Raw genomic sequence first — 57,671 nt, 5'->3', positions numbered from 1 at the left:
GCCGAGCAGAACGCCTTGGTGGCCGTAAACGCTGAACGCTACTACAAAGCCATGGTGAGAGGCGGTGGCAGCTCCTGGAACGTGCGCGATGAACACATGATGGAAACCCTCAACCGGCTCCTTGAATTCCACGGTCCAGATGCCAAAGCCATTATCTGGGAACACAACACCCACGTTGGCGATGCCCGTTTCACAGACATGGCCCGGGCCGGAATGGTGAACATTGGGCAATTGGCCCGCGAGCAGTACGGCAGAGAGAATGTCTACCTGGCCGGATTTGGGTCTTATGAAGGTTCCGTGATTGCCGGTGAATCCTGGGGCGCGCCCATGAAGAAAATGGAGGTTCCGCCGGCCCGCGAAGGCTCCTGGGAACACTGGTTGCACAGTCTGGGAACTTCAGATAAACTTCTGCTTTCCCGCGAACTTAGGGAGATCAATGAGGTAAGGCAGCAGATCGCGCACCGCGCTATTGGGGTGGTCTATGACCCTAACCGCGAGAAGTACGGTAATTATGTGCCTACCATTATTCCTGAGCGGTATGATGCTTTCCTGTACCTGGATGAGACGGAAGCCCTCAGGCCGTTCATTCTCAAAACAAAGGAGAAAGAACCACCGGAAATGTACCCGGCCAACGAGTAAAACAAAAGAGGTTTTAAACTGTTTTAAAGCAGTAACTGCGCCGTCTTACTACATATATGGGAAAGCCACCTGGCAAGGGTGGCTTTTTTCATCTTCGCTGAGTAGGGGCAATCCTTGTGGTTGCCCTGCACGGTGGTATCGGTAAAAAGGGCAACCACAAGGATTGCCCCTACTTTTACCTTTTGAAAGTTCATGCGAGGATACGTTTCGGAGGTGTTTTTCCAAAAACAGCCCCTAAATGCAAATGCAGGAGTCAGAGGAGAAGCAGGAAAAGCTTCTTCAGCCTACATGGCAGACCGCTGCAGGGTAAAATGTGTAAAGTGGCGAGAAGGCGTTTAGAGCCTGATTTTGGAAAAACAGCCCCTAAACGCTCAGAGACCTGCTGGAGAACGAACAAGAGAAGACAAGCCAGGCTGTGGTTAACTTCTCTTCCGCTCCGGGGCTTTGTAGTGAAACTGATGGATGGGGAGTTGCTCGTCGCAGAAGCTGTACTCATGCGGCACATTGGAGCCAATCAAGACCAAACGCCCTTGACGGTTACGGTCCAGGTGCTCCAGGTACCAGTTTACGCCGGCTTGGTCCAGGTTGGTGGTGGGCTCATCCAGGAGCAGGAGCGGTGTGTCTGAGTAAAGGGCCAGCCCCAGCTTCAGGCGTTGCCGCATGCCCGAGGAGAAATCCCGCACAAGTTTGTGGCGCGCGGGCTGCAGTTGGAGCAAATCTGGGAGTTGTTGCGGGGTAATCCCGCGCAAGGGTTTGAAGCGGGTGTGGAATAAGACCATCTCCTCCAGGGTAAGTTCCTCCAGCAGATCCTGGTAAGGAGCGGCCAGCGCTAGATGGCGGTAGAGTTGGTCTACGGGTACTTCTGAGTTTCCCATAAAGTAGGAGACCGTTCCCTCAGACGGAAGCTGGTACCCGCTGATCAAAGAAAGCAAAGTGGATTTCCCGGACCCATTGTGCCCCAGCACGGCGTAGGCCTTGCCTGAGACAAACTCATAGGACAGATTCCGGAAAATCCACTCGTAATTGAAACGCTTGCCTAAAGAGGAAAGCTTAATCTGCATCTTTCTGGTACCCTTTGATGATGCCTCTACCTGAGTTACGCACAAAGTTCACGATTTCATCGCGCTCTGGGCTAGGCGAAAGGTCTATCTCAATCTTCTCCACCGCTGAGGCCGTGTTCAAGCCACTCATGAACAGGATACGGTAGATTTGCTGAATATCATTGATCTGCTCATTGGTGAACCCTCTTCGGCGCAGGCCAATGGAATTCACGCCGGCGTAGGAAAGCGGCTCGCGCGCAGCCTTAATGAAAGGCGGCACGTCTTTGCGCACCAAAGAACCACCAGACACCATGGCATGGGCACCAATGCTCACAAACTGGTGCACGGCAGAAGTTCCGCCAATGAACACATGGTCATGCACCACAATATGGCCGGCCAACTGCACTCCGTTGGCCACAATCACGTTGTTGCCAATGATACAGTCATGTGCCACGTGCACATATGCCATAATGAGGCAGTTAGAACCAATGGCGGTGGTGTTTTTATCTAGGGCTGTACCACGGTTCAAGGTCACGCATTCTCTGATGATGGTGTTATCCCCAATGGTAACGGTAGAGGGCTCTCCTTTGTACTTAAGGTCCTGCGGCGGGGCCGAAATCACCGCACCCGGGAAGATCTGGCAGTTCTTGCCAATACGGGCGCCTTCCATGATGGTCACGTTGGGGCCAATCCAGGTGCCTTCGCCAATTTCCACGTTCTTAGAGATGGTGGTGAAAGGCTCCACTACTACATTGGTAGCGATTTTAGCTTCTGGGTGAATGTAGGCTAAAGGCTGGTTCATGCGTCTTTTCTTACGATACTTGCTAACATCTCGGCCTCCATCACCAATTGTCCGCCCACATAGGCTTGGCCTTGCATTCTGGCAATGCCCCGTTTAATAGGTGCCAACAGTTCGCATTTGAAAACTATGGTGTCTCCCGGTACAACTTTACGTCTGAAGCGGCATTTGTCAATACCCATAAAGTAGGTCCAGTAATTTTCTGGGTCTGGCACGGTGCTCAATACAAAAATCCCGCCAGTCTGCGCCATGGCCTCAATCTGGATCACGCCCGGCATCACTGGGTTGCCCGGGAAGTGCCCCTGGAAGAAGGACTCATTCATGGTTACGTTTTTCACCCCGGTAACGGTGGTCTCGTCCAAGTGAATGATTTTGTCAATCAATACAAACGGATAGCGGTGCGGCAGGGTCTGCATGATCCGGTTTACGTCCATCACGGGCGTTTTCTTAGGGTCATACACGGGCACGTTCCGCACGGAAGTTTCCTTGATGTACTTCTTGATTTTCTTGGCGAAAGCTACGTTGGAGGCGTGTCCGGGTCTGGCGGCCAGAATCTGTCCTTTGAGTGGGCGGCCCACTAAGGCTAAATCGCCGATGAGGTCAAGAAGTTTATGGCGGGCAGGCTCGTTTTTGTACCGTAGGTCTACGTTATTCAGAATTCCTTCCTTCTTCACTTCCACCTTCGGCTTTTTGAGAAGGTCAGAAAGATAATCCAGCTCGTTTTCCTCTACCACGCGGTCCACCACCACAATGGCGTTGCTCAGGTCACCGCCTTTGATCAGGTTCTGCTTGTAAAGCATTTCCAGCTCATGCAAAAAGCAGAAGGTGCGGCAAGAGGCAATCTCGTCTTTAAACTGGCTAAGATCTGTCAAGGAAGCGTGCTGGCTCCCCAGAACCGGTGAGTGGTAGTCTACCATCACGGTCACGCGGTAATCATCTAGCGGAAGGATGGCGATCTCGGTCTCGCGGGAACCGTCCCGGAACATGATTTCCTCCGGTACTTCAAAGAAATTGCGTAGGGCGTTCTGCTCTTGCAGGCCTACCTCCAGCAAAGGTTTCACGAAGAGGATGGAAGAACCGTCCATAATGGGCGGCTCTGGGCCATCTATCTGGATAAGGACGTTATCTATTTCCAGACCTACCAGTGCGGCCAGCACGTGCTCCACGGTGTTCACGCGGGCACCGTTCTGCTCAATGGTAGTACCGCGGGAAAGGTCTACCACGTTGTCTACATCGGCGTCTACAATTGGTTGGTCAGGTAAATCAATGCGCTGAAATTTATACCCGTGGTTGATAGGAGCGGGCATAAACGTCATGTTTGACACCACCCCCGTATGCAATCCAATCCCAGAGACCGTTACCGGCGCCTTTATGGTATGCTGTTTATCGTTCATGAAGCACTAAATAGGTAAAGCGGGGCTAAAGTTAAAGCTTTTCTCTGAGTTCCTCTATCTGTTTCTGTAACTCGGGCAGTTTCCGGAAAACGGCCATGGCCCTTAGATTCTGTTTATAGTCGAAAGCGGGCGCTCCCTGCACGAAAGTCCCTTCTTCTTTGATGTTTTTGGAAATGCCTGATTTAGCGCCAACAATGGTCCTATCGGCAATGCTGATGTGTCCCACCACGCCTACTTGCCCGGCAATAGTGCAATAATTCCCCACTTTAGACGAACCGGCGAAAGCTGTCTGGGCTGCCACCACAGTGTGCCGTCCGATTTCCACGTTGTGTGCCACCTGCACCAGGTTGTCGATCTTGGTGCCCGTCCGGATGATGGTGGAACCCATGGTGGCGCAGTCCACGGTGGTGTTGGCGCCAATGCTCACATGGTCTTCCAGTACCACGTTCCCAATCTGCGGGATGGCTTTGTACGACCCGTCTTTCTGCGGCGCGAAGCCAAAGCCGTCGCTGCCAATGACGGCGCCTGCATGAATGGTACAAGATTTGCCAATCACCGTGTCTGGATAGATCTTGGCCCCGGCGTAGATGATGGTGTTGTCCCCAATGGTGACGTTGTCTCCTATATAAGCGTGAGGGTAAAGGTGTACCCCGTTGCCAATCTTGCAGTTCTTGCCAATATAAGAGAAAGCCCCGCGGTAATGGCGCTCGCCAATGGTGGAGTTCTGGCCCATGTAGCAGGGTTCTTCCACGCCTTCTCTGGCGGCGGCTACCGCTTGTTGGTACACTTCTAATAATGTGGAGAAGGAAGAATACGGATCATCTACCAGAATGAGGTTAGCCGCAACAGGTTGTTTTATCTCTAGGGTTTTGGACACAATGACCGCCGTTGCCCCTGTGGTGTAGAGGTAGGGTTCATATTTGGCGTTAGACAGGAAAGACAGCGCACCGGGGGTTCCTTCCTCAATTTTAGCTAAGGTATGCACCTTGGCATTTCCGTCTCCCTGCACTTGGCCCTGGAGCAAATCAGCAATCTGTTGTACCGTAAATTCCATAGGGCAAAGTTACAGAAACAATTTTTAAACGATGTCATTTGGGGCGGGAACATAGGCGACTGTGGCTTGGGGCCAAGAGATGTTCCCGCAAGGCATGGGGTGAAAATTTTGCGTTTAGGGGCTGTTTTTCCAAAAACAGCCCCTAAACGCAAAGCGCTTGCTTTGGCAGAAAAGCCATGAAAAAATAGAATGAGAAATTCCCTTACTAGAAATCAAGGTTGTCAAGCCGGGAGAAATGAGTGTTGAAAAAATATCAATGAAAATAATTTATGAAGGCCTGTGGTTGCGATATCTTATAAAATGTTCTAATAATTTGGTAAAAATGTTATCTTGCGTAGAAATTGAGTTGTTTGTGACTTAAAGATTTTCCGGGAGGCGGAGTTCCTTTGCCTTCCGGAAATCTTGCGCCGAGAGTAAAGAATGGGCTGGGTTTGCAGAAGGTCTAAAGTAAAGGAATAGTCATGCGTCTTGTTTTTACTTTTACCCTGATGCTCTTGCATGCGGTCTTTGCCGCAGCATGGGCAAACCTGCCGGAGCAGCACCGGTTCCTGCACCTGGACGTGAACAAAGGCCTGTCCCATAACCAGGTCACTGCTTTCCTGAAAGACCGTCAGGGCTATATCTGGATTGGCACTGCCTCGGGCCTCAACCGTTTTGACGGGTACAGCGTCAAAACTTTCCGGCACAACTCCCGCTCCTCGGCCTCGCTCCTCGACAACAACATCACCAAACTCTTTGAAGACCCTGAAGGCAACATCTGGATCGTTTCCCAGAAAGGGCTCACGGTCTATTACCCGCAGGAAGATCGCTTTGACCGAAACTATGCCCCGCTGCTGCAGAAGTTCAGGCTGCCCCAGGCCCCAGTCAGTGAGATCATTACCGACAAAGCCGGAAACTACTGGTTCCTGCAGAATGGCCAAGGTATTAGCCGCTATACTCCTAAGACTAAAGCAGTCACCCGGTTGAAATGGGCGGCGGCAGACACTGCGGCTATTGCTTCCAATCACGTGAATGCCTTGGCTTTCACCCGGCAGGGCACCATTTGGGTCTTGCATGCCAACGGGGTACTGGAGCAGCTAAACGCAAAGACCCTGAAAGTGGAAGCGCGGGAGACAAGGGTAGCGAAGCAATTCAATTACAAGCCATCGGGGTACGGGATGACCATAGACCGTGACGACGAGCTGTGGCTTTACGCTTCCTATGAGAGCATTGGGGCTTTTCTGTACAAACCCCAACAGCGCGTTTTGAGGCAGTTTTACGAAAATGCGCCCCTAAACAGACTGAACTCTAATCTGGTGCGGGGCATAGTGGAAAATGAAGACGGTACCCTGTGGCTGGCCACTGACCACGGCGGCCTAAACCTCATCAATAAGAAAGACTTTTCGGTGCGATATATCACCAATTGTCCTGAGGTGAAGAACAGCCTCTCGCACAACAGCCTTATCTCCATCTACAAAGACCGTGAAGGCATTATTTGGCTAGGTTCGTATAAAAAAGGCGTCAATTACTACCACCAGAACCTGCTCAGGTTCCAGCACCACCAGCACCAACTCACGGTAAATGGCAGTTTGCCCTATGATGACATCAACCGGTTTGTGGAAGATGCGCAGGGAAACCTCTGGCTGGGCACCAACGGCGGCGGCTTGCTGTACTGGAACAGGACTACCGGCCAGTACACCCGTTTTCAGCACAATCCTAAAGATCCCAAGAGCCTCAGCAGCAACGTAATTGTGAGCCTGCTCTTAGACCACGAGCAAAATCTTTGGATTGGCACCTACCTGGGCGGCCTGAACAAGTACGATGGCCAGAAATTCACCCGTTATCTGCCGGAGCCGAAAGATCCTTTCAGCCTGAGCCATGAAAATGTGTGGGAACTGTTCCAGGACAAGCAGAACCGGCTTTGGGTGGGCACCATGCGCGGCGGGTTGCAGTTGCTGGACCCCAAAACCGGCAAGTTCCATACTTTTAACCGTACCAACCGGCAGAAAGGCCTGGAGACGCAATACGTGGCGGCCATTGCCCAAGACTCCAAGGGAAACCTCTGGGTGGGCGGCGACATTGGGGTGGAGGTGCTGGATGCCAACACCAGAAACGTGACCCGTTACCAGAACGCCCCCCAGAACTCCCGCAGCCTCAGCAGCAACAGTGTGTTGGCCATTTTGCAGGACAGCCGCGGCAATATGTGGATAGGCACCAACGAAGGACTGAACCTGTTCAACCCTCAGACCAACACGTTCCGGCTGTTCACCAAAGAACAAGGCCTACCCGACAACATCATCCTCAACCTGCTGGAGGACCAGCAGCAGAACCTGTGGGTGAGCACGCCCAACGGGATTTCCAAACTGGAAGTGAAAGGGCAGCACCCCGGCAGCATGTACCTGCAAGCCCACAGTTACGATGAATCTGACGGCTTGCAGGGCAAAGCCTTCAATGAGAACGCGGCGTACCTCACCCGCCGGGGCGAGGTAGTGTTTGGAGGGCCCAACGGCTTCAATATTTTTCAGCCGGACCAGTTGCGGTCCAATTCGGTGGCTCCGGCCATGGTGTTCACAGATTTCCAGCTGTTCAGCAAGAGCCTTGGGGTGGGGGAGGCGGTAGACGGCAGTATTATTTTGCCCCAGGCCCTTTCGGCCACTAAGCAGATTACCCTCCAGCATGACCAGAACATGTTCACGGTGGAGTTTGCCGCCCTCAATTTCTTCCATTCAGAGAAAAACCAGTACCAGTACATGCTGGAAGGCTTTGACAAGGAGTGGCACACCACAGACGGGAACAACCGCCGCATCACCTACACCAACCTGGACCCCGGCCAATACCAGCTCAAGGTTAAGGCCGCCAACAATGACGGGGTCTGGAACCAGAAAGGAATTCAGTTGAACATTGAAGTGGAGGTGCCGTTCTGGCGCAGCAACGGGGCGTATGTGACGTACTTTCTACTGGTGCTGGGTGTGCTGTTACTGGTTCGGCGCGTGGAGAAACAGAAAGCCAACGCCAAATTTGCGCTGGAGCGGGAGCGCCGTGAGGTGAGGCACATGCGCGAACTGCACCTCATGAAAATCAAGTTCTTCACCAACATCAGCCATGAGTTCCGGACGCCGCTCACTCTTATTCTGGCCCCGTTGGAAAAATTATTGGCTACCAGTCAGGACGAAGACCAGACAAAGCAGTTCCAGATGATCAACCGCAACGCCAAACGCCTGCTGCATCTGGTAAACCAACTGCTGGACTTCCGCAAGCTGGAGGTGGAGGAGGTGGCCTTTGCGCCTTCGGTGGGCAACATCATCAAGTTCATCAAAGAATCGGTGTACTCGTTCTCAGATTTATCGGAGAAAAACCACGTGAAACTGTCCTTTGAGACCAGTGTGCGGGAGCTGCACGCTTCCTTTGACATGGACAAGCTGGGCAAGATCCTGTTCAACTTGCTCTCCAACGCTTTCAAGTTCACTCCGGAGAACGGCTACATTAAAGTGGAAGTGCGCTGCCACGAGAACGACTCCGCCTCGGCGGGGCTGCACCTGCTGGAGATTAGGGTTTCTGATACGGGCATTGGGATCTCCAGAGAGAATCAGGAAAAAATCTTTGACCGTTTCTTCCGGGAAGACGTGCCCGACAATCTGGTGAACCAGGGCAGCGGCATTGGGTTGTCTATTACCAGAGAGTTCGTGAAGATCCACGGCGGCATGATTCAGGTGCAGAGCGAACTGGGCCAGGGCAGCTGCTTCACCGTTACGCTGCCCATCAAAGTGGCCGGCACCGGACAGGATGTGCCCGAAACCTCTGAACTTTCTGAGACCCTGGTGCCCGTGCCCAAGGTGGCGGGAAAGCCTGTTTTGACGGAAGCAGACCATGCATTAACCGTGCTGCTGGTGGAGGACAGCGAAGATTTCAGGACTTATCTGCGCGAGAGCCTGAGTGCCCACTTTACGGTGGTAGAGGCCAAGAACGGGAAGGAAGGTTGGCAGAAGACCCTTTCCTGTATGCCAGACCTCATTGTGAGCGACCTCATGATGCCCGAGCTGAACGGCATAGAGTTCTGCAAGAAAATTAAAGCCGATGCCCGTACCTCCCATATCCCGTTTGTGCTGCTCACCGCCCAAACCGCCGAGGAACAGAAACTGAAGGGCCTGGGCATTGGCGCCAACGACTATATTACCAAGCCGTTCAACTTTGAGCTGCTCCTTTCCCGCATGACCAACCTCATTGCGCAGTGCCAGTTGTTGCAGAAGGCGTACGGGAAGAAAATCAGTGTGCAGACCAGCGCCGTTGACATTGTCTCCCTGGATGACAAGCTCATCCAGAACGCCATCAAGTTGGTAGAGGAGAACATGGACTGCCCTGAGTTCTCGGTGGAGATGATGAGCAAGGAACTGGGCATGAGCCGCGTGTACCTGTACAAGAAGATTGTGGCGCTCACGGGGCAGTCGCCGGTGGAGTTCATCCGGAAAATCCGTCTGGAGCGTGCGGCGCAGCTGCTGGTGAAAAGCCAGTTAACCGTGGCCGAGGTGGCCTATGCCGTGGGCTTCAACAATCCCAGGTATTTCTCCAAGTACTTCAGGGAGCAGTACGGCGTGCTGCCTTCCGTCTACGCCGAAAGCCGGCAATCACAGCCCACCGTCTGAACCGAGGGCGGTAGAGAATTTCCGTTTAGCGGCTCTTTTTCTGAAAATTAACCCAAAACAGATTTCTTTTGCTGATGCCTTGGCGGTGGCGTTTGTCTATGGCTTTAAGAGCTATGTTGTTTCATCTTTTCCGGTAAGCGCTCACGGCCGCGGGGCCCCGTCTTCCCCTCTCGCACTGCCCTTGCGGCCAAGTAATGCAGTTCATTCTTAGTTTCTGCTATTCTGTGGCCACAAGCGAGGCGCTCGAAGGAAAGACTGGAATAGGTGCGGATGATGGGAGCAGTTGCAGATTCTGGCTGTAGCTCAGCAGATGTAAACCCACCCCTACCCCTCCAGGGAGGGGAATTTGTTGCATAGCGGAAGTAATACAGCATTTCTGCTTATTTGGGCGTAGAGGCGGCCAAAGACTTTCTGTTTGAACAAAGATAATAAGCGACTTTCTTACTCGTGCAGATACTCCCCTCCTCGGAGGGGTTGGGGTGGGTACAATTCGCCTGTTACCGCGTTACCGTCTACTCAAAAGACCTCGTAGCGTCTGGAGGACCTGCGAGGGTCTGCGCCTTTTCCCGTCCCTGGCCTCTTCGCCCATGCTAAATTTTAGACTCAGGATTCAGGATTTCCGTTTAGGGGCTCTTTTTCCAAAAACAGGCTCTAAACAGATTTACTGTTGGGTGTAATTAACATTTTGTGAAAATAAACCTGTGTTAGGAGTCTGTAAATGCGTTTTTTTTCAATTGTTAACCAATGCAGCATACATAGGAAACATTTGATGCATAGCTTCTTTTTGGGGGCTGGTTACCTTCATCCTGTTCTTTTCTGACGGTGGAGGCACGGCTCCTAGTGGCATGGCGTCTGGTCAGGGAAGGCAGAAACGTACACTTACCAGACAGTCTAATGAAGATTAGAAACACGCTTTGTTTAGCCCTTGTGGCCACGCTTTTCTCCTTTAAGGAACCGGCGGTAAAGAATTACCAGAAACTGGACGATGGGGTATTGGTGAAACTGGAGAAAGCCGCCAGCGGAGACCCGCAGATGGTGCAGCTTCGGGTGTTGGCCGACAACATCATTCAGGTGAAAGCTACGCCGGTAGAGCAGTTCTCGCAGGAGCCCAGTCTCATGGTGCTGGAAAACAAAAACGGAAAAACTGACTGGCAATTCCAGGAGAAAGGCAAAACCCTGGTCCTGAACACCAAGGACCTGCGCGTGGAAGTGGCGGCAGACAATGGAGCCGTCACTTTCTATGACAGAAACGGCAACGTGCTGTTACAGGAAAACAACCAGGGCCGGGAGGCATTTGCTCCCGTGAACCTGGGCAAGGAGCAGAGTTACCGCTTGCAGAAAGCGTTTAATGTGGAGCCCAATGAAGCCTTCTATGGGCTGGGACAGCACCAGGCGGGCCTCATGAACTACCGGGGGTGGCAGGTAGACCTCACCCAGTACAATTCAGTGGCGGTGGTGCCGTTTCTGGTGTCCAGCAAAAACTACGGCATTCTGTGGGACAATAACTCTATTACCAAGTTTGGCGATGTGCGCCCGTACCAGCCGCTGTCCAAACTGAAACTCTACGGCAAAGACCAGAAGCCCGGCGGCCTCACCGCCACCTATGCTTTTGATGCAACGTCTGGCCAGAAACCTATTGTGCGGCAGGAGACCGAGATCAACTACGAGTTTCTGCAAGATCAGAAGAGATTTCCGCAGGGTTACAAGCTGGAAGGAGGACTCATGACCTGGGAAGGCTTCATTGAGAGCGACGCCACCGGCGACCACCGCTTTGAGATGCCTTCCAGCGGCTACGTGAAAGTATGGATAGACAACAAGCTGCTGCTGGACCGTTGGCGCGAAGCCTGGAACCCGGGCATGTCGGTTTTCAAAGCGCCGCTCCAGAAAGGGCAGAAGCACGCGTTCAAGATAGAGTGGAACCCAGACGGCGGCGTTTCTTATCTGGCCCTGCGGTACTTAACCCCGCAACCCGCACAAGATCTAAACAAAATCGCCTTTGCCTCAGAGGCCGGTGACAGAATGGACTACTACTTTGTCTACGGCAAGAACTTAGACGGCGTCATTGGCGGCTATCGGCAGCTGACGGGCGCCGCGCAGGTCATGCCCAAGTGGGCCATGGGGTTCTGGCAAAGCCGCGAGCGCTACAAAACGCAGGAGGAGCTGCTGGGCGTGGTGAAGGAATTCCGGAAACGCCAGATTCCGCTGGACAACATCGTGCTGGACTGGTCTTACTGGGAAGAGGACAAATGGGGCAGCCAGGAATTTGACAAAACCCGGTTCCCCAACGCGCAGGCCATGATAGACGAGGTGCACGCCAACAAGGCGCAGATCATGATCTCCACCTGGCCCAAATTCTACGAAGGCATTGAGGCTTACAAACAGTTCGACCAGAAAGGCCTGCTCTACAAAACCAGCATCAATGAACAAATCAGAGACTGGATTGGCAAAGGCTACGTGTCTACGTTCTATGACGCCTTCAACCCAGAGGGGCGCCGCATGTTCTGGAACCTCATCAATGAGAAACTGTACAAAATGGGCATTGACGCCTGGTGGCAGGATGCCTCTGAACCCGATATTCTCTCCAATACCTCTATTGCGCACCGCAAGGCGCTCATGAACCCCACTTACCTCGGCTCCGCCGATAAGTATTTCAACGCGTACGTGCTGCAGCACAACAAAGGGATCTATGAGGGCCAGCGCAGCACCAACCCCAATGACCGGGTGTTCATCCTGACCCGTTCCGCCTTCGGGGGCTTGCAGCGCTACGGAGCCGCCACCTGGAGCGGAGACATTGCCGCCACCTTTGAGGAAATGGGCCGCCAGATTCCGGCCGGGCTCAACTTCTCCCTCTCCGGCCTGCCTTACTGGACCACCGACATTGGCGGTTTTTTCGTGGAGAACAAGTATGACCGTGGTCCCATGACGCCGGCAGCCCAGGAAGAGTGGCGTGAGCTGAACACCCGCTGGTACCAGTACGGCACCTTCACGCCCCTGTACCGCTCGCACGGCCAATATCCGTTCCGGGAGGTGTTCAATATTGCGCCCGAAGACCATAAGGCATATCAGTCCATTGTCTATTACAACAAGCTGCGCTATAGACTAATGCCGTACATCTACTCCCTCACAGGGCAAGTGTACCACCAGCACGGAACCATCATGCGGCCGCTGGTCATGGATTTTGGTGCAGACAAGAACGTGCACAACATAGGGGATCAGTTTATGTTCGGGCCCAGCCTGCTCGTGAATCCGGTGTATGTGAAGGGAGCCACCAAACGAAATCTTTATCTGCCCGCCAACACCGGCTGGTACAACCTCTATGACGGTTCTTACCAGAAAGGCGGCAAACAGATTACCGCCGATGCCCCTTATGAGCGCCTGCCGCTCTTCGTGAAAGAAGGTTCCATTCTGCCGTTTGGCCCCGAACTGCAATACACGGCAGAGAAGCCCGCCGAAACCATCACCCTCTACGTGTACGGCGGCAAAGATGCCTCCTTTGAACTCTACGAAGACGAGAACACTAACTACAACTACGAGAAAGGCAAGTTCGCCACCATTCCTATCACCTATCAGGAGGCCTCTAAAACCCTAACCCTGGGCAAACGCCAGGGCGAGTTCAACGGCATGCTCAGGAACCGCACTTTTCAGGTGGTGTACGTGCAGCCCGGCAAAGCCAAGAAACTACAGTTTGATGCCCAGCCAGATGCCACCATTGCCTATACGGGCAGCGCTAAAGCCGTGAAATTGAAATAGCCCTATTCTTCTATAGATAGACCTGATTCCTACTTTATTCAAACGTGATGAACAATATCCTATGAGAAAATTTCTACTGATTGCCTGGTTGCTCTGTTTGTGCGGAGTAGCCTATGCCCAGCAAACCGTGCGGGGGCGGATTACCTCCCAGGAAGACGGGAGCGGGGTGCCCGGTGCCACCATCAGTGTGAAGGGAAATGCCACCCTGGCCACCGCCACAGACGCTGAAGGTAATTTCCAGCTGAATTTGCCCACAGGGAATGAGACACTGGTGGTGACCTACATAGGCTATCTCACCCAGGAAGTGGCCGTGAACGGCAGAACCCAGCTGAACGTGGCCTTGAGGGCAGACACCAAAGCCTTAGAGGAAGTGGTGGTGATTGGTTACGGCGTGCAGGAGAAAAAACTGGTCACCGGAGCCACCACTCAGGTGAAGGGCGAGGACCTCCAGAAGCAGAATACCATCAATGCCTTGCAGGCCCTACAGGGACAGACGCCTGGGGTGCAGATTGCCTCCTCTTCCGGGCAGCCGGGAGAAGGCATGCGGGTACTAATCAGAGGAGTAGGTACAATCCATGGCACCTCTCCGCTGTACGTGGTAGACGGTGTGATTACCGGTGATATCAGCTACTTGAACCCCGCCGATATTGAATCTATTGACGTGCTGAAGGATGCAGCCTCAGCGGCTATCTATGGTTCCCAGGCGGCGAATGGGGTGGTGCTGGTAACCACCAAACAGGGAAGGTCTAACCAGCCTACCCAAACTACCTTTGACACCTATTACGGAATACAGAATCTGGCTAGAAAAGCCCGGGTACTGGATGCCAAAGAATATGCTTCTATCATGAATGAGGCCGCTATCAATTCAGGTAACCTGCCATGGTTTACCAATGAGGAGATTGCCACCCTGCCGGTAAACACTAACTGGATAGATGAGATGTTTGTCAAAGACGCCGTTACCCAGAATTATTCTTTGGGGGTTTCCGGTGGGTCCCAAAGTTCTATCTTTTCCACGTCTTTGGCTTATACCGGCCAGGAAGGGATTGTAGGCGGAAGAAAGTTATCTAACTATGAGCGCTACAATTTCCGCATCAACACAGAGCATACGCTGCTGAAAGATGTCTTGAAGTTGGGGCAGCACCTGAACTTCGCGTATGTGAACAACAACGGGATTGGGGTGGGAAACCAATACAACAATACACTGCGTGCAGCCTTCAACACCAGTCCTTTTGTACCCATGTATGATGAGGAAGGTAAATTCTTTGACAACAGCGAATCTACCTGGAACTCGGGTGAGGCCAACCCCTACGCCCTCATGGTGTACGGGAACCAGAACAGACGCAACAATCAGCGTCTCATTGGTGATGTGTACCTGGTGCTGGAGCCTATTAAAAACCTGCGGTTCAGGACCAGTCTGGGCATTGATTACTATGCCAATGAAAGCCGCTCCTATTTGCCCATCTATTCATTGTCTGCCTATTCATTCAGTGATTATACCCGGGTAAGCCAGTCCATGAACAAAGGCAGGACACTAATGTTTGACAATCTCCTAAGCTATGGATTTACGGTGGGCGAAAACCACAACCTAGAGGTAATGGCTGGTTCATCAGCCTTCCAAATGCTGGGCTCCGGCATCAACGGCTCTAATCGTAACTTGGTCATAGGTGATTTACGCTATGCCTGGCTATCCAACGCCACCAATACTGAAGGGGTACCCAACATGACCCTTGGTGGAGGACCAACCGACGAAGACAAACGATTATCCTACTTTGGCAGGGTTAGCTACAATTTTAAAGAAACCTATTTGTTGAACGCCACTTTCAGGGCAGACGGTTCTTCCCGCTTCCTGGATCGGTGGGGATATTTCCCTTCAGTATCGGTGGGGTGGGTGCTTACCAATGAACAGTTCCTCTCCGGTACACAGGATTGGCTTTCGTTCTTCAAACTGAGAGCCAGTTGGGGGCAGGTAGGGAACCTCAACGCCGGATTCTTCCAATATTTGGCGCCGGTTACCTTCACCAACACCAATTATGTTTTTGGGCCAGATCCAGCCAATCCCACCTCCGGCGATGTGCTTACTCCCGGCGCTTACACTAGTCGGTTGGGTAATCCTAACCTGAAATGGGAGACCTCAGAACAAACCAATATAGGCTTTGATGCCCGTTTCCTCAACGGTAAGCTTGACTTCAACTTTGACTGGTACACCAAAACGAGCAAAGACTGGCTTATAGAAGCTCCTATTCTGGCAACAGCCGGGGCATTACCTCCTTATATCAATGGGGGGAACGTGCAAAACAGAGGGGTAGAAGTTGCCTTGACCTATAACAGCAACCTGGGCGCCCTTAACTATCGCATTGGTGTAAACGGAGCCTATAATAAAAATGAAGTAGGTGAAATACCCACGGCAGATAAAATTATCCACGGGGCCATTAATCAGCTTTATGACAATGCGCCAGAGTTTTACCGGGCACAGAACGGCTATCCCATTGGGTATTTCTGGGGCTATAAAACAGCCGGGATATTCCAGACAGAGGCAGAAGTGAATGCTTACACCTCCAATGAGGGTACGTTGATCCAGCCTACAGCGCAGCCCGGTGATGTGCGCTATGTAGACGTGAATGGTGACGGGCAAATCAATGAGCAGGATAAAACCATGATAGGGAACCCTAACCCCAAGTTCACCTTTGGGTTCAATATCTCCGCTGATTACAAAGGCTTCGATTTCTCTTTGCAAGCCACAGGCGTAGCCGGAAACCAATTGGTGCAGTCTTACCGCAACCAAGCCAATCCGTTGGCCAATTACACAGCTGCCATTCTGGACCGCTGGCACGGGCCCGGTACATCTAATACTGTTCCGCGGGTAACGCAGGATTCCCGTAACTGGACCAATTTTTCTGATCTCTACATCCAAGATGGCGATTTCCTGAGAATCAGTACCGTGACGGTGGGCTACAACTTAGGTCAGTTGCTCAAACAAAACGCGCGTGCCCGCCAATTCAGAATCTTCGCCTCTGTTCTGAACCTCTACACCTTCACCAATTATGATGGCATGGACCCAGAGATTGGCTACACAGACGGTTTTGCCCAAGGGGTAGATGTGGGGTATTACCCTCGCCCCAGAACCATGATGTTGGGGGCCAACGTGAGATTCTAACCTTTAGCCTTGAAAAACATGAAAAACATAAAAACAATAGCGCTGGCGTTAGGAATGCTCTCATTAAACGCCTGCCAGGATTTTCTGGAGACGGAGCCTATTACGCAGTTAACTGAAACCAATTTTTACCGCACCCCAGATGATGCTTTCAAAGCTCTGGTAGGGTGTTATGACGGCCTACAGCGGGTCTGGGCAGATGGCATCAGTTTGCCCGTGGCCTCAGAAATTATGTCTGACAACAGCTTTGGCGGCACCGGGAACGCCGATGGTTTTAATCATCAGGCCATTGATGAGTTTGACATGAACCGTTCTCCCGCAGACCGTAATCTGTTCGGCCCAAACTGGACGGCTTATTATGCTGCCGTGTACCGGTGCAACGTGCTCATTGGCAAAATGGATCAGATTGAGTGGGGGAACCAAGCAAATCTGCGCAACACCTATGAGGCTGAAGCCCGTTTTCTGCGTGCTTACCTGTACTTTGACATGGTGCGTCTATGGGGAAATATCCCGCTTCTCACTGAGCCCTCTGCGGAGAACTTACCGCAGGCCAATCCAGATGAGGTGTACAAAGTCATTGCTCAGGATCTCAAGTTTGCGGCAAGCAACTTAGCGGCTACACCCTACACGGCACAGAGTACTGCTACTTACGGCCGGGTAACCAAATGGGCGGCCGAGGCTTTACTGGGGCGGGTGTTCCTGTATTACACTGGGTACTACGGTAAAGCTGATCTGGTGGGCGAGGTAGATAAAACGCAGGCACTCGCTTATGTGGAGGACGTGATCACCAACGGTGGTTTTGATTTGGTGGACGATTATGCCAAACTGTGGCCCGCTGCCTCCCTCTCCAATTACGCCGGCGAAGACAACAAAGAAACCGTGTTTGCTATCAAATACAGCCACACCAGCAATTATGACGGCAATACAGACGGTAACCATTGGATGGTAATGACCGGCATGCGTGAGCAGTTCAGCTATCCGTATGGAAACGGCTGGGGCGGGGCCACGGTCAATCCAAAGCTCTGGAACGCGTTCAGTGACAATGACACCCGCAAAGTAGCGTCTATCATTTCCATAGCCGGAGAAAAGATCGATTTTAAGAACAAACCCAAACAACGGGAATACACTGGGTACTACATCAAGAAATACAGCCCTCTGGTAGATGAACAGGGCAACAGCCTGCCGGTGAACATGGGTGCTGTCAATTTCATGATAGGGCAATACCAAGATTACGTCTCTATTCGCTACGCAGATGTATTGTTGATGGCTGCTGAGTTGGGAAGCCCCAACGCCCAGGCTTATTTTGACAAAGTGCGCCGGCGGGCTTACCAGAGCAAATTCACGGCTTTGTCTGTGTCGCAGGCGAATATCATGAATGAACGTCGTCTGGAATTTGCCGGTGAAGGCCACCGCTACTTTGATTTACTGCGCCAGGGTCTCAATGTGGCCGCTGCCGCTATTGCAGAGACCACTACCCTGGAAAACGGGGGCGTACCCACTACCAAAACCATTTCGGCTGAAAAGGTCCTCCAGACGAAGGGCTTGCAGCAGATCCCATACAACCAGGTTACGCTGTCAAATGGGATGCTGAAACAGAATGCGGGCTGGTAAGCAGCTTCAGATTTAATATGAAAGAAGAAGCCTGGGCGGGCAAACCTATAGGAACAGGAGCCCCGGCTTTAGTCTGACCATTAAAAACATACACAGATGAAACGTATAAAGTTATTATTTTACCTCCTGCTGGTGCCCGTGCTGTTTGGCACCTCCTGTCAGGACGATGACCAGGAACTGGGCCGGTTGCTGAACAAGTCTGAGCTCACGTACAGGGTAGAGCAGCCCAAGAACCTTGACGCGGGGGGGAACACGGTCATCCTCATCAATGAAACCCCGGGCACCATTTCCATGTGGGACTATGGCACTGGCCGCTCCACTAAAACGGTTGACACCGTCCGTTTTGCCTTCAAAGGGGAGTATGTGATCAAATTCTCGGCGGTGAGCGGCGGCGGGGTGGTAGAAGCAGATCCCATTACCATTCAGGTGACGGAAGACAACTTCAGTTACGTGAATGATCCGCTCTGGACGTATTTAACCGGCGGGGTGGGGCAGGAGAAAACCTGGATTCTGGACTACGGGAAACACGGGGTGTTTGATGGGCCGCTGTATTACTATGAGCCCCTCACCACCTGGGAGAACATGCAGGATGGAACCGCCAAACTTGGTTGGGCCCCTAGCTATGCAGATAACAGCTGGATTATCCCCGAAGCCGACATGGCCAGCACCATGACCTTCAGCCTGAAGGGTGGACCTTTCTTTTCCACCCATAAAGTATCTGAGGGCAAAGATGAAAAGGGAACGTACGCGTTTGACGCGGTTGGGCACACCATCAGCACCACGGGCGGTACCATTTTGCGCTCGCCCAGCTTTATTGCCAATGCCTCTAACTGGAACTCTAATCTGGTGGTGCTGTCACTCACGGAGAAATCACTGCAGATTGGCGTGAGAAGAACCAACTCTGAAGGTGACTACCTGTACGTCTGGAACTACATCTCCAAAGAATACGCCGACAATTATGTGCCGGAAGCACCCGTGGAAACCGGCCCAGACGAAGGTTTCGACCCCACGTTCCAGCCGGGCGAACTGCTGAACATGATCACGGGCGGATCTTTCTCCGGACGTATGTGGAAGCTGGATGCCGCCGGTAACCCCGTAGACTGGATTGCCAAAGGCAAAGGCTGGACCACCGGCCACGCCGCCTCCCGCGACTGGGGCTGGAACAACACCTGGGATGCCGCCGTGGCCAATTCCTGGATCAGGTTTGACCAATTTGGGGGTCTCAACTACACTCGCTTCCAGAACGGGCAAACCACCACGGGCACCTTCACCATTAATGAGGACACCAATGAGATTGTGCTAAGCGGCAACAATACGCTGCTGCAGAACGCGGGCCACTGGATGAGCCCCTCTACCAACACCATCAAGGTGGTGAAAGCGTTTCCTACGGCTTACCAGTCCAAAGGCATTTGGTTTGGAACCAGTTATGATGCCACCAAAGACGAGTGGCTGGCCTTCCATTATGTGTTGGGTAATTAAGCGTTTTCACCTCCTATCAACGTAAAACTTGCTTTCCGTTTAGGGGCTCTTTTTCCAAAAACAGCCCCTAAACGGAAAGCAAGGATATTTTCCTAAAGATAATTCAACGGTTCTGCTTTGGTTGAACCTTCCTGCTCCCGCAGATCTGTCACAGGTCTCCTTTCGCTATGCAAAAAAAAACACTTCCTTTCTCCCTTTCCCGTCTCATGGGGGCGCTTGCCCTGTTGCTGTTCATCGGTTTTACTGCCTGCAAGTCAGCAGAGGAGGCGCCGGTGCGGCAAAGAATAGACTTCACCAGAAACTGGACCTTCCTCCTGGGTGATAATGCCAAGGCCAAAGATCCAGCTTTTGATGACCGCCAGTGGCGCAAACTTCACCTGCCCCATGACTGGAGTATTGAAGGCCAGTTTGACCAGAAGCACCCGGCCGGAGTAGGCGGGGGCGCTTTGCCCGGCGGTATTGGTTGGTACCGCAAAACCTTCAGGGTGGAAGAGGCAGACAAAAGCAAACTGTTCTTCATTGACTTTGACGGCGTGTACACCAACTCAGAGGTCTGGATCAACGGCCACTATCTGGGCAAGCGGCCCAACGGCTATATCTCGTTCCGGTATGACCTCACGCCGCACCTGCGCTATGGGCAGCAATCCAACGTGCTGGCCGTGCGGGTAGACAATTCGCAGCAACCCAACTCGCGCTGGTACTCCGGTTCGGGCATTTACCGTAACGTGTGGCTCGTGAAAACCAATCCGGTGCACGTGGCGCAGTACGGTACCTTCGTGACCACGCCGCAGGTCTCCAGAGAATCGGCGAAAGTGCGTATCAGCACAAGTCTGGTGAACGCCCGGCAGCAGAAAGGGGAGTTCACGCTGCACACGCGCATCTATGACCAGCACGGCAAGGAGGTAGCCCACGTAGCCACGGAGGAACTGGGCTTGTCTGATTCCCTCACCGAGGTGAAACAGGAACTCACCGTGGCCAATCCCAAACTCTGGTCAACCCAAGAACCGCATCTCTACAAAGTGGTGACCCGGGTGGAGCAAGCTGGAACCGTGGTAGACAACTACGAGACACCGTTGGGCATTCGGACCTTTCACTTTGACGCGCAGAAAGGCTTTTCTCTGAACGGAACCCCCATGAAGATTCTGGGCGTGTGCAACCACCATGACTTGGGTGCCTTGGGCGCGGCCATTAACGTGCGGGCGCTGGAGCGGCAGTTGGAGATCATGCGCGGCATGGGGGTGAACGCCATCCGGACCTCGCACAACCCACCCGCCCCAGAGCTGCTGGACCTCTGCGATAAGATGGGCTTTATTGTCATGGACGAGGCCTTTGATATGTGGAAGAAAGAGAAAAGCAAGTTTGACTACAGCCTGGCCTGGGACCAGTGGCACCGCCGTGATCTGGAGGATTTCATCAAGCGCGACCGCAACCACCCCAGCGTGTTCATCTGGAGCATCGGGAATGAGATACCGGAGCAGTGGGGGCCCGAGGGCAAGGCCATTGCCACTGAGTTGGCCGGCATTGTGAAAAAACTGGATGCCACCCGGCCCATCACGGCAGGCTTGAACGAGCCCTATCCGCACAACAGCATTTACCAATCCGGCGGGCTGGATTTGGTGGGCTTCAATTACCACCACCAGGACTTTGAGAAGTTTCCGCAGAGCTTCCCCAACCAGAAATTCATCGCCACGGAGACTACCTCGGCCCTGGCCACCCGCGGGCACTATGACATGCCCTCAGACAGCATCCGCCGCTGGCCGTACCGCTGGGATTTGCCCTTCACCCAGGGGAACGAAGACCTCACCGTGTCTGCCTATGACAACGTGAGCACGCCCTGGGGCTCCACCCACGAGGAAACCTGGAAGCTCATGAAAAAGCACCCACACCTCTCAGGCATGTTCATCTGGACCGGCTTTGACTATCTGGGTGAACCCACCCCGTACGGCTGGCCCGCCCGCAGTTCCTACTTTGGCGTGGTGGATTTGGCCGGCTTCCCCAAAGACACTTATTATATGTACCAAAGCGAGTGGACAGACAAGCCCGTGCTGCACCTTTTCCCGCACTGGAACTGGCAACCCGGCCAAACCGTGGATGTCTGGGCCTACTACAACCGCGCCGATGAGGTGGAACTGTTCCTGAACGGGAAATCACTGGGCATAAAGAAAAAGCAGGGCGATGATCTGCACGTACAGTGGCGGCTGCCATTCCAGCCTGGAACGCTGCGGGCGGTTTCCAGGGCCAACGGGAAAGAGGTGCTCACCAGGGAAATCAGAACCGCCGGGGTCGCCGCCAAAATAGTGCTGGAAGCCGACCGCACCCAACTTTCGGCCGATGGCCGGGACCTGTCCTTCGTGACGGTGAAAATCCTGGACCAAGACGGCAATCTGGTGCCCCGCGCCAACAACCTGGTACATTTTAAGATAGACGGCAACGCCACCCTGGCGGGGGTAGACAACGGGCACCAGACCAGTCTGGAATCGTTCAAAGCCAATCACCGCAGGGCCTTCAACGGGCTCTGCTTGGCCATTCTACAGGCCCAGGAAAAAGCAGGCACCGTGAAACTCACCGCCACGTCTGAAGGCTTGCAACCGGCCACCGTCATGGTTCAGGTGAAGTAGAAGGGCGCGGCGGCGTTTAGGGGCAGTTTTCGGAAAAAGAGCCGCTAAACGGTCTGGCAGCAGAAAATCTTCGGCCATCTCCGGATGCAGTAAAAATAGAACTGTGTTTAGCGCCTCTTTTTCCGAAATTACGCCTGAACCAGAAACCATTTAAACCATGAACAACCAGATGACCCCATCCTTCCTCCGGGCTTTTGCGGTAGCGGTTTGCCTCCTGATCGGGGTGCAGGCCCAGGCCCAAAACAAGATAAAGGTAGCCTGCGTGGGCAACAGCATCACGGCCGGAACCCGGCTGAAACAGACGTATCCCATGGCCTTGCAGCAGTTGCTGGGCGAATCTTTTGAGGTGCGCAACTACGGGGTAGGCAGCCGCACGCTGCTCAAGAAAGGCGACTTCCCGTACTGGAAAGAGGCTCAATACCAAGATGCTCTGGGCTGGCAGCCCGATATTGTCATCATCAAGCTGGGCACCAATGATTCCAAACCCCAGAACTGGAAATTCAAAGACGAGTTTGTGCCCAACTACGTGGAGTTGGTGAACTCCTTCCAGAACCTGCCGTCCAAACCCAAAGTGTACGTGTGCCTGCCGCTCCCGGCCTTTGAAGACAAGTGGGGCATTACGGGCAGCATCGTGAAAAACGAGATCATTCCGGCGGTGCAGCAGGTGGCGCGGCAGACCAAGGCCCAGACCATTGACCTGTACACGCCTTTCCTGGGTAAAGCCAGCCTCACCTATGACGCCATTCACCCCAACGAAGAAGGGGCGGCGCTGCTGGCGGCCGAGGTACGGAAAGCGCTGCCCAAGAAGATGAAGAAGAAAGCCAAGAGAAGTAAAGCCGTTTAGGGGCTCTTTTTCCAAAAACAGGCGCTAAACGCCAGCTAGCCCGTTGGGCTGGCTACCGATTGTTGCAGAACCTTATTTGATTCCGTCCATGCTCCCACGTTCCGTGCTCTTGCTGCTGTTTGCCCTGGTTTTCAGAACTACTCTGGTGCTGGGGCAGGCAGATCCGTTTCAGGTTCCCAAGAAAGGATTTGCCAGTTGGTTGCCGGCTCCGGCCTGGGAACATGCGCTCCTGAGCGGAAATGGGGCCATGGGCGCCATGGTCATGGGCAACCCGCATGATGAAACCATCATCCTGAACCAGGCCCAGCTCTATCTGCCCGCAACTGAGCCCAAACCACCCATTGACCAGGCCAGCCGCTTAGCCGAGATACGCGCTTTAATCTTGCAGGGCAAGTACGAAGAAGCCGCCAAGATACCGGTGGAGCAGAGCCTGAAGGAAGGCTACGGCGGACATCTGTGGTCTAATCCTTACGTACCGGCCTTTGATGTAAGAATGCGGCTGGAGCCCAGCAACGTGCAGAAATACGCCCGTACGGTAGATTTTGAGACCGGCGAGGCCAAAGTGGTCTGGACCGATCAACACGGAACCTACACCCGCTCCGTCTTCGTGTCCCGCCCCGACAGCGCCGTGGTGATTTCCCTGAAAGGCACCGGCAAGATTAACGGCCGTATTTCCTTCGCGCGGCGGCCGGTGGAGTGGCAGCAGTGGGAGCAGATCAACAAGACCATAGAAAGCGTAGACATTGCCGCCCAAGGCCAATGGCTCACCTACCGGAGCGGCTACAAAAAGCGCTGGACCGGCAGCCTGCAAGGCTATGAGGGCGTAGGCCGGGTAGAGGTGAAGGGCGGCAGCTCGCGTGCGCAGGGAAGCGAAATGGTGGTGCAGAATGCAGACGAGGTGCTGGTTTTTATCAAGATCAACGCCAGTTATGACTACGCCACGTCGCAGGTGGAGCAGCTCAAACAGCATTTATCGGGCTTGCCCGCGGAGTACGCAGCCCTGGTGGCTCGGCACCGCCGGGTGCACGGTGAGCTGTTCAACCGCGTGCAGCTGGACCTGGGCGATAACGGAACGCGGGAACCTCTGTTCAGCGAGACCATGAACCAGGTGGCGCAGCACGGCAAAGTATCTCCGGCCATTATCCAGACGCAGTTTGATGCCGCCCGCTACCACATCATCTCGGCCACGGGCATTAATCCGCCTAATTTGCAGGGCATCTGGGGCGGCACCTGGACTCCGCCGTGGTCGGCAGATTTCACCCATGACGGAAACGTGGAAGTCGCCATCTCGGCGTTGCTCACCAGCCGCACCCCGGAGCTGATGCTCGCCTACTTTGATTACCATGACAAGCGGTTGCCGTTTTACAGAGACAACGCCCGGAAGATGTTCGGGACGCGGGGCATCCATGTGCCGTCGCATACCAGCAGCCACGGCTGGGACAACCACTTTGACCCCGTCTGGTGCCTGAGCCTCTGGACCGGCGGCGCCGGCTGGACGGCCAGTTTCTACCATGACTACTGGCTCCACACCCGTGACCGGAAGTTCCTGCGGGAGCGCGCTTATCCGTTTATGAAAGAGGCCGCGCTGTTCTATGAAGATTTCCTCACCCAAGGCCAAGACGGGAAATACGTGTTCAATCCGTCGTACTCGCCGGAGAACAACCCGGCCAACTCAACCTCGCAGGCCAGCATCAACGCCACCATGGATGTGATGCTGGCCAAACAACTGCTGCGCAACTGCGTGGCGGCGGCGCAGGAACTGAGCACAGACAAAGCACAGGTGCGGAAATGGCGGCAGATGCTCTCCAAAATGCCCCCCTATGAGCTGGACGAGGCTGGTGCGCTGAAGGAATGGCTCTGGCCCGGCCTCCAGAACAACCACCAGCACCGCCACGTCTCGCACCTCTACAGCCTCTATGACCAGCTAGACCCTGATTTTAAAAACAACCCACAGTTGCTGGCCGGGGCCCGCAAGGTGATAGAGGAGAAAATGAAGTTCCGCTACCGCGAGAACGGGGGCGAGATGGTGTTTGGGTTGGCGCAGATGGCGTTTGTGACCGCTAACCTGGAAGACGCCGCCACCACCGCCCAACTCATAGACTGGCTGGCCCGCTACTACTGGACCAACGGCCTGGCCACCTACCACAACCCGGGCAATCTGTTCAACCTGGACCTCAGCGGCGGTTACCCTTCCGTGATCATGCGCGCCTTGGTCTACTCTGAGCCGGATCTGGTGAAACTGCTGCCCGCCAAACCCCAAGCCTGGGAAACCGGCAGCATCTCGGGGCTGCTTCTGCGGGGCGGGGTAACGGTGGAGAATCTGGCCTGGAGCAAAGACGAAGTGACCGCCGTGCTGAAAGCCAGCCAGAAGCAGGAGATCATGGTGCAGGCACCCAAAGGTATGTCCCTCGTTTCCGGCGGAAAAACAGCCGGGCAGAAAGTGAACTTACCCGCGGGCAAGGAAGTGCGTCTGGTGTTCAGGGCGAATCTATGATCTTCCCGGCTTGTATAGATCAGGGAGGCAGCGTTCCGTTTAGGAGCTCTTTTTCAGGAATTTGCCTTAAACCAGAAAACTGCCGCCTAAATCCACCGAAGGAAATGCTGGGTTGCGCCAACTGTGCTTTCCGCAGCGGAAAAGGCGTTTAGCGGCTCTTTTTCCGAAAACGGCCCCTAAACGCCTTTCTGGTTTATTCTGCTTTCAACGGTGCAGGTAACATTTAGCACCGTGATTGGAAACATTTGATACCCCCGCGGCTTGGGTGCTGTCTTTATCTTTACCACTAGGTTATAGGTAGTACAATTCTGTTTAGCGGCTCTTTTTGGAAAAAGAGCCGCTAAACGCACTTTCAGTTCACAGCCCACGCCAGACTCATGCACCCACTTTCCCCGATGACGTTTGCCCCAGCTTTCTTTGCCAAGCGCCTGCGCCGGGTTCTGGTGGTCTTGCTGCTGGTGCTCCTGAATAATGCCCAGAGTATGGCGCAGGCGCAGGAAACCTATACCTGGAAGAACGTGCAGATCAACGGAGGCGGTTTTGTGACGGGCTTGGTGTACCATCCCTCTGAAAGGAACCTGCTCTACGCCCGTACCGATGTAGGCGGAGCCTTCCGCTGGGATGCCGCCGCCGCCACCTGGGTTCCGCTGCTGGACCACCTCACCCGCCAAGATGAAAACCAGATGGGTGTCCTAAGTCTGGCGCTGGACCCAACCAATGCAGATAAACTTTACCTGGCCACGGGCTTGTATTCCCAGTCCTGGGCGGGCATGGGCGCGGTGCTGGCTTCGGGAGACCGGGGCAAAACCTGGCGGCGCACTAACCTGCCCATCCGCCTGGGCGGAAACGAAGACGGACGGTCCACCGGTGAGCGGTTGCAGGTAGACCCTAATTTGGGTAGCCTGCTGTACCTGGGAACCTCTACTGATGGCCTGTGGCGCAGCACAGATGCGGGCGCTGGCTGGAGCAAGGTGAACACTTTTCCGGTCGGTAGCACCGCGGTAGGCAGCGGGGGCATCGGGTTTGTGCTTCTGGATAAAAGCAGCGGCACTGCTGGCACGGCCACACCCACCATCTACGTGAGCGTGCTCAGAACCGGCAGCGCCAACCTGTACCGCACTACCAACGGCGGCACCACCTGGGAAGCCCTGCCCAACCAGAACACAGAGTACATGCCGCACCATGCCCAACTGGCGGCAGATGGAACGCTCTTTGTCACGTACGCCAACGGCCCCGGCCCCAACGGCGTAACCGGCGGAGCCGTGCGCAAATTCAACCCCGCCACCGGCGCCTGGACCCAACTGACGCTGCCCGCCGGGCAAGGCGGCTTCGCCGGATTGAGCCTGGATGCCCAAAACCCCAACACCCTGCTCGTTTCCACCTTAAACCGCTGGTGGCCCAATGATGAAATCTACCACAGTACCGACGGCGGTGCCACCTGGCGCGCTGTGCTGGGTCCCGGAACCCGTGACCATGCCACCGCGCCCTACGCCCAGGCGTCCAACCCGCACTGGATAGGAGATGTGGAGATCAACCCTCTGGACGCGAACCAGGCTTGGTTTATCACCGGCTACGGAGTTTTCCATACTACCAACCTACAGGCAGCAGACCAGAACCAACCCGTCGCCTGGGCGTTCCAAAACAAAGGCTTGGAGGAAACCGTGCCGCTCAAGCTCATCAGTCCGCCAAGCGGGGCGTCTCTGGTCAGCGCCATCGGGGATATAGACGGTTTCCGGCACGATAACCTGGACGCATCTCCGGCTACGGGCCGATTGACTCCCCGCTTCGGCACCAACACCTGGATTGACTACGCCCCCAACCAACCCGAATTCATGGCGCGCGTCCACTACGGCGCCGAGGGGAAATATGGTGCCTACTCCAGAGACGGCGGCACTACCTGGACCTCCTTCGGGAGTTTCCCGGCGGGCACTACGGGCGGCGGCGTGGTGGCAGTTTCCGCCGACGGCAGTACCTTGGTGTGGGCTCCGGGAAACAATGCGGTATCTGTGTATTATTCCCGCAACCGGGGCACTACCTGGACAGCCTCCGCCGGTGTCTCCAGAGCAGGACTCAAACCCATGGCAGATAGAGTTAATCCGCAGAAATTCTATGTATATGATGCTGAGGCCGGGAGGGTGTTGGTAAGTACAGACGGCGGTGCTTCGTTCACCACCGGGGCTTCCAATCTGCCTGCGCTGGCCAGCTGGCAAATGTGGGCCGCCAATGCTGTACCGGCGTACGGCAAGGAAGGCGACCTCTGGCTTACCCATACCACCAACGGCTTGTACCGGTCCACTAACTCAGGAGCCTCTTTTACCCGTCTTGCCCATGTGCAGGAGGCCACTAAAGTAGGGTTCGGGAAGCCGAAGGAGGGCAAGACCTATCCGGCAGTCTATCTGGTTGGGAAAGTAGATAACTTGCTGGGCTTCTTCCGCTCAGACGATGAAGGCACCACCTGGGTCCGTCTCAACGATGACCAACACCACTTTGGCGGCATCAATGACATCACCGGTGACCCGCGGGTGTACGGGCGCGTCTACCTGGCTACGGCTGGGCGCGGAATCATCTACGGGAACAGCAGTGGCATTGTCAACAGTGCATCTGAAGAAGAACGGATAGCGTTACGGTATTGGCCCAATCCATTTCAAAAGAGTATAAAAGTGCAGGCAGCGCACCCGTTCCGGTATGAGATCAGAAACGTGGCGGGGGTATTGCTGGAGGCGGGCACCAGCACCGGTACCAGTGAGGTAGGGGGTAAGCTTCCGGTAGGTTTGTACTTGCTCAAAACTCAGTGGAAAGACAAAGAGAGAACGGTTAAAATCATAAAACAATAAATGCGCAAGAAATTTTGGCGTCCGCTGCTGCTGGGCCTTCTGTTAGGAGGTACGGGGCGAGCGGCAATGGCACAGGCCCCTTCAGAGGAAATCAGGTTAAACCAAGTGGGCTTTTACCCGGCGGCCCCCAAAGTGGCGGTAGTGGTGGGCGAGCTGAAGGAGACCGTGTTTCACGTGAAGACCGCAGACGGGAAGAAAACCGTTTTCAGCGGCAAACTCGCTCCCATGAAACCGGCCGAGTTCTCCAAAAAACCGACGCGGGTCGCTGATTTCAGTTCACTGCGGCAAACTGGAACCTTTGTGCTGGAAATACCCGGCAAGGGAACCTCGTACACATTTGAGGTGAAACCCAAGGTGCATGAGGCGGTGGCGGCGGCTTCCATCAAAGGGTTTTACTACCAGCGTACGTTTTCAGAACTGCCCCAGCAGTATGCAGGCCAGTGGCCCCGGCCCGCCGGGCACCCAGACACGCAGGTGCTCATCCACCCGTCGGCGGCCTCGCCCCAGCGGCCCGCCGGCTCCGTGATTTCCTCGCCCCGGGGTTGGTATGATGCCGGAGATTATAACAAGTACATTGTGAACAGCGGCATCACCATGGGTACTTTGCTGTCGGGGTATGAGGATTTTCCGGAGTACTTCCAGAAGCAGTCTCTGAACATTCCGGAAAGCGGAAACCAGGTGCCCGATCTCCTGGACGAGGTGCTGTGGAACCTCCGCTGGATGCTCACCATGCAGGACCCGCAGGACGGCGGCGTGTACCATAAACTCACCAATCCGGCCTTTGACGGGATCATTATGCCGCACCAGGCCCAGAACCCGCGCTACGTGGTGCAGAAGGGGACCGCCGCCAGCCTGGATTTTGCCGCCGTAATGGCGCAGGCCAGCCGGGTGTACGGGAAGTTCCCCAAAGCATTTCCAGGCCTGGCAGATTCCTGCCTCACCGCCGCCACCAAAGCCTTCGCCTGGGCGCAGCAAAACCCAAAGGTAGAATACAACCAGGAGGCTATTAATAAGGAGTTCCAGCCCCAGATCTCCACGGGTGCCTACGGCGACAAAGACTTCCAGGACGAGTTTATCTGGGCCGCCGCCGAGCTGTACCTCACCACTAAACAGGACCGCTACTACACCGCCGTAAACCTGTTCCCAGACGACAAGATGCCGCTGCCCTCCTGGGGGCAGGTGCGGCTATTGGGGTATTACTCGCTGGCCCGGTTTTCCAAAGAACTGACTCCGGTAGCCAAGAAAGACCTGCCCCTGCTCCAGAAACGTCTGGTGGCTTTCGCCGATGAACTGATGGCCGGTGCCCATGACCGTGCTTACCGCACCGTCATGGGCAAAACTGAAAGGGACTACAACTGGGGGAGTAGTTCCAATGCCGCCAACCAGGGCATTGCGCTGCTGCAGGCATTCAGGATCACCTCAGACAGAAAATACCTGCACGCAGCCCTCTCTAACCTGGATTACCTGCTGGGCAGAAACGCCACTGGCTTCTCCTTTGTCACCGGGTACGGCCAGAAGTCTACCCGGCACCCGCACCACCGTCCGTCCATGGCCGATGGGATTGCCGAGCCGGTGCCGGGCCTGCTGGCAGGCGGACCCAACGGGCAGGCCAACCGGCAGGACAAATGCCCCACCTATACCGCCACCTCGCCAGATGAAATGTACACCGATGATGATTGTTCTTACGCCTCCAACGAAATCGCCATTAACTGGAACGCCCCGCTGGTGTACCTGGCCAATGGCTTGGAAGCTCTGCTGCAAAAGGAATAACACCCCCGCGTTTAGGGGCTCTTTTTCCAAAAACAGCCGCTAAACGCAGGAGTAGAGAGTTAGAGTTAACATTCTGTACCTAAAATAGAACCATTTGGAGCGCCTGCGTCTGGGCTTTTCTGGGGAATTTTGTCTGGCTGCATGAGAAGTTGCGGGCCTCTGGTAAGGCTTGCGTTTAGGGGCCGTTTTCCCAAAAAGAGCCCCTAAACGCAAAATGCCATCATAGCCTTTGGAGCTTCTTGATCAGGTGCGGCGGTATGTTTCCTCTAAAAGAACCTCTATGACCCATCGTTCCTCCTCCTGGAGAAAGCTTGGCTGCCTTGCCTTTGCGGCGCTGCTGGCGGCTTGTTCCTCCACCCAAACCACTAGTACTTCCGGTGCCCCTGCGGCCACTGCTGTGCAAACCAGTCCGGCCCCCGACCCCAACGGCATTTCCATGGCCCATGAGGCCGACATTAATAAGTTGATCTCCCAGATGACGCTGGAGGAGAAGGTGAACATGCTCCACGCCTCTTCATCCTTCACCTCGGGTGGGGTGCCCCGCCTGGGAATCCCGGAACTCACCACCTCAGACGGACCGCACGGCGTTAGGCCAGAGCACGGTCGCGACTGGTCTCTGGACAACGCGGGCAACGATTCCTCTACCTATCTGCCCACGGGCATTGCGTTGGCGGCTACCTGGAACCCGGAGCTGGGTTACGCCTTCGGCGAAGTGCTGGGGCAGGAAGCCAAGGCGCGGGGCAAAGACGTGATCCTGGGGCCGGGTGTCAACATCATGCGTACGCCCCTCAACGGCCGTAACTTTGAGTACCTCAGCGAAGATCCTTACTTAACTTCCCGCATGGCGGTGGGCTATATCAAAGGCGTGCAGGACCAGGGCATTGCCGCCTGTGTGAAGCATTACGCTGCCAACAACCAGGAGATAAAGCGCGCCAAAGTAGACGTGCACATGAGTGAGCGCGCGTTGCGCGAGATTTACCTGCCCGCCTTCAAAGCCGCCATCACCGAAGGCGGTGCCCTCACCATTATGGGTGCCTACAACAAGTTCAGGGGCCAATACTGCACGCATAACCAATACCTCATCAATGACATCCTGAAAGGCGAATGGGGCTTCAAAGGCTTGGTCATGAGCGATTGGGGCGCGGTGCTCAACACCATGGAAGCCCTGCACAACGGCACAGATCTGGAAATGGGTACCGATCTGTTGCAGATGCCCAACATCAACTACCACAAGTTCTACCTGGGTGATACTGTGGTGGCTTTGGTGCGTAGCGGCAAGGTGCCGGAAGCCCTCATAGATGATAAAGTGCGGCGCATTCTGCGGGTAATGTACCACACCAACATGATAGGAGGCCAGCGTACTCCCGGGGCGCTGAGTACCAAAGCCCATCAGCAGACTGCCCAGAAAGTGGCTGAGGAAGCCTTGGTGCTCCTGAAGAACGAAGGCAATCTGCTGCCCCTGTCCAAAGACAAAGTAAAAACTATTGCCGTGATAGGGGCTAACGCCACCCGCAAGCAAGCCATGGGAGGCGGATCATCTCAGGTGCGTCCGCCCTATGAGGTGACGCCCCTGCAGGGAATTCAGCAACTGGTGGGGACTGGGGTGAAAGTGACCTATGCGCCCGGTTTTGAGGTGACCAGAGCCGAGAAAGCCAACCCAAAGCTGATCGCGGAGGCCGTACAGGCCGCCAAAAATGCCGACCGGGTGGTGTACGTAGGCGGTTGGACCCACGGCTACACCGATAATTGGGATGGTGGCGCCTTTGACGCCGAAGGAGCCGACAAGCCCAGCCTGACCATGCCTTTCGCCCAAAATCATCTGCTCACGGCAATTTTGCAGGCCAATCCGAACACCGTGGTGGTGCTCATTGGCGGCGGCCCCGTTGATATGACTCCGTGGATCAACCAGACCAAAGCGGTGGTGCAGGCCTGGTATCCGGGTATGGAAGGAGGAACGGCATTGGCCAAGGTGCTCTTTGGGGAAATCAATCCCTCAGGTAAACTGCCCGTCTCGTTCCCCAAAAGATTGCAGGACTCCCCGGCGCACGCCCTGGGGCAATATCCCGGCGACAAAGACACCATCCGGCTGGAATACCGAGAAGATATATTTGTGGGCTACCGCTACTTTGATACGTACAAGGTGGCGCCGCTCTTCAGTTTCGGGCACGGGTTGTCTTACACCAGTTTCGGATACAGCAATCTAGACGTGCGCCAAGATGGAGATGCCGTGCAGGTGCGCTTACAGGTGCAGAATACGGGTCGGTTGGCTGGGGCCGAGGTGGTGCAGGTGTACGTCAATGACGAGCAGGCCTCAGTAAAACGGCCCGAGAAAGAGCTCAAAGGCTTTCAGAAGGTGTTTTTGCGGCCCAACGAAAGCAAAACCGTGACGCTCACTTTGCCAAAAGATGCGTTTCAGTTCTATGACGAGGCAAAGCGGCAGTGGGTACTGGAACCGGGCAAATTCCAGATACTGGTAGGGAGTTCCTCCAGAGATATTCGGGAGCAGGCGGAGGTGACGCTTTAGTCCTGGTTTACTACCGGCCCGCAACTGAAGCCGCGACTTGAGAAAGTCGCGGCTTCTTCCGTTTAGGGGCTCTTTTCAGAAAAAGAGCCCCTAAACGAACCTTTTGCTATTTCTTGCCCGTCTAACGATTTTCTTTTCATCCTCCTTAGGAGAAGACTTATGACCAGCAGTGGAGATAAGGAGGGAATAGAGAGGGAAAACTTCTTCCTAGATAATTTATTGATTTTTCCCTCCCTAGAGTGACGATTCAACTGTTTGAATGTACTTCAACTGCAGCAGGAGTATCAGGAGTGCGTGTGTTGTTAAAAAAGGACTAGTTAAGGTTGCTTTGTATTATACATTTTTGACTTTTTATCACACAAGTTGTAGCAGATTCAATTTATTTTTCCGAGCTTTAGGAAAGCTTGAAATAAGTGATCTGATTATTTATATTTGATTTAAAGGTATCATAGTTATTAAAAATTTAAAATAAGCTTCAGGAATGGCGGGTTGTTTGGGTATATGTGAATGGAAATAGTGGGAGCCTTTTTATTTTCTGTTTTATGCCATCGTTGGTATAAAATCTGATTAGATTCAGTAAATGATAAAATAGTATTATATGTTTGCAGAGAATATTCTTAGGTTTGTATAGCATCAAAAAACTGCTAGATATTTTTTGTAAGAAACTGATTGTTAATCAGTTTTGAATTTAATTATCGTGTTGGGCCAAGAAATGGCACCCTCTCTTGGGTGTCTAGTGCCAGGTGTGTGCTTGAATGTGTTTCCTTACTCTTATAGCTTATTGGATCTCAATGATGCGTCACTTATGGTTCGGCGTTGCCGGTCATGTATCTGTTTCTAACTCAGTCTACTACTTAACCTAAAATTACCCTATGATTCAAAACTTCTACTCAGACAAAAATTACCAGACAAGTAATTCTGTCTTTAGGCCGAAGGCAGCCTGGGTGGCGATTGCCATTCTGCTGGCAGTGTTCCTGCAGGCTTTTGACGGACTGGCACAGGGTGCCCGTAAAACCATTACTGGTAAAGTGACTTCGGCCAGTGACAACACTGGTATGCCGGGGGTCAGTGTGGTGGTGAAAGGTACCACCAACGGAACTTCTACAGACGGCAACGGTAACTTCACCCTAGATGTGACAAATAATGATGTGTTGGTGCTCACTTTTATTGGTTATATATCACAGGAAGTGCCTGTTGGCGATAGAACTACAGTAAATGTGTCCATGAGAGAAGACGCTACCATGTTAAATGAAGTGGTGGTGACGACTGGATATGGAGAACTAAGAAAGGGGGATATCACAGGTGCTCAGACAACCATTAGCTCTGTTGCAATAGAAAGAACCGTTAACACCACAATTGAGCAAGCTATCCAAGGTAGAGCTCCTGGTGTCTATGTTACTCAAAACACAGGTGCTCCAGGAGGGGGGATCTCTGTGAATATCAGAGGGGTCAACACTATAGGTGGATCAAATGAACCCCTATATGTAATAGATGGGGTGCAGATTCAGCCTGCTAACTCTGCCAGTGGATCTAATCCATTGGCTGGTATCAACCCTTCAGATATTGAGAGTATGGAGGTGCTTCAAGGGCCGTCAGCAACTGCTGTGTATGGGTCCAGGGCTACAAACGGAGTAGTGCTAATTACAACCAAGCGGGGTAAAGCCGGTGAAGTGCGGGTGAATTATGGGTACCTATATAGTGTGCAAACTCCGCCTAAGAGATTGGATGTAATGGATATGCGGCAGTATGCGCAAATGGAAGTTGAATACAAATCTCTTGCGGGCGGTACTGTAAGGGAGGAGTTCAGAGATCCCACATTACTAGGTGAAGGAACGAACTGGCAAAAAGAATTATTCCAGAATGCCCCTATGCAAAAACACCAGTTAAGTGTAAGTGGTGGAAGTGATAAAACAACCTACTACTTATCTGGAGAATACATGGATCAGGAGGGAATAGCGCTAGGGTCAGGATTTAATCGCTATTCTGTACGGTTGAATTTAGAGAACAAAGCCAAAGAATGGCTTAACCTGTCGGGTAATTTCAACTACTCTCAAACTGATGAGCAGTTGTCTTCAACCCAGTCTAATCTAATTGCCACGGCAATACAGTTGGCTCCGCATATTCCTGTAAAGAACATAGATGGCACGTATGGTGGTGGTACTGTAGTAGTTGGAGGTAATACATCTGAGCAGTTTTCACCGCCAAACCCTATTGGATTGGCTGATATCACCACTAATGAAATCACCAGAAGACAGGTTTTAGGCGGTGTCACAGCTGGATTCAAAATTGTTGAGGGCCTAGAGTTCCGGACCTCGGTTAACGGTAACTTCAATTTCTCCAACTCCACATATTTTCTCCCAACATACCAGTTTGGCTATCAGAAAAATGATGAGGCTACTTTGAACAACAGGCACAACTATAGTTCATACTGGAACTGGAATCAGATGCTGCAGTATCAGAAGCAGTTTGGTCAGCATAGCATTAATGTCATGGCTACCCATGAGGCGCAAGAATCTCAGTGGAAGAATCTTTTTGCGGAAAGACGTGGCTTCCAGACTAATGATGTGCTAGATATTAATGCCGGAGACAGATTGAAGAGTGATACCGAAGGCGGGCACGGGGATTGGGCAATGGAGTCTTACTTAGGTCGTATCAATTACAATTTTGCTGACCGTTATATCATCCAGGCAGCCTTTAGAGCAGATGGTTCTGTGTACTTTGGGCCAGAAAATAAATGGGGATACTTTCCTTCAGTGTCGGCTGCGTGGAGAATTTCTAACGAGCCTTTCTTCCAACTGCCCTTTATCAGTGATTTAAGATTGCGCTATGAGATAGGCCTAACTGGAAGCCAAGGTCAGGGGGGCGGTGCCATCTATGGTACTCTTTCTACTGGGCCAACCCCATGGGGTACTGGTTTCTCAGCCTATAGATTCCCGAATCCGGATTTCCAATGGGAAGAGACCAAGACAAATAACTTCGGCATTAACATAGGTTTATTCCAGAACAAAATTCAGATAGAAGCAGATTATTACATTAAGAATACAGATAACCTAATTCTGCAGGCTTCCTTGCCATGGTATTTAGGTACTAGAATAGAAGGAGAAACCGGAGGGAACGGCGGTATTGTTGCTCCAACGGTGAACATTGGTGCTTTGCAGAACAAAGGTTGGTCTATCAACCTGAACACGATCAATATAGATAACGGTACATTTAAGTGGGAGACTAACTTCAACTTATCACACTTTAAAACAGAAGTTAAAAGACTTACTTCTGAAAATGGGTTTGTTCCCCGCAGAACCAGAGAATGGTTGGAATGGACGCAGCGTACTCAGGTTGGATATGCCCCTTGGATGTTCTATGGCTACCTTGAAGATGGGATTTTCCAGAATATGGAAGATCTGCAAAATAGCCCTCGTCCTGCAGATACTAACGGAAACCTTTTCCCTATTGCGCCTAATAGTGTATGGGTTGGTGATGTCAAGTTCAAGGATATTGGTGGTCCTGAAGGTAAACCAGATGGGATCATTAATGGTTATGACCAAACTTTTATTGGAAATCCATGGCCTAAGTACTTTGGCGGCTTTACCAATAATTTCTCTTACAAAGGCTTCAATTTAAGTGTCCTTATTACCGCTACTTTAGGTAATGACATCTATAACTGGATCCGGAATGAAAATACCAACCCCAATAACATCAATCTAGGCCGTAATTTATTCGTTGGAGCATTTAACTATGCCAGGGTAGGTATGGATGATTCTGGTAGCCCTTATTTATTAAACCCAGGAACTAATGTAGCCAGGATTTCCAGTGGTAATAACAATAATAACTTTGAGCGTCATACTGATAAGTATGTAGAAGACGGTTCATTTGTTAGGCTGAAGAATGTAACGCTTACATATAATTTGCCTACTTCACTTATTGGTCGCCAGAAATATATAAAGGCAGTTAGGATAGGTGCTAGTGCACAAAACATTTGGACTATTACGGGATATTCAGGGTTTGACCCCGAAGTGGGTTCACACGTGGGTTCATTGGAGAATCCTAGCAATGCAGCTATTGGGGTAGACTATGGACGTTATCCAATAACCCCAGTGTATTCAGTAAACTTTGGAATTGATTTCTAATATAGCTTATCAAGTATATGAAAAATAGATTTTTATACATAGGTGTTCTCGCAGCTTTGTCAGTTTTTTCAAGTTGTGGGCCAGATTTCTTAGACAGGCCTCCTCAAGATACTTTGGTTGATGCCAATTTTTTCAAAACCAATGATCAGGTGTTGGCCGCCTCAGCTCCGTTATACAGCGCCGTTTGGAAAGATTATGTAGATAAAGCTTCTTGGGCTATTGGTGACCTTAGAGGCGGAACTACATTTCGCGCCTGGGGCTATAGAGATGATGTATTATTCAATACTACAGAAGTTTCAACTTCCAATAATGAAGCTTACCGTGCCTTTTATATTGTAGTGGGCCAGTCTAATGCTCTTATTCAGAATATTAAAGACTATGCTGGTGCAGAGGTAAGTGAAACCGTCAAAAACCATGCTATTGCTGAAGCTAGGTTCATGCGCGCCACAGCTTATATGCACTTGGTTTCAAACTATGGGGCGGTGCCAATCATTGAAAATAATATTGAGTTACTCAATAGTTCTGAGGTAAGCCGCAATACAGTTGAAACAGTTTGGGAGTTTATCACCAGAGATTTTGTATTTGCAGCTGAGAATTTGCCAACCACACCTGTGCAACCAGGGAGAATTACAAGATGGTCTGCAGAGGGTATGCTGGCTAGAACCTATCTCACAAGAGCCGGAGTTGAATCAAGTGGTGGCGTTAGAAAACAAGAGTTCTTGGATAAGGCCAAAGAATATGCTGAACGGGTAATTACCATGAGTGGCAAACAACTACTCAACAACTACGCAGATTTGTTTAGGTACCCCTATGACAACAACAATGAGTCTTTATTTGAGCAGCAATGGGTATTTACAACTAATTATTCTTATGCCAATACCATGGTTTCTCAAATTACCTACAGCAATGACATTGCCAATGGAGATGGTTGGGGAGGTGATTTAGGAGCATCATGGTGGATGCTTAGTCTTTATGAAGGGTTAATTCTGGAAGATGGGGCTAAACCTGGTTTTACACTTGATCAACGGCTTAAAGCCACTTATATGCTTCCTGGTGCTTCATATCCAGAAATCTCAAGAACAGTGGGGATGTCTGGAGGTACAGAAGAGACAGAGCCATTGGTTTTCCCTGCTCCTGCTGCAGATGCAGACCAGAGCTTTGCTAGTATTAAAAAGTATGTGGTGGGGAAAGCGAAAGATGTAGGGGGCAATTCTACTCGGCAAAGATATCCTAACAATACCTATATGCTTCGGCTTGCAGAGATGTATCTTATTTATGCTGAAGCTACTTTGGGTAATGGTGCCTCTACCACAGATGCAAAGGCATTGGAGTACTTCAACAAGGTGCATATGCGTGCTGGTTTGCCAAGATGGGAAAATGCACTTACATGGGATGACATCTTTGAAGAGCGTATCAAGGAGTTCGCCATGGAGGGATTAGCTTGGTATGATTTAGTTAGACTTCATTATTATGATCCACAGAAGGCATACACCATCATTAACAGCCAAGACAGAGGTGGTCTTTATATAATAATACCAGACCGTATGCCTAACCCTACCGCTTGGACTTTTGAGAAAAGAGGTGAGTTGCCAAGGTTTGCAAACGCCAATTCCGGAAACTTTATAATTCCAATTCCGGCAGCTGAATCTAGCCAAGCCCCAAGTCTGAGAAATCCTCCGGTGCCTTATGTCTTCAAAGATTAAGTTTTGGAACCTAAACAGAAAATAACTGAAATATGAAATTTCAATTGAAAACAATATTGTTCCTGTTTATTGCTTTGGCAACAACGGGGATATTTACAGCCTGCTCGGAAGATGATGATCTTCCGAACGGCGGTAAGCCTATGATTAGCTATATAAGAGTTACACGGCCAGCCTCTTCAGATTCTCTGATCACCAAAGCTGGCCAAGGGGCTATGATTGCAATTGTGGGTCAAAATCTACAGAATACCCGCGAAATTTGGTTCAACGATCAGGCCGCTTTCCTTACGCCAACTTTAATTACAAACACAACCATTATTACTCGTGTTCCCAGTAACATTCCTTTAGACATTGCAGATAAGATGAAGATTGTTTTTGCTAATGGGGAAGTATTGGAACATAATTTTGTGGTAGATATAAGTGAGCCTAGAATTGACAGAATGCAAAGCGAATATGTCAATGTAGGTGATGTGGCTACAATTGTGGGAGATTATTTCTATGAACCTCTTACAGTTACATTTGTTGGAGGTGCAGAAGCAGAGATTGTTTCCATTAGTGCTGACTATAAGACCCTTCAGGTAAGGGTGCCTGAAGGAGCACAACCGGGTCCCATCACAGTTTCATCAAACTTTGGAGAGTCTGAATCAAATTTCTGGTTTAGAGATAACAGGAATATCATTGCAAGCTTTGATGTTCCAGGGATAACTGAGTCAACAAGTGGACTATGGCATGGGCCTGCTTTTATCAAAGACAATGACCCGTCCATTACATCTATAGATGGTAAGTACTTGCGGATTATCCAGAATTTAGGCGAATGGGCTTGGTTTGAGACGTATGTTGGTCCAAGCGACAGCAAAGCAGCGGTTGAGACTAAAAACATACCCGCAGATGCCTTTACCAATCCAGGAAAGTATAGTTTGAAATTTGAGATCAATACATTGGCAGATTTGACTGGGGCGCATTACCGGATGCACATGGGACCAAAAATGGCAGATGAGCGGGGCAGTATATTTTACAACTGGCAAGTGAACAATATTAATACAGGTGGTACCTGGCAGACAATTACAATTCCATGGGAGGATTTCTGGAAAGCAAATGGAAGTTTCTCTTATGATGCCAACGGGTATGGTGTTTCATTCCACTTCAGTGGTCCTAATGCTGTGAATGCCAACTTTGCCTTAGATAACATGCGGGTGGTGCCAAATGTAAATCCTTAATCGTCTTTTAAGAATAGATATGAAAAACTTCTATAATATTAAGGTCTTACTACTAGTCTGTTTATTGGTAGTAGTAGGCTTATTAACATCTTGCAGTGATGATGAAGATGATGCCAACACTGGTCAGGTTGAATTGTTAAGTTTTGGACCTACCGGAGCTAAACATGGGCAGACAATAAAAATTGTAGGTCGGAATCTTACGCAAGTGGAGTCTGTCCAAATGGCTGGGGCAACTGTAAACAAATCACAATTCACTTCACAGTCATCTGAAATGATTGAATTAGTGATTCCTGCCTCAGCTGAAAGAGGTAGAATTACTTTAAAAACAGTTGATGGACAAGATATAGTCTCTAAAACTGTGCTGAGTTTTGAGGTGTTGGTAGAAATCAGTTCTGTCACAGAAAGCGCTAAGCCTGGTGCAAACATTACTGTCAAGGGTAACAACCTCAATTGGGTGGATAGTGTCCGTTTTGGTTCTCTGCCAACCACTGTGAAAACCTTCGTAAGTAAGTCAATGACTGAGCTGGTTTTGACAGTTCCACTGGAAGCCAAAACCGGAACCATGATCTTCTATACTGGAGGTACGGAACCATTGGTTATAGAAACAGAGGAAGAGTTGACCTTGACAGTACCATCTATATCTGGCTTTTCACCAAACCCAGTAGAACGAGGATCAAATTTAACCATTACCGGAACGAATTTAGATCTGGTGAAAGGTGTTATGTTTAAAGGTGTTTCAGAACCGGTAACCTCATTTGTAAGTAGATCAGAAACTCAATTGGTTGTTACCGTGCCTAAGGAAGCAAATAAGGGAACTGTTTCCATTATCTCTTACTCGGGCATTGAAGACATTTCGTCCGCTACCATGGAAATAGTAGGTGACCTGCCGCCTTTGGCTGCCCTGCCTTATGTCCTTTATGATGACGCAAGAGGATCTGGATGGGGTGATTGGGGCTGGGGAGGACCATCTGTCTGGAATAGTACCGAAAAAGTACGTGAAGGTACTGTTGCCGCCAAAAAGACCTATGATGGTTCCAATGATGCCATCCGTGTCCATTCAGATACTCCCTTGTCTATGGCTGGGTACACTAAAATAACCTTCTCTGTGTTCGGAGGGGCCGGTACCAATGGAAAGATTATGAAACTTGTGATCAATGAGCAGTGGTCAAGCCCTTACCAATTCCCGATTGTGGAAGGGGAGTGGACTACTTATACCCTTGATCTGTCAGAGATTGGAAGTCCTGCAACCATCAGTGATGTCTTATTCCAATCAGCGGCATGGGCAGGAGTAGTGCATTATGATCATATAGGTTTTAGATAATAATAGACCCTATAAGTGAGGAAGGCCTCTGAGAGATTCTCAGAGGCCTTCCTCACTTATAGGGTCTATAGAACTTGCTTAACTACAGGAAAGCTTTATCAAATATTAAAAAAAGTTTAACAAACTTCACATTCCCGTTTAGGGGCTCTTTTTCCCAAAATAGCCCCTAAACGGGAATGACTTGTTGCTGCCACTAATCAGAGAGTAATGTGCGTAATCTCTTTAGGGTAGCACACATAGTACTTCTCCACTTTCTTGCTCAACGCCTGGATATTGGGTAAGTCTGAGGCTACGGCCACGTCTACCACCGTGCTCTGTTTGGTAAGCACATTAATGTTCTCCCCACCAGATTCATAGGCATTGTTGCTGATTTTTCCTTCCACCACCAGATAGTGCGCCTCTTCGGGAGCAATTCCGAAGTGCTCAATGGCCAGTTCCCGTACCCCAAACAGGAAGTCCATGTCAAAGGGAGTAGGAGAAAGCATGATTTTGAAGAGCTTCCGTTCCAGCATACAGGTAGAGAGGTAACTCAGGATCTTGTCTGGGTGCTCGGCCCACGCTTTAATGCCGCTCCAGATATCATAGTCATCCAGAGAAACAAAGCGCTTTAATATGCTGGGGTCATGCTCGAAGTCCAGAATGGAAAGGCTCTCGCGCAGGAAGAACTGTAGGTTTTTGCTGGCAGGCACCTCTATGCCGCGTTGGGTAAGCTCACGGGCGCGTTGCATAATTTTCATGACCATCTGCTCCGCGCTGGTCACGGTTTTGTGCATGTACACCTGCCAATACATCAGCCTGCGGCTCACCAGAAAACTTTCTATGGAATAGATGCCTTTCTCCTCCACTACCAGCTGGTCTTCATACACGTTCAGCATCTTAAGGAGTCTGTCTGCGCCAATATTGCCCTCAGAAACACCAGTGTAGAAGCTGTCGCGGTTGAGGTAATCCAGGCGGTCTACATCCAGCTGACTGGAAACCAATTGATGGAAGAAGCGCCGGTGGTAGTTGTCGGTGAAAATGTCAATGGCCAATTGCAGCCGCCCGTCAAACTCCCCGTTGAGCAGTTCCATAATGTGCAGAGAGATCTGCTCGTGGGGCACCTGGTCAAAAATAGCTGTTTCCAGGGCATGGGAAAAAGGACCGTGGCCTACGTCATGCAGCAGAATGGCCGCCATGGAAGCCTCGCACTCTTTGTCTGTGATGATATTGTCTTTGCCGCTCAGGCTCTGGATAGCCGTGTTCATGAGGTGCATGGCCCCCAGCGCGTGATGAAAGCGGGTATGCAGCGCACCGGGGTACACAAACTCCGTAAGCCCTAGCTGCTTAATGCGGCGCAGACGCTGGAAGTACGGGTGCTGGATAATGTCAAACAGCAGGTCAGACGGTACCGTGATGAAGCCGTAAACCGGGTCGTTGAAGATTTTTTTCTTATTCAAGATAACTTAGTGCTTCTTGTGTCCGTTGTCGGTTAATGACAAGGCGCGATTTATATAGACTAAACTATATTTACGCAGATTTGTTCTCTATGCGCCCTTGCCAGTACAGCCTAACTATGAAATAATTTAGAGCCATGCAAAGATATACTATTTTGTGGGCGGACGATGAGATTGACCTTCTCAAGCCGCATATTCTCTTTCTGCAGGAAAGAGGTTATGACATTACCCCCGTCAATAGCGGGGCAGATGCCGTGGAGAAGGTGCAGGAACAGACGTTTGATCTTGTATTTTTAGATGAAAACATGCCCGGCCTCAGCGGCCTGGAAGCATTGAGTGAGATAAAAGCCATCAGGCCCACACTACCCGTGGTCATGATCACCAAAAGTGAGGAAGAGCATATCATGGAGGAGGCCATTGGTTCCAAAATAGCCGATTACCTCATCAAGCCCATTAACCCAAACCAGATACTGCTGTCGGCCAAAAAGATTCTGGACAACCGCCGTCTGGTGGAAGAGAAAACCAACAGCTCCTACCAACGCGATTTCCGTACCCTGGGTATGGCTTTTGGGGAGCGCCTGAGTTACCAGGAATGGGCCGATGTGTACAAGAAGCTCGTGTTCTGGGAACTGGAGATAGCCGATACCGAAGGCAAAAGCATGGCTGATGTGATCAACATGCAGAAAGACGAGGCCAACACCAACTTCGCGCGGTTCATAGAGGACAACTATGAAGAATGGGTGAACGATGAGACCGACGAGATTCCGCTCATGAGCCACCGCCTGTTCAAAGACCGGGTGTTCCCTATGATGAAGGAGAGCGATGTGCCGGTGTATTTCGTGCTCATAGACAACCTCCGCTATGACCAGTGGAAGGTGCTGGAGCCTATCATCACAGATTACTTCAATGTGGAGCATGAGGAGATGTATTATTCCATTCTGCCTACCACCACCGCCTACGCCCGCAACGCCATCTTCTCCGGCATGCTGCCCGCCGAAATTGCCAAGCGCTATCCTAACCTCTGGGTGTCTGATGACGAGGAGGAAGGCAAGAACCTGCACGAAGAAGATTTTTTGGAGATTCAGTTCCAGCAGAACAAAGTCAACGATAAGTTCAGCTATAACAAAATCACGAACAACACCGCCGGGAAAGAGTTGCTGGCCAAGTTCAGCAACCTGGACAACAACAAGCTCAACGTCATCGTCTACAACTTCGTGGACATGCTCTCGCACGCCCGTACAGACATGCAGATGATTAGGGAACTGGCCGCCGATGAAGCCGCTTACCGTTCCCTCACGCGCTCCTGGTTCCTGCACTCGCCACTGTTTGACACGCTGAAAGCCATTGCCGACAAAGGCGGAAGGCTCATCATTACCACAGACCACGGCACCGTGCGCGTAAAGAAACCGTTCAAGATTGTGGGCGACCGCAACACCAACACTAACCTGCGCTACAAGCACGGTAAGAACCTGGGCTTTACGGAGAAGGATGTGCTGGTGTGCCGTAAGCCGGAGCGTTTCCACCTGCCAAAGAGCAACGTGTCTACGGCGTTTGTGTTTGCCATGAACGACGATTTCTTCGCCTACCCCAACAACTACAACTACTACGTGAACCACTACAAAGACACTTTCCAGCACGGTGGAGTGTCTCTGGAAGAGTGTATCATTCCATTTATAACGCTTTCGTCTAAAAATGCCTGATCCTGAAGCGCGCCACCATACCATTCACGTCACCTCTAAAGCAGAATTACCGCAAGCCGCCGCTGAATTTTTATCATTTATCGGGCAAAAAAAGATAATTTTGTTTGAGGGGGAGATGGCGGCCGGTAAAACCACCTTTATCAAGGCGATATGTGCCCAGAAAGGGGTGCAGGAGCCGGTAAGCAGCCCCACTTTCTCCCTTGTAAACGAGTACGAGGCAGAAGGCGGGGAACTCATTTACCATTTTGATTTTTATAGGGTAGAAAATCAGGCCGAGGCCCTGGAGATAGGGGCGCTGGAGTACTTTGACTCCGGCAACCTCTGCCTCATTGAATGGCCCTCCAAGGTGGCAGACCTGTTGCCAGACCAAGGCGTAGAGGTGTCTATAGAGCCCGGAGAGGCCGAAGAAGCGCGTATCATTAGTATGAGAGTATATGATGGAGGAATTGACGGAGAAGAGCGGGTTTGACGCCCTGACCAAGGCCACGGCCCGTAGCCTGATGCCCAAAGAATCTATGCTGGCGGTGGAAACCCGCAAGCGTAGTTTGTTCATTGGCATTCCCAAAGAGTCTTCGTTACAGGAAAACCGCATCGGCCTCACCCCCGAGGCGGTAAAACAACTCACCGACCACGGCCACGAAGTCTGGATTGAATCGGGGGCTGGTGCTCCTTCCAAATATTCTGACCACGAGTTCTCAGAGGCCGGCGGCGTGATTGTATACTCCACCAAAGAAGTCTACGAGGCTGATATTCTGCTCAAGATTGCGCCGCCCACCTATGATGAGATGGAGTATCTGAGGCCGGGCCAAACGCTCATCTCGGCGCTTCAGATTGGCTCCCTCACCTCAGATTACATCAACGCGCTGTGCCGTAAGAAAATCAGCGCCATTTCCTTTGAGCTCCTCAAAGACAAATCAGACTCCAAGCCGGTGGTGCGGGCCATGAGCGAGATAGCGGGCAGTACCGTCATGCTCATTGCCGCGGAGTACCTGAGCAGCAGCAACGAGGGCAAAGGCGTCATCCTGGGCGGCATTACCGGGGTGCCACCCTCTAAAGTAGTGATTGTTGGAGCCGGTACCGTGGCTGAGTATGCCACCCGCGCCGCCCTGGGTTTGGGTGCCGAAGTGAAAGTGTTCGACGACCATCTGTACAAACTCCGCCGCCTGAAACAGAACGTGGGTACGCAACTGTTCACCTCTACCTTAGACCACACCATTCTGCACAAGGAAATCCAGGATGCCGACGTGGTCATTGGTGCCGTCACCGCCGACGAGGGCCAGGTGCCCTGCATGATTCCAGAAGACGTGGTGGCCAAGATGAACCCCGGTTCTGTGATCATTGACGTGAGCATTGACGAAGGCGGCTGTTTTGAAACCTCAGAGATAACTTCTCATAAGCGGCCCGTGTACCGCAAATATGACGTGATCCATTACTGTGTGCCCAACATCCCGTCCCGCGTGCCCCGCACGGCCACCAAAGCGCTGAGTAATATCTTTACCCCCATGTTTCTGGAGATCTCCAAATACGGAGGCATCAATGAAGCGCTCTTCACCCATGAGCACTACCGCAGCGGGGTGTACATCTACAAAGGTAGCCTCACCAACGCCGCTATCGCCAAAAAATTCAACATGAGGTACAAAGAGCTGAGTCTCATGATTGCCGTGCGCAACTAGAAGCAGGATTCTCCTGATTCTCATAAAAGCCGTTTAGGGCCTGTTTTTAGAAAAACAGGCCCTAAACGGCTTTTACTTTTATACTGTTGCTGAACCAGTAAAGGCTCCCCAATGCTTGTATCCTTCAGGCAAATGATGGCACTCAGTCTTCTTCAACTCAAATCCTGAAAATTATTTTACTCCTGTAAATACTGCTTCTGCTTTGCTGCGTTTAGGGGCTCTTTTTCCAAAAACAGCCCCTAAACGCAATTCTCTTTTGACAGAGATTTAAGCCAGCAAGGCTTTCCAGGCGTCTGCCACTCTTCCTTCTTCCAGCAATCGCTGGGCCAGCAGATGCGTTTGGCGTTCTTTCTCGGTGGGGTTATCCTGGTGTTTCTGGAGCAAATATTGATAGATAGGTTCCTGCGAAAAAGCCTGAACCTCTGCTTCTGAGGGAATGACCTCGGTATTGCCCAGGCGGGCCAGATTATTCCCGGTTAAAACATTGCTATTTCTGATGTGCTGAGGTAGCTGATCAATGCCTATGCCTTTGTTCCGGACGGGTTTAGGGAGTTCAAACAGAGCATCGCCGGTGGCGCGCAGGTACCAATCGCCGCCCAGGCGGGCCACGGCATCCAGTTTGAACGGATCAATGGTGGTACCGTCTGCCCCGAAGACCTCGTCTTGCACGTGCAGCAGCAGAGCCTCACAGATCACTAGATTGGCGGCCCCGCCCTGGTCACCAATCGGTTTTACTTCCAGCACCCGACACTCAAACGCCGCCGGCGCCTCTTTTACCCGCGGTGGTTTCACCAACGTAGAGGCAACAGGCGTAAGCCCAGCCTTGATGAATTCATTCACGCCTTTGTCATACTCGGTGCTGGCCAATGACATCTGCTCCACAATGGCGTAATTGCCTATATTGATCACCACCTCACCGATCTCCAGCACGTTCTCCAGCGTGTGCTTGCCCGTATTGTCGCGCACGCGGCGGGCGGGCGAAAATACCAGAACCGGCGGATTGGACCCGAAGCAGTTGAAAAAGCTAAACGGGCTCAGGTTCACGTTTCCGTCTTTGTCTACGGTGCTGGCAAAGGCAATGGGCCGGGGCGCGATAGCCCCCAGCATGAGGCTGTGAAACGCGGCAGTGGGTATCTCTTTTGGGTTGAAGGTTCTCATGTAGCTGGAGTGATTACAAAGCGGGCAGAATCTCTGTGCGTACTTCCCCAAAACCAATCCGTACGCCGTTTCTTTCGGCGAAGCCCCGCATAGTCACTACATCGCCGTCATGCAGGAATTTCCGCTGCGAACCATCCGGCAGAGTAAGCGGTTTGGTGCCGCGCCAGGTCAATTCCAGCATGGAGCCGTAGGAGTCGGGCGTGGGGCCGCTGATGGTGCCCGAGGCGTACAGGTCGCCTACTTCAATGTTGCAGCCGTTCACGGTGTGGTGCGCCAGTTGCTGGTTCATGTTCCAGTACATGTATTTGTAGTTGGAGCGGCAGATTACAGTTTCTTCCGCCAGCCCGGGCGCCTGCAAGGCCACTTCCAGCTGAATGTCCAGGTTCTTGTTTCCGCTGAACTCCAGGTAGGGCAGCACTTTAGGTTCCTGTACCGGGCCGGGTACCCTGAAAGGCTCCAGCGCATCTAAGGTCACTACCCACGGCGAAATGGAAGACCCGAAGTTCTTGGCCAGGAACGGCCCCAGCGGCACGTATTCCCAGGCCTGTATGTCGCGGGCGCTCCAGTCATTGAACAGCACCATCCCGAAGATGTATTCTTCGGCCTCCTCTGGCGTGAGCGAAGTACCCAGGGCGGTAGGCTGACCCGTGATGAACGCTACCTCCAACTCAAAATCCAGCTGCTGGGTAGGACCGAAGAGGGGCGTGGCGGCATCGGCGGGTTTGGTTTGGCCTTTGGGCCGGCGCACCGGAACACCCGACGGAACTATGGACGAGGCCCGGCCGTGGTACCCCACCGGCAAATGCCGCCAGTTGGGCAGCAGGGCGTTGGCGGGGTCCCGGAACATGGAGCCTACGTTGGTGGCGTGTTCTATGCTGGAGTAAAAGTCTGTGTAGTTGGGTACCCGCACCGGCATGAGCATCTGCACGTCTTTCTGCTTGAGCAGACACTCGTTCATGAGGGTGCGGTTGTCTCTTATCTCGGGGTTATCATTGCGCAGCAGCTCAGAGATTCGGCCGCGCACCTGCCGCCAGATGGGCCGCCCCAGGGCCATGAAATCATTGAGGTACGGGCGGTGGAACACGGTGGGGTCTTCTATGTCCAGCATGTCAAAGAGGCGGTGCTGGGTGAGCACGTATACATCTAACACATATTCACCAATGGCAACGCCCACGCGCGGGTCACGGTCAGGGGCCTGGAAAATCCCGAAGGGCAGGTTCTGAATCTGGAAGTCACAGTCTGGGGCAATCTGAATCCAGGAGTGCAGCGAAGGATCGTTGGCGGTTAGCATGGCGGTAAAGTAAGGTTCTTAGACAAATATAGGATTGTCCTCTGAAAGTAATGACTGGCTAAAACAAAACCCTCGCTCGCGTCCCGCGAGTGTGAGCTCCTTGCAGCGTCCCGCCGCATTGCAGACATTAAATATACAAAGGCTTGGCCAGAGGCCGCCCATAGCGCACACTCGCGGGACGCGAGCGAGTGGCATCATTACTTTCAAAGGACTATCAAATATAGAAAGTCTGGGAGAAAACGGGAGCGTTTGTTCTTGGTCCGTAAAGCCAGGCGGTGCGTTTAGGGGCTCTTTTCCCAAAAACAGCCCCTAAACAGAAAACCCACCGGCAGCGCAGCCACCGGTGGGTTTCATAAGTATGTACAGGAAGAAGGATTCCTAAACGTCCATAGGCGTCAGGTTCACGGCTTCAATTCCTTTTATCTCTGGTACGGCGCGCATGATGGCCTGCTCAATACCACCCTTGAAGGTCATGGCAGACATGGGGCAGGAGCCGCAGGCACCCATCAGTTCCAGCTGTACCACCCGATCCTCGGTGATTTCCAGCACCTTCACGTCGCCGCCGTCGGTTTTCAGGTACGGGCGGATGGTGTCTAAGGCTTGCTCCACTTGCTGGAGTAAAATCTCATTGAGTGCGTTCTCTGCCATATCTTTACGCTTTAATTTCTACTACTTTGGTTTTGGCCAGGCTGGCGTTTCTCACCGACACCTGGCGGGCCAGTTCCTGGGCCACTGCGTCAAATGCCTGAGAGGCCGGGTTACCTTCCTGCAGAATCTGCGGAGTGCCCTGGTCGCCGTTCTCCCTGATGCTCTGCACCAGCGGAATCTCCCCAATGAAAGGGATTCCGTAGCGCTCGGCTAAATCTCGGCCGCCGCCCTGCCCGAAGATGTAATACTTGTTCTCCGGAAGCTCAGCGGGGGTAAAATAGGCCATATTCTCCACCAAACCTAATATCGGCACGTTGATCTGCGGCTGCCGGAACATCTGCAAACCTTTCACGGCATCGGCAATGGCTACCTTCTGGGGGGTAGTGACAATAACCGCGCCCGTTACCGGTACTGTCTGTACCAACGTTAAGTGGATGTCGCTGGTTCCCGGCGGAAGGTCAATGAGCAAATAATCCAATTCGCCCCAGTCTACCTCCGTGATGAACTGCTTCAGCGCCGAGCTGGCCATAGGGCCGCGCCACACCACTGCGCTCTCGGCGGGAGCCAGGAACCCGATGGACATGAGCTTGATCCCGAACTTCTCAATGGGCTCAATGAGGTTGCGGCCGTCGGGCATGCGGTACACCGCCGGACGGGCATCTTCCACGCCAAACATGGTAGGCACAGACGGGCCAGAGATATCAGCATCTACCAGGCCAACTTTGGCACCCGACTGGGCCAGCGCCACGGCCAGGTTAGCGGTAAGCGTAGATTTGCCCACGCCGCCTTTACCAGAGGCCACCGCAATGATGTTCTTCACGCCTTTGAGCAAGGCCTGGTTGTCCTGGCGGGCCGAGGTCACGCGCGAGGTCATGTTCACCGTCACGTTGGCGTCTTTGTCGACCATGGTATGGATGGCCCTGATGCAGGCGTTCCGGATGAGGTCTTTCAGCGGACAGGCGGGAGTGGTCAGGATGACGGTGAAGGTCACGTCCAGACCGTTTATCTGTACATCCTCCACCATGTTCAGGGTCACCAGGTCTTTGCCCAGGTCTGGTTCCTCTACATAGCTGAGGGCTTTTAATACGTCTTCTTGGGTAATTGCCATAGGTAAAACAGCGTAAAATGCGCTTCTACAAAGGTACAAACTATCTGTTTAACAAGCTATCACTTGGCGTTTAGAGGCTAGTTTCCCCTAAGAAAGGTAAAACCAGAAAATTAATGGATTTGAAGTTCAAATATGCTCTCCGGTTGTACCCGCAACTGCTTTTCCAGACTGTATTAGGCAATGCGTTTAGGGGCTGTTTTTCCAAAAACAGCCCCTAAACGCATTGCCATTTCCAGAGGCGGTCTCAGCCATATGGCATGATCCTATATAGAAAAGAATAGTTATACTAATAGGCGGATTGTATGTGTGCGTGAAACGAATTAACTTTGATTTTTTATATAATATCACATGAAACATTTGCGTACTCTTCTCTTTTCATTATTGGCGCTCCTGTTTGTCTTTTCCTGCGAGGAAGAGGAAGAAGATCCGGCCCCTGAAAATTACTTCGTCACCAAAAAAGACGGTGTTAAGTGGGAAGCCGAGTCAGCGCCGAGTATCAGTATTTATAGTATTAAGGGCTATGAAAACTTAGATTCTTTAACGATAGTTGGGCACAGGGCAGAAGGGAACGTTTCGCTTCAGATTGCTTTCAAGGGCGTGGGTACCTATCCCATTCCAAGTAACGGAACGGCAAAATATGATGATCTGGAAGGTGGTGAGATTACCGTTTCTTACTATGCACATGGAAACAACGGTCAGCAAGGCCAAGTGGTGATCACAGAATGGAACCCAGACACCAAAGCCATTAGAGGTACTTTTCAGTTCACGGCTAAACTAGAGAACTACGGTAACAGACCTCTTGACCCAAATGCTCCTGAAACGTTAAGCTTCACAGAGGGTGAATTTCAGGGAACTTTGAAAAATGTTACATTTGATTAGACTCGTTTAGGAGCCGTTTTCCCAAAAACAGCCCCTAAACGCATTTCCTCTCCAGAACGCCAGCCGCCTCAAGCAGCTGGCGTTTTTGTTTTAGATGTGGCTTTAAGATGAAAGCCACATCTGCTTTGCTTTTTTAGCGGTACACTGTCCCAAGGGTAATAATATTTTCTTCATTCCATTTGAGGTGGTGTCATTGTAAGTTGAATCTTAGACTCACATTTGCGCCTACTGTTGATTTGGTTTTCCTGTAATTAGAGGATTTTAATTGGTGGTGGTAATAGGGAACTAACTGAAAAGCTAGTTTTTTGTAGTGGTACTCTATTCCTGCACCAAAGAATAGGTTATTGAAGGTGACAGGAGAAACTTTCTTATCAAACTGTACATTCTTTTCGTGGTTTGTAGAAACACTCTTGAAACGGACGCGTTGGCTTACAGATAACTCTAAACTAGAACCTGTCACCACCAAAATTGAAAGATTAGGGGTAATAGGCCGATAATAATTTATTCTCAGGGGTAGCCTCACTGTCCTAGTAAAGCGGTTGATGGACTGAACAGAGTCTAATCTTGAGTTGTAGGTACTATCATACCTCACGGTAGTGACAGTGTCATACCTTACTTGGGCATTGCCGTTCTGATCTAGAGAGTCACGTCTAGTGACGGTAAAGGTATTGTACTTGTTAATGACGAGCACATCATGTTTAGAAATGCTACCAGGATATTCGTCTCCAAAGCTTAAGCCTGTTTTCTCATTGAAGTCTGAAATAGTATGGTACCTTTCTTTGTAAGAAGGCGAGAAGTGAATTCCCGCTTCTATACTTACTCTCTTGCCTATAAAATACTCAAAGAAAGGACCGTAGGTTATCTCTTGCCCTTTGGCCTTGTTACTACTTATGCCAAGACGAATAGGGGAAAGTGGTAAAGAGGACGCCTTTTCAGCCGAATCTGACTGAGTGTGTTTCTCGTCAATCACCATGGTAGCCAAGGAGTCCGTTGCCGTTACAAATACAGAATCAAGTTGTGGAACTAGTGCGGCTGAGTCTATCAATTTATCCGCATGTAGACCTATCAACGTATCCTTTCTTGTTTGAGCAGCTGTGGCTTGAATGCCAAAAGTACTTTCTGCCAAAACTTCATTCCTTTTCACATAGAAAGCTGCTGTATTTTCCTGTATTAGCACTGAAGAAGAACAAAGTCTATCCATATGGGTTTTGCCTAGCGGATTTTCAGCATCTAAAGTACCATGAGTGATGTCAGGTAGTGTAGAACGGCGTACTTGGTTATCGCTTTCCTTCTTAATGAATACTTCTCTTATAACATAAAATGTGTCTGGAGCAACTCTAATAGTTGAAGGGTTTGTACTGCTAAATTGAGTGCTTTGGCTTGGTTTAGTTACTGAAACGGAGGGTGACGGGCGCTGCTCACGAATAGAAGAAGCAGTTTGTAAAGCAATGATTTCTTTTTTCAATTGCTTATTCTGGCGGTGTTCTTGGTGGTAAAAGAACAAAGTAATGATAAATGCTATTGTAGCAATTCCACCGAAAAGCAAGCTGCCATACTTCTGCAGGAGCAGCACGTGCCCAGGCTGGGGAAGAAGTGGCTGGAACCTCTGCCAGGCTGCCGGATCATAAGGAGGTTGCACAGATTCCAGCTTCTTTTTTATCTGTTGATCAAAGTGCTTATGAGACATTTGTTTTCTGGAATGCAGGATAATACTTTTTTACCCATTCTTGCAATTTGCCACGGGCTTTTGTCAGATTAGACCTGGAGGTGCTTTCATTGATACCTAACATCTCTGCTATTTCAGCGTGGCTATACCCTTCTACCACAAAAAGAGAAAAGACGGTTCGGTAAGTGGGGGGTAGCTGTTGAACCAGATGTAGAATTTCCTCAGCAGAAATAGTTTCCAAAAGGTTGTCCTCGTACTCCAGTTCTAAAGTGACATCCAGTTCCAAACTGGTGCCCTTGGCTTGGTGCTTGCGGAAATAATCAACGCTGGTCCTCACTACTACAGTTCTAAACCACGCTTCAAAATTCCTAGTCATGTCGTACTGCTCCAGGTTTTCCAGCACTTTAAGGAAACCATCATTCACCATCTCTTCGGCCTGTTGCTGGTTTGCCGCATACCTAAGGCAAATACTTTTAGCGAAGCTATAATAGTGCTCATAGAGTTTCTTCTGCGCGCTTTGCTTTCCCTTGAGGCAGCCTTCCAGCGTATCAGATAAATGGAAAGATTTGCTGTTTTTCCTGAAAAACACGCTATTGGTTAAAAATGGGAAATATAAAAAGCCAAAAGAGGAAAAAAGTAGTGCCTCTTCCTTTTACATATTAGCGATTGCTTTATCTGTAAATACTACAAGTGATGAATCAACTTCTCTCCAGAGAAAGAGGGTTTAATGTTATTTACGAACAGAAGTACAGGATTCGCTGCCTGTAAAATTAATTTATTTTCACAGGCAGCGGTAGCTTGTTCCCAGATCGTAATAGTTGATAAAGACTGCTGCCAAGTCCCTTCAATTTGAGCATTTTAATTTATAACAGTATCTACAGAAATAATTTGAAATATATCTCTTAATCTTAATAACTGCACCAATGAAATATTTAAAGAAAATCCAATTACTGCTGCTTGTTTACGTGTGTATTTCTTGTGACAAAAATGAGATGGAAGAAGCCCTGGAGTTACAAGATCTTCCAGTGGTTTGGGTCTCGGAGAAACCAGCAACATTTACCCTTAATGAGACAGAGGATTCTTTGTATCTAGTAGCATTCAGACAAGGTGGGAAATTAGAGATGAAGGTGAGGTTTAAAGGTCAGGGGAAATACATCTTATCTGAGGTAGGGACAGTAAACTACTATAAGATGGGAGGGGGAGACGAAGACGAAGTTAAAAGTACCTATTCTGTTGATGCGAATGATAGAATTTCTGAGTTGGATATCTCCAAGTGGGATGCAGAGACAAAAGCAATTGAGGGCCTCCTCCAAATACGTTTGAAGAAAGCACCAGCCAGTGGTACAGCATATAAACAGGAAAATATTGATTTCACAGGAGAACTATTAAAAGGCACTGCTGTAGTGAAAAAACCGTCACAGAGTACTGGTTCTAGAAAAACATTCACGTGGAAACCAGCCAAAGCTCCAGAAATAAAGTTGTTGCGACATTCACCACAGGTAGACTCACTTAAATTGTCTCTTTACCATGAAACAGGAACGATACATGTATTAGTAGATTTTAAAGGAACCGGCAAGTACAAGGCGCCTGTAGCTGTAAGCGGTTTTTCCTATGAGTATGAGAACGACAAAATTAGAAAAGTATTTCAGGTCCATAAGGTATCAGAAGTAGAGATAACAGAGTGGGATCAAAATACTAAAATGATAAAAGGAACTTTTGATATTACATTGCAGCGTACCGTAGGCCCAACCGCAGCAGATGTTGAAGTAATTCAATTTAAGGAAGGTGCCTTTGAAGGGGATATAATAATGAAGCATCTGTTTAGGAGCCGTTTTTCCAAAAATAGCCCCTAAACGCATTTCCTCTCCAGAATGCCAGCAAGAACTGCTGGCGTTTTTGTTTTTTCGGCAACCTGAAGGATTGCTTTTCTGAAAGACGGATAGATACCAGACATTCAACAGGCATATTACTTATCTTTGTCTACCGCTTACCTTAGAGTACCATGGCCCTGATAAAGAAAGAAGTTGTTGACCAGATCATCCAGCACGCCGACATTGTGGAGGTGGTGGGTGATTTTGTGGATTTGAAGAAAAAAGGGCAGAATATGTGGGCCTGCTGCCCGTTCCACCATGAGAAGTCGCCCTCGTTCAGCGTAGCGCCCAAGAAAGGCATTTACAAGTGCTTCGGGTGCGGCAAGGCCGGTAACTCCGTGCAGTTCATCATGGACATTGAGGGCACCGGTTACGTGGAGGCGCTCCGGTACCTGGCCAAAAAGTACAACATTGAGATTGAGGAAGACCAGAGCCCCGCGGCGGTACAGGCCCAGAACGAGCGCGACAGCCTCTACATCCTCTCAGATTTCGCCAAACAGTATTTCGTAAACGCCCTCCACAAGAACGATGAGGGGCAGAGCATAGGCGCACCCTACTTCAAACAGCGCGGGCTCTCAGTGGCCACCATCCAGAAGTTTGAGCTAGGCTACAGCCTAGACAGTTGGGATGATTTTACCAAAGCTGCCCTGGAGAAGGGTTTCTCTCTCAAATATCTGGAAGAAACGGGCCTCACCATTGTCAAGAAGGAGGAAGGCAAGCAGTATGACCGGTTCAGGGGGCGGGTCATGTTCCCCATCCAGAACGTAAGTGGCCGTACCATTGGGTTTGGCGCGCGTACGCTCAAGAGCAACGACAAAAAATCGCCTAAGTACGTCAACTCCCCGGAGAGCCCCATCTACCATAAGTCTGATGTGCTCTACGGCATGTTCCAGGCCAAGCAGGCCATCCGGCAGGAAGACGAGTGTTTTCTGGTGGAAGGCTACCTGGATGTGCTTTCGCTGCACCAGGGCGGCATTGAGAACGTGGTGGCTTCTTCGGGCACGTCTCTCACGGAGAACCAGATCAAGCTCATCGGGCGCTACACCAAGAACATCACGGTGCTCTATGACGGCGACCCAGCCGGGATCAAAGCCTCTTTGCGCGGGATAGACCTTATTCTGGAAGGTGGCCTCAACGTGAACGTGGTTTTATTCCCAGACGGCGACGACCCAGACAGCTACATCCGGAAGGTAGGCGACACCAAGTTCAAGGAATACCTCAAGGCCCACAGCCAGGACTTTATCTCGTTCAAGTCTGAGCTCTTCGCGCAGGAGGCTAAGGACAACCCGGTGAAGAAAGCCGAGGCTATCCGGGAAATGGTGGTGTCCATCGCCAAGATTCCGGATGCCATCAAACGCTCCGTTTTCTTGCAGCGGTGCAGCATTCAGTTCGGGATAGACGAGCAGGTGCTGATCTCTGAGTACAACAAAATCCACCTCTCAGAGCAGAAAGCCGCCCGGCAACAACCGTCGGCACCTTCGCCGGCTTCGTACGCGCCCGGCTCTTTTGAGGAAATGGCCGCTGAGGCCGAGGCAGCCGCTGCCGCGGAGGCCGCCATGTACGAGGAGGAAGACCAGCAGGAGGCCGACCAGAGCAATTTGCTCCGCATCAGGGAACGCGAGGTCATCCGCCTCATCCTGAACTACGCCGACAAGGAAGTGGAGGAGGGGCTCACCGCCAGCCAATTCATGCTCAGCGAGCTGGAAGACATTGAGTTCAAAACCCCTATCTACAAACGCCTCTTTGACATGTGCCGCCTCAAGCTGGAGCAGGGTTTTCTGCCCACGGCCTCCGAGTTTATGCAGCACGAGGAAAAGGAGATCCGCAATGAGGTGATTGACCTGGTGAGCGAAAAGTATGAACTGAGCGACGGCTGGGCCAGCCACGAGATCTTCGTGCCGCGTGAGGTTGACCTGGTCACCTATGGCTCTGAGCGCGAAGTGCTGCGGCTTAAATGGCGCAACGTGCAGCTCATGATCAAAGACCAGATGGACACGCTGCCCAAGATCACAGACCCCGCCGAGCTGGACAAAACCCTGCGCACCATCAAAACCCTCAAAGATTTCGAGAAACAGATCGCCGACATGCTGGGCATTGTGGTGAGTAGGTGAGCGCCTTCCGCTGGTTTGCCGTTTAGGGGCCGTTTTTCTGAAAAAGAGCCAAAACCACAGAAGGTCAGTTGCTTAGAGGAAATTGCCCCGGGTGGCTGCTTGCCATGAAAAACCGCTATCTTTGCGGCTCAAAGACAAAGATGCCTCTGTGGTAGAAGAGGCGCTCTGCCCTCACTTTACATATACATCATGTTAGATAAAATAGAAGACGCCATTGAGGACATAAAGGCCGGCAAAGTGATCATTGTGGTAGACGACGATGACCGCGAGAACGAAGGAGACTTTATCTGTGCCGCGGAGAAAATCACGCCCGAGATAGTCAACTTCATGGCTACCCATGGCCGGGGCCTCATCTGCGCCCCGCTTACCGAGGAGCGCTGCGATGAGCTGGGCCTGGAACTGATGGTGGGCCGTAATACCGCGCTGCACGCCACGCCGTTCACTGTGTCAGTGGATTTGCTTGGTCACGGCTGCACCACGGGCATCTCGGCCTCAGACCGCGCCAAAACCATTCTGGCCCTCGCCGATCCTAAGACCGATCCGGCCTCTCTGGGCAAACCTGGGCACATTTTCCCGCTTCGAGCCCGCAAGGAAGGCGTGATCAGGAGAGCCGGCCACACGGAGGCCGCCGTGGACCTGGCCCAACTGGCCGGACTGGCCCCCGCCGGTGTGCTGGTGGAGATCATGAACGAAGACGGCACCATGGCCCGCATGCCAGACCTGGAGAAAGTAGCCGAGAAATTCAACCTCAAGCTCATCTCCATCAAAGACCTCATCACCTACCGCCTGCAAAAGGAAAGCCTCATTGACCGTGAGATTGCCGTAGAACTGCCCACAGACTGGGGAAGTTTTGATCTGTACGCCTACACCCAACGCAGCAATAATGCCAAACACCTGGCGCTGGTAAAAGGTACCTGGGAAGAAGGCGAGCCTATTTTGGTGCGCGTACACTCTTCCTGCGTTACCGGTGATATCTTTGGGTCTTGCCGCTGCGACTGCGGTCCGCAGCTCCACAAAGCCATGGAGATGATTGAGCAGGAAGGCAAAGGCGTAATCGTGTACATGAACCAGGAAGGCCGCGGCATTGGTCTTCTGAACAAGCTCAAGGCCTACAAACTGCAGGAGCAGGGCTTAGACACCGTGGAGGCTAA

At 51.7% G+C, this 57,671-nt stretch carries 34 protein-coding genes (2 of these 34 running past the window's edge); 23 read left to right on the top strand and 11 right to left on the bottom strand.

Translation table 11 applies throughout. From position 1 onward, the window contains the following. A protein-coding gene (locus tag EFA69_RS08940) for an erythromycin esterase family protein (protein ID WP_123132758.1) crosses the window boundary here: on the top strand, window positions 1–639 show its end. It extends 642 nt beyond the left edge of the window; only the last 639 of its 1,281 coding nucleotides appear in the window; its start codon lies beyond the left edge, outside the window; its stop codon occupies window positions 637–639. A 419-nt stretch (window positions 640–1,058) separates the two neighbouring features. Here EFA69_RS08940 and EFA69_RS08935 read toward each other — a convergent pair whose 3' ends face one another. From EFA69_RS08935 to lpxD, 4 genes are read right to left on the bottom strand one after another with little or no spacing between them, the layout of a single operon-like run. After that, entirely contained in the window at window positions 1,059–1,700 is a 642-nt protein-coding gene (locus EFA69_RS08935; protein ID WP_123132757.1) for an ABC transporter ATP-binding protein, read from the bottom strand. Continuing rightward, window positions 1,690–2,481 (bottom strand): acyl-ACP--UDP-N-acetylglucosamine O-acyltransferase, encoded by a 792-nt coding sequence (gene lpxA, locus EFA69_RS08930; protein ID WP_123132756.1) that lies wholly within the window; start codon window positions 2,479–2,481, stop codon window positions 1,690–1,692. Before lpxA ends, EFA69_RS08935 begins: the two co-directional genes overlap by 11 nt. Next, a complete protein-coding gene (locus EFA69_RS08925) occupies window positions 2,478–3,872 on the bottom strand; it encodes a bifunctional UDP-3-O-[3-hydroxymyristoyl] N-acetylglucosamine deacetylase/3-hydroxyacyl-ACP dehydratase (RefSeq protein ID WP_123132755.1) in 1,395 nt (464 codons plus the stop codon). Before EFA69_RS08925 ends, lpxA begins: the two co-directional genes overlap by 4 nt. A gap of 31 nt (window positions 3,873–3,903) precedes the next feature. Then, on the bottom strand, window positions 3,904–4,926 hold the full coding sequence (gene lpxD / locus EFA69_RS08920) for a UDP-3-O-(3-hydroxymyristoyl)glucosamine N-acyltransferase (RefSeq protein ID WP_123132754.1): 1,023 nt from the start codon (window positions 4,924–4,926) through the stop codon (window positions 3,904–3,906). A gap of 461 nt (window positions 4,927–5,387) precedes the next feature. On the opposite strand from lpxD, the gene EFA69_RS08915 reads away from it, so the two are divergent. From EFA69_RS08915 to EFA69_RS08845, 15 genes are all read left to right on the top strand, one after another. Then, window positions 5,388–9,545, top strand: a complete 4,158-nt coding sequence (locus tag EFA69_RS08915) for a hybrid sensor histidine kinase/response regulator transcription factor (protein WP_123132753.1) — start codon at window positions 5,388–5,390, stop codon at window positions 9,543–9,545. An 894-nt stretch (window positions 9,546–10,439) separates the two neighbouring features. Then, window positions 10,440–13,295, top strand: a complete 2,856-nt coding sequence (locus EFA69_RS08910) for a TIM-barrel domain-containing protein (protein ID WP_123132752.1) — start codon at window positions 10,440–10,442, stop codon at window positions 13,293–13,295. Between the two features lie 61 nt (window positions 13,296–13,356). Continuing rightward, entirely contained in the window at window positions 13,357–16,449 is a 3,093-nt protein-coding gene (locus EFA69_RS08905) for a SusC/RagA family TonB-linked outer membrane protein (RefSeq protein WP_123132751.1), read from the top strand. Between the two features lie 18 nt (window positions 16,450–16,467). Further along, the gene (locus tag EFA69_RS08900; RefSeq protein ID WP_123132750.1) at window positions 16,468–18,057 is read left to right on the top strand and encodes a RagB/SusD family nutrient uptake outer membrane protein; all 1,590 of its coding nucleotides are present in this window, start codon (window positions 16,468–16,470) and stop codon (window positions 18,055–18,057) included. 96 nt (window positions 18,058–18,153) lie between these two features. After that, window positions 18,154–19,536: a hypothetical protein gene (locus EFA69_RS08895; RefSeq protein ID WP_123132749.1), complete on the top strand. Its 1,383-nt coding sequence runs from the start codon at window positions 18,154–18,156 to the stop codon at window positions 19,534–19,536. A 167-nt stretch (window positions 19,537–19,703) separates the two neighbouring features. Further along, the gene (gene galB, locus EFA69_RS08890; protein ID WP_245964527.1) at window positions 19,704–22,154 is read left to right on the top strand and encodes a beta-galactosidase GalB; all 2,451 of its coding nucleotides are present in this window, start codon (window positions 19,704–19,706) and stop codon (window positions 22,152–22,154) included. 157 nt (window positions 22,155–22,311) lie between these two features. Continuing rightward, the gene (locus EFA69_RS08885) at window positions 22,312–22,998 is read left to right on the top strand and encodes a GDSL-type esterase/lipase family protein (protein WP_221175697.1); all 687 of its coding nucleotides are present in this window, start codon (window positions 22,312–22,314) and stop codon (window positions 22,996–22,998) included. 88 nt (window positions 22,999–23,086) lie between these two features. Then, entirely contained in the window at window positions 23,087–25,492 is a 2,406-nt protein-coding gene (locus EFA69_RS08880; protein ID WP_123132747.1) for a glycosyl hydrolase family 95 catalytic domain-containing protein, read from the top strand. A gap of 377 nt (window positions 25,493–25,869) precedes the next feature. Beyond that, complete coding sequence (locus EFA69_RS08875) at window positions 25,870–28,326, top strand: carbohydrate-binding protein (protein ID WP_148041311.1); 2,457 nt, start codon at window positions 25,870–25,872, stop codon at window positions 28,324–28,326. Continuing rightward, window positions 28,327–30,096 carry a glycoside hydrolase family 9 protein gene (locus EFA69_RS08870; protein WP_123132745.1) on the top strand — a complete coding sequence of 590 codons (1,770 nt, stop codon included), beginning with the start codon at window positions 28,327–28,329 and terminating at the stop codon, window positions 30,094–30,096. It begins immediately after the preceding gene. A 280-nt stretch (window positions 30,097–30,376) separates the two neighbouring features. Beyond that, entirely contained in the window at window positions 30,377–32,620 is a 2,244-nt protein-coding gene (locus EFA69_RS08865; protein WP_123133424.1) for a glycoside hydrolase family 3 C-terminal domain-containing protein, read from the top strand. Window positions 32,621–33,492: 872 nt separating this feature from the next. Further along, entirely contained in the window at window positions 33,493–36,744 is a 3,252-nt protein-coding gene (locus tag EFA69_RS08860; RefSeq protein WP_123132744.1) for a SusC/RagA family TonB-linked outer membrane protein, read from the top strand. A 17-nt stretch (window positions 36,745–36,761) separates the two neighbouring features. Next, the gene (locus EFA69_RS08855) at window positions 36,762–38,447 is read left to right on the top strand and encodes a RagB/SusD family nutrient uptake outer membrane protein (protein ID WP_123132743.1); all 1,686 of its coding nucleotides are present in this window, start codon (window positions 36,762–36,764) and stop codon (window positions 38,445–38,447) included. Between the two features lie 32 nt (window positions 38,448–38,479). After that, window positions 38,480–39,661 (top strand): glycan-binding surface protein, encoded by a 1,182-nt coding sequence (locus tag EFA69_RS08850; protein ID WP_123132742.1) that lies wholly within the window; start codon window positions 38,480–38,482, stop codon window positions 39,659–39,661. A gap of 19 nt (window positions 39,662–39,680) precedes the next feature. Next, the gene (locus EFA69_RS08845; RefSeq protein WP_123132741.1) at window positions 39,681–40,982 is read left to right on the top strand and encodes an IPT/TIG domain-containing protein; all 1,302 of its coding nucleotides are present in this window, start codon (window positions 39,681–39,683) and stop codon (window positions 40,980–40,982) included. A gap of 197 nt (window positions 40,983–41,179) precedes the next feature. On the opposite strand, the gene EFA69_RS08840 is transcribed toward EFA69_RS08845, so the two are convergent. Then, entirely contained in the window at window positions 41,180–42,418 is a 1,239-nt protein-coding gene (locus EFA69_RS08840) for an HD domain-containing protein (protein WP_123132740.1), read from the bottom strand. Between the two features lie 134 nt (window positions 42,419–42,552). Here EFA69_RS08840 and porX point away from each other — a divergent pair, with 134 nt between their 5' ends. The 3 genes from porX to EFA69_RS08825 are packed head-to-tail and all read left to right on the top strand — an operon-like array spanning window position 42,553 to window position 45,788. Beyond that, complete coding sequence (porX, locus tag EFA69_RS08835; RefSeq protein WP_123132739.1) at window positions 42,553–44,115, top strand: T9SS response regulator signal transducer PorX; 1,563 nt, start codon at window positions 42,553–42,555, stop codon at window positions 44,113–44,115. Further along, complete coding sequence (gene tsaE / locus EFA69_RS08830) at window positions 44,108–44,584, top strand: tRNA (adenosine(37)-N6)-threonylcarbamoyltransferase complex ATPase subunit type 1 TsaE (protein ID WP_123132738.1); 477 nt, start codon at window positions 44,108–44,110, stop codon at window positions 44,582–44,584. The genes porX and tsaE overlap by 8 nt, the downstream gene beginning before the upstream one ends. Further along, on the top strand, window positions 44,553–45,788 hold the full coding sequence (locus tag EFA69_RS08825) for an alanine dehydrogenase (protein WP_123132737.1): 1,236 nt from the start codon (window positions 44,553–44,555) through the stop codon (window positions 45,786–45,788). Before tsaE ends, EFA69_RS08825 begins: the two co-directional genes overlap by 32 nt. A 267-nt stretch (window positions 45,789–46,055) precedes the next feature. On the opposite strand, the gene EFA69_RS08820 is transcribed toward EFA69_RS08825, so the two are convergent. From EFA69_RS08820 to EFA69_RS08805, 4 genes are all read right to left on the bottom strand, one after another. After that, the gene (locus EFA69_RS08820; protein WP_123132736.1) at window positions 46,056–46,946 is read right to left on the bottom strand and encodes a flavin reductase family protein; all 891 of its coding nucleotides are present in this window, start codon (window positions 46,944–46,946) and stop codon (window positions 46,056–46,058) included. A 13-nt stretch (window positions 46,947–46,959) separates the two neighbouring features. Further along, window positions 46,960–48,237, bottom strand: a complete 1,278-nt coding sequence (gene fahA / locus EFA69_RS08815; RefSeq protein ID WP_183906729.1) for a fumarylacetoacetase — start codon at window positions 48,235–48,237, stop codon at window positions 46,960–46,962. A gap of 378 nt (window positions 48,238–48,615) precedes the next feature. Then, window positions 48,616–48,885 carry a NifU family protein gene (locus tag EFA69_RS08810; RefSeq protein ID WP_123132735.1) on the bottom strand — a complete coding sequence of 90 codons (270 nt, stop codon included), beginning with the start codon at window positions 48,883–48,885 and terminating at the stop codon, window positions 48,616–48,618. Between the two features lie 4 nt (window positions 48,886–48,889). After that, window positions 48,890–49,993 carry an Mrp/NBP35 family ATP-binding protein gene (locus EFA69_RS08805; protein ID WP_123132734.1) on the bottom strand — a complete coding sequence of 368 codons (1,104 nt, stop codon included), beginning with the start codon at window positions 49,991–49,993 and terminating at the stop codon, window positions 48,890–48,892. A 348-nt stretch (window positions 49,994–50,341) separates the two neighbouring features. On the opposite strand from EFA69_RS08805, the gene EFA69_RS08800 reads away from it, so the two are divergent. Continuing rightward, the gene (locus tag EFA69_RS08800; RefSeq protein ID WP_123132733.1) at window positions 50,342–50,872 is read left to right on the top strand and encodes a DUF6252 family protein; all 531 of its coding nucleotides are present in this window, start codon (window positions 50,342–50,344) and stop codon (window positions 50,870–50,872) included. A gap of 190 nt (window positions 50,873–51,062) precedes the next feature. Here EFA69_RS08800 and EFA69_RS08795 read toward each other — a convergent pair whose 3' ends face one another. Both EFA69_RS08795 and EFA69_RS08790 read right to left on the bottom strand, forming a co-directional pair. Continuing rightward, window positions 51,063–52,559 carry a LapA family protein gene (locus tag EFA69_RS08795; RefSeq protein ID WP_123132732.1) on the bottom strand — a complete coding sequence of 499 codons (1,497 nt, stop codon included), beginning with the start codon at window positions 52,557–52,559 and terminating at the stop codon, window positions 51,063–51,065. Further along, window positions 52,549–53,127: an RNA polymerase sigma factor gene (locus tag EFA69_RS08790; protein WP_123132731.1), complete on the bottom strand. Its 579-nt coding sequence runs from the start codon at window positions 53,125–53,127 to the stop codon at window positions 52,549–52,551. The genes EFA69_RS08795 and EFA69_RS08790 overlap by 11 nt, the downstream gene beginning before the upstream one ends. A gap of 334 nt (window positions 53,128–53,461) precedes the next feature. On the opposite strand from EFA69_RS08790, the gene EFA69_RS08785 reads away from it, so the two are divergent. The 3 genes from EFA69_RS08785 to EFA69_RS08775 all read left to right on the top strand — a co-directional run. Next, the gene (locus EFA69_RS08785) at window positions 53,462–54,391 is read left to right on the top strand and encodes a hypothetical protein (RefSeq protein WP_123132730.1); all 930 of its coding nucleotides are present in this window, start codon (window positions 53,462–53,464) and stop codon (window positions 54,389–54,391) included. Between the two features lie 149 nt (window positions 54,392–54,540). Continuing rightward, a complete protein-coding gene (gene dnaG / locus EFA69_RS08780) occupies window positions 54,541–56,520 on the top strand; it encodes a DNA primase (protein WP_123132729.1) in 1,980 nt (659 codons plus the stop codon). Window positions 56,521–56,709: 189 nt separating this feature from the next. Beyond that, window positions 56,710–57,671 carry the 5' portion of a bifunctional 3,4-dihydroxy-2-butanone-4-phosphate synthase/GTP cyclohydrolase II gene (locus EFA69_RS08775; protein WP_123132728.1) on the top strand. It continues 241 nt past the right edge of the window, so only the first 962 of its 1,203 coding nucleotides appear in the window; it begins with the start codon at window positions 56,710–56,712; the stop codon falls past the right edge of the window.

This window comes from Rufibacter immobilis (assembly GCF_003721565.1).
In the GTDB taxonomy this organism is placed as follows: domain Bacteria; phylum Bacteroidota; class Bacteroidia; order Cytophagales; family Hymenobacteraceae; genus Nibribacter; species Nibribacter immobilis.
Note: the sequence above shows the minus strand (reverse complement) of the source record. Positions and strands in the feature narration are given on the sequence as shown.

Coding starts and splice junctions, on each gene's coding strand:
- EFA69_RS08935 (WP_123132757.1), bottom strand. CDS start 1,700: ATGCAGATTAAGCTTTCCTCTTTAGGCAAGCGTTTCAATTACGAGTGG.
- lpxA (WP_123132756.1), bottom strand. CDS start 2,481: ATGAACCAGCCTTTAGCCTACATTCACCCAGAAGCTAAAATCGCTACC.
- EFA69_RS08925 (WP_123132755.1), bottom strand. CDS start 3,872: ATGAACGATAAACAGCATACCATAAAGGCGCCGGTAACGGTCTCTGGG.
- lpxD (WP_123132754.1), bottom strand. CDS start 4,926: ATGGAATTTACGGTACAACAGATTGCTGATTTGCTCCAGGGCCAAGTG.
- EFA69_RS08915 (WP_123132753.1), top strand. CDS start 5,388: ATGCGTCTTGTTTTTACTTTTACCCTGATGCTCTTGCATGCGGTCTTT.
- EFA69_RS08910 (WP_123132752.1), top strand. CDS start 10,440: ATGAAGATTAGAAACACGCTTTGTTTAGCCCTTGTGGCCACGCTTTTC.
- EFA69_RS08905 (WP_123132751.1), top strand. CDS start 13,357: ATGAGAAAATTTCTACTGATTGCCTGGTTGCTCTGTTTGTGCGGAGTA.
- EFA69_RS08900 (WP_123132750.1), top strand. CDS start 16,468: ATGAAAAACATAAAAACAATAGCGCTGGCGTTAGGAATGCTCTCATTA.
- EFA69_RS08895 (WP_123132749.1), top strand. CDS start 18,154: ATGAAACGTATAAAGTTATTATTTTACCTCCTGCTGGTGCCCGTGCTG.
- galB (WP_245964527.1), top strand. CDS start 19,704: ATGCAAAAAAAAACACTTCCTTTCTCCCTTTCCCGTCTCATGGGGGCG.
- EFA69_RS08885 (WP_221175697.1), top strand. CDS start 22,312: ATGAACAACCAGATGACCCCATCCTTCCTCCGGGCTTTTGCGGTAGCG.
- EFA69_RS08880 (WP_123132747.1), top strand. CDS start 23,087: ATGCTCCCACGTTCCGTGCTCTTGCTGCTGTTTGCCCTGGTTTTCAGA.
- EFA69_RS08875 (WP_148041311.1), top strand. CDS start 25,870: ATGCACCCACTTTCCCCGATGACGTTTGCCCCAGCTTTCTTTGCCAAG.
- EFA69_RS08870 (WP_123132745.1), top strand. CDS start 28,327: ATGCGCAAGAAATTTTGGCGTCCGCTGCTGCTGGGCCTTCTGTTAGGA.
- EFA69_RS08865 (WP_123133424.1), top strand. CDS start 30,377: ATGACCCATCGTTCCTCCTCCTGGAGAAAGCTTGGCTGCCTTGCCTTT.
- EFA69_RS08860 (WP_123132744.1), top strand. CDS start 33,493: ATGATTCAAAACTTCTACTCAGACAAAAATTACCAGACAAGTAATTCT.
- EFA69_RS08855 (WP_123132743.1), top strand. CDS start 36,762: ATGAAAAATAGATTTTTATACATAGGTGTTCTCGCAGCTTTGTCAGTT.
- EFA69_RS08850 (WP_123132742.1), top strand. CDS start 38,480: ATGAAATTTCAATTGAAAACAATATTGTTCCTGTTTATTGCTTTGGCA.
- EFA69_RS08845 (WP_123132741.1), top strand. CDS start 39,681: ATGAAAAACTTCTATAATATTAAGGTCTTACTACTAGTCTGTTTATTG.
- porX (WP_123132739.1), top strand. CDS start 42,553: ATGCAAAGATATACTATTTTGTGGGCGGACGATGAGATTGACCTTCTC.
- tsaE (WP_123132738.1), top strand. CDS start 44,108: ATGCCTGATCCTGAAGCGCGCCACCATACCATTCACGTCACCTCTAAA.
- EFA69_RS08825 (WP_123132737.1), top strand. CDS start 44,553: ATGGAGGAATTGACGGAGAAGAGCGGGTTTGACGCCCTGACCAAGGCC.
- EFA69_RS08820 (WP_123132736.1), bottom strand. CDS start 46,946: ATGAGAACCTTCAACCCAAAAGAGATACCCACTGCCGCGTTTCACAGC.
- fahA (WP_183906729.1), bottom strand. CDS start 48,237: ATGCTAACCGCCAACGATCCTTCGCTGCACTCCTGGATTCAGATTGCC.
- EFA69_RS08810 (WP_123132735.1), bottom strand. CDS start 48,885: ATGGCAGAGAACGCACTCAATGAGATTTTACTCCAGCAAGTGGAGCAA.
- EFA69_RS08805 (WP_123132734.1), bottom strand. CDS start 49,993: ATGGCAATTACCCAAGAAGACGTATTAAAAGCCCTCAGCTATGTAGAG.
- EFA69_RS08800 (WP_123132733.1), top strand. CDS start 50,342: ATGAAACATTTGCGTACTCTTCTCTTTTCATTATTGGCGCTCCTGTTT.
- EFA69_RS08795 (WP_123132732.1), bottom strand. CDS start 52,559: ATGTCTCATAAGCACTTTGATCAACAGATAAAAAAGAAGCTGGAATCT.
- EFA69_RS08785 (WP_123132730.1), top strand. CDS start 53,462: ATGAAATATTTAAAGAAAATCCAATTACTGCTGCTTGTTTACGTGTGT.
- dnaG (WP_123132729.1), top strand. CDS start 54,541: ATGGCCCTGATAAAGAAAGAAGTTGTTGACCAGATCATCCAGCACGCC.